A 56624-nucleotide genomic window follows, 5' to 3' on the forward strand; every position below is an offset into this window, starting at 1 on the left:
GAGGACGTTCCGGGAGCGCGCCATTGAGGTCGGCGTCCTTCGCAGCTCGTAGCCAATTCCACAACATCCGAAACGGGTGGGGGTATGCCAAATGGAAGTCAGAACATAAGCAGGATCTTCAACTCTGTCGTTAGCTACTCGCAGGCACCGCCCCAGGTGCCCACATCGCGGCTTGCCGCCGCCCCGCAATGGCTCAATTCGAGTGTGACCTGGCCCTGGTCCGCCTCTGGGCTTCAACCTCAGCCACGGCTGGTACCTGGGCTCGAGTTTCTGTCTGTGGCACGGCGCCAGCGACCTCCCAGGATGTCCAACTCTTGGTCCTTCACGTCATCACCAGCACCTTCTCGCCGGTGGGCGGGACGTGGGATATCGACGCGGCAATCCTGACGCAAGGTTCATCACTCGCGACCCACGCCGACGGCGATTCACCGAACTGGATCTGGAACGGGACAGCGAACGCGTCTACGTCGACAGGTCCACCGTCGTAGGCCATTCCGTGGGAACTCTGCGGCCAACGTAGGGACGGGCTAGGTTTCGGCGCATGGTCGTGTCAGTCCCAGAGAAGACGCTCGAACATTGGGCGAGCATCTATCTGACCTATCGGTACCGCTCGAAGGCCTCGCTCTGGTGGCCAGCGAGCGGCGAGGACATCTACGTCGGAAGTCTTCCCGCCGTTCCCGGCAAGGCTTTGCAGCTGGAGCTCAAGACGACCACGCTGAACAAGAAGGGTGACGTCCATCGGGTCAAGATCGACCTGAAACAACTTGATCACTACCTCGCTCTGCCGCACTGGCAGCAGCCGTTCTACGTCTTCCCGATGCCTCGCTGGACTGACACGCTCAAGGACGCGACGGCGGCGGTAGGGATCGCGACGTCAGAAGTTGGGTTCTCGAGGGTAGACGCGATCTCTCTCAAGCCCTGGTGGTTCGCGAACTGGATGGTGGCGCTCCCCGCGGCCCAGGTCGCCAAGATCCTGAGTACGCAGATGGCCGCGTTCAAGGCTGGCGGCAAAGTCGACGCGGACCTGGTCACGACTACGTTCAAGGCCGGCCGACCCCAGAAGCCGGTGTGGTCTGACGGCCTACGTCATCTGGCGATCCCGTGGCGGACACTTTGGAAGCGACTCGAAGAATGCGGAGCTGCTTCGTGGCCGCAGGCAGTGCTACTGCCGTCGTGGGTCACGGCTGGCATCCGCAGCGTGCGTCATGAAGACATCCAATCCTTGCTGGCCGAGGCGCGCGAAGATCCGGACGGTGAGGTGGCGATCTGGGGGAGCACTGGCGAGGGCACCTTCGAACCGATTGACCACCTCCGAGACGATCCTGATCGCGCTGCCGCGGATGGCCTCAACAGAAACGACTGGCGGATCGCCGTCGGCCTGAGCCTGGAAGCGCTGAAACTGGCGTGAGGCGGGCCGGTTCCTAGCCGTCTGCCGAGTCGCTCTTGTCCTTCCGCAACTTGAGGACGCTCTCGAGTCCTGCATGCCGCGCCCGCAGCGCCTGGTTGGTGTCGTAAGTCAGGAACGTCACTGGCTTTGCTGACAGCAGCTGCACGGCCAGAGCACGATCGACGATCTCGTCGTCGTTGATGGACAGCCGCACGTGGCCGGGTAGGTCGAAGAGGATATCGATCCAGTGCTCGCCGCTCGGGATCTCGCCGCGCTCGAGGGCCGAGAAGTCCGCCTCGCGAAGACGTCCAGATCCGCTATGGCCGGCAACTCGTTCGATGACGGCCAGCGTCACGCCAGAGCGCCAACGAAGTTCTTTCTGCGAGGCGTTCTTCTGTCTCTCGAGCTCGTCGATGATCACCATGGGGACCACCAAGCTGATCGGTGCCTCGCGACTGCCAATCACCTTCGAGAGGTCGGTCTCGTCGAGCTTGTCGGAGTGCTGGTGGAAGAACGACGTGTCGGCCACAACCATGCGGCCACGCTCATCCCAGCGCTTGAACTCTGTCCTGGTCGTCTGGAGGGCCAGTTCGAACAGGGTTGTCCGGTCATCGATCTCAACCTCGACCAGGTTGCGCGCCATGTCGACCGGCCCAGTAGCCATCGCCTGGATGGTCCAGTAGCGCTTGGTCAGCACCAGCCGCTCAAGATCTGCCTCGCGCAAGCTGTGCCGCAACATGCGGACAGCCTCGTTCGCCCAGCGCAGGTACTCGTTGAAGAGGTCAGCGGCCCCGGGCGCGCGGCCGCGGATGTTCTTGAGGTCGGTCTCAACCTGCACGAGCTGTTGCAGGAGGGAGGCGCGGTCGCTGCCGACTAGTGGCGTGATGAGCATGCGCCCCATCGTGACGGTGCGCACCGACATTCCGCTTACGACCTTGTGCGATTCGGCGGTGTCTGAGTACCAAGTGAGCGGGCAACTGGCGCGCTCTGCGTGTTCAGGATGCAGGACTCCACGCAGCGATTCGAAGGTCGGGCATCCTTTCCGCATGACCATCGATCTAGATGTCGCCCTGGGCGTCCCTACGGACGACTCCTTCGAGCTGCTGGTCAACCCTGAGGCTGCCGCCGAACTGCGTGCCGCTCTTGAGGAGGCCGGCCTAGAGGTGAGCAGCGGCATGGGGCACGCGGACCCCTCCGGGAAGCCAAAGACCATCCTCTACATCGGTGCGGTCACCGCGGCGCTTCCGGCGGTCGCCAAGGTGCTTGAGGTAGTGCTCCACCGCCACGACAAGAAGCGCTTCACGATCACCGGCGAAAAGGTCGACGCGGCCGGGTACAGCGGCGAGGAGATCCTCGCAATACTGCAGCAGCTCGAAGCCTCGCGCGATGCCACCAGGGATGAGTGGCGGAAGGCCACTGGCATCGAGGATCTATAACCGCGTCGGCCCTCGACGTCGCACGCTCGGTCAGAACAACTGCTCCTGCGTAGAACTCGGGCTCGGATCGCGTCGTGGCGAACTCGATACCCGAGGCTGGACAAAGCTCTTCCGGTTCTCGACGACGGCATCCGCAAGCGCCATCGTGTTCTCTATCGACCGTCCTCTAACAACGAGCAGGTTCGGCCTGGCCGCGTCGATGCCGAACGTGCATCCGGTCTCCTCGACCAGCGGCTGCAGTGCCCTTGCACGGAACTCGGTGGCCGCGAACAGCACCACCGGAGCGTCTGACCAGCTTCGCTCAGGATGACTCCGGCAACTGGCCGCTGGAAGAACTTGTACAGAAGCCAGCGCGTGTACGAGGCCGGCGACTCCCAGCTCAAGCCCACAGAGCTCCGGTATGTCGGACACGACCTCCGCAAGCGCATGGAGCTCCTCGGCGGACACCTCTTCGGCGGGATCATCGAGGGCGGCAGACTCGGCGATGCCGGCGAGGCGCTCGAAGTCGTCCCCGTCCTTGGCGAGCCGACCGACCACTTCGGCCATGCGCCACTCGATCGAGATGATCTCCCGTGCGTCGCCAACGGAGACGTTCCGGATCAGCCAGGTGTCGCGAAAGAAGCCGAAGCCTTCCTCGCTGATCTCAACCGGGCTTGGCATCCAGAATGTAGCGGCGGCCGGCAGGTCGCTCGTTCCAATAACCGGGGCTTCCGGAAACATGGTCATCACCTCGGCGCACAGTTTGCGCCCTGGCACCGACAACTTCGTCGGACACGACGGAGGATGCCTGAACTGCACACGCTGAGATGGCCCTGTCGCGGCTGCGGCTACGATCCGCCGTGGCGCTACGTCGCGATGACGCCAGGCAGCAGCTGAGCGACGATCTCGCGCGCGAGTGCCGGAGGCACGGCGTTCCCGATCATGGTGGCGAGGTCGGCTCGACGAGTGACTGCCGAGAAGTCGAAGTAGTCCGGGAAGCCCTGCAGGCGGGCGGCCTCGTGCGGGGTCAACGCACGGGTGCGGCTGGGGTGCATGTAGCGCCCTTGCCCGATGCTGCCGAAGCCACTCGTGATCGTCTGCGCCGGAAGCGTCCAGTTGAGCCGCCCATACATGGACTTGTAACTGTGGTTATCCCGGTGGCACTTGGGACGTTCCTCGTTCGGCAGGTCGTACCGCTGCTTGTCGAGCAGGTACTGCATTCGGCGCACGTTCTCGGCACTCGCCCGCGGCGGTACGTCGTAGCCGGTGGGGTCAGCGATCGTCTCAAGATCGCCGATTGCCCACCGCAAGTTCCTCGTCGGCTCAGGCTTTCGCTCCGTGATCGCCTTGAGCACGGCAACCGGATCCACGGCCTTAACCCTCGACGCGAGCATGATGTGTCGCTTCCGGCGCTGCGGCACGCCGAGCGCGTGAAGCGACACGGTGGCATCGGCGACGACGTACTTCTTCGACTCAAGCTGCGCCCGCGTTGTGCCGACCACATCGGCGATGTCGTTGCGCACGGTCGGCACGTTCTCGATCAGTACGAAGTTCGGTCGCAACACCTCCGCCGCGCGAGCCATTCGCGCGTAGAGTGCATTCTTCGGATCGTCGCGGCGGGTGTGGTTGTTGAGGTCGCTGTGGCCCTGGCACGGCGGGCCGCCGACCAGCAGATGGAGCTCACCGACCTTCTCTCGGGTGCGCTTCTCCAGGGCGGTCAGGCGGGCGCCGAGCTCGCCGTTGAAGAAGTCATCGATCGAGGCCGTCTCGACGGTGGCCTTCTTGAAGTTCTCGGCGTAGACGTCGGTCGCCGACTGCTCCAAGTCGACTGCCAGCCGAACGTCGGTCGCGATCCCCTTCTCGTTGGCGGCCTGGGCCGTCCCCAGGGTCAGCCCGCCGCAGCCCGCGAAAAGATCCACGAGGGTGAACGACATCTGGCCGACCTCGAACTCCGGGCGAGACGTCTGCCGCAGCTCGTGAAGTTCGGTCGACTGGCCCATATGGGTGAACAGTAGCCAGTTTCACCCGAAAACTCGAGTCGCCGTCCACACCCTCCAACGGGTCATCGGAGGTGCTCGACGAGCGCCGCCAACTCCTCCGGCCCGAGGGCGCGGCTCCCGGCCTCCGGCTGCGTCAGACGCCGGAGGGTCGGGTCGCGCAGCTTCTCCTCCATCCCGATCAGCTTGCGGTTCAGCGAGGCGTGGATCGCCTGGTCGATCGTGTCGGGAGCGACCAGAAGGATCACCTTCGCGGTCGTCCCAGGCGGCATGCCGACGCGGTGCGTGCGGTCAAGCGATTGAAGGAACAGCCCGGCGTTGAAGGTGCGATCGACGTGCACCTGCAACTGGCAGACGTGGTGCAAACTGACACCCTCGCCGAGCGTCTGCGGCGTCGCGATCAGCACCGTGCAAGTCGGATCCTCGCGGAACTTGTGCAGCTCGCGCACACGATCGGTCTCTGCGGCGGGATCGTCACGTACCACCGATCCCGTGATCACCGCCGGGTTGTACGGCTTGAGGAGCCGCTCCAGCTCGCGCACGTTCCCGATGAAGTTCGTCCAGATCAGGAGCTTCTCCCCTCGCACAGCATGCTCCCGGGCGATGGCAGCCGCCGCCAGCAGCTTCGCCGGACGCACGGCGCTCACCAGGCCGTCGAGCAGCTCGACGAGAGGCCGCTCGCCGCTCGGGAGGCTGCCTGCCCAGTCCACCAATCGGTCGGCCCCCTCCTCCAGCAGCAGCGCCGGGTTAGAGGCAGCCGCGACGAGCCGCGCTATCGCGGTGCTCGCAAACTCGGGGCTCGCTCGAAGCTCGTCCACTGCCTCGCCCATGCCCGTCGTGACGGCCTGGTAGATGCGCCAGTGGTTCTCATCGAGGGGCACCGGGACAATGGTGACCTCAGCAGGCTCCAGCCCCAGCTCGTCCTTGGTGATGCGGACCCACGACCGGTCGCCGCCCGGAGTCACCGGACTCGCCAACTGGCGTCCGTGCCCCGGCCAGGCCAGGTCCAGCATTGCCTCCAAGTCCTCGATGCCGTTTGGCATCGGGGTGCCCGTCAGTACGAGACGCCGCGTGGCGAGCTCGGCCAGGTCCAAAGCACCCCGACCGTGCTCGCCCCGGCTGCCTCGCTTGGCGCGGTGAGCCTCGTCGAACACCACCAACAGACGATGGCCGCGAGACCACCCGTCGATCGCGGCGCGCATGGAGCCCTGGGCCGCCCGCTCGTAGTTGACGACCACGACCTCAGTGCTTCGCCGAGGCGTCCGCGGCGCAAGCTCGATGGATGGACGCCGATCCGGCTCGAAGCAGTCCCGGCCCTCCTCCTCCCAGGCCTCGTACGCGCTCTGCGGGGCGACGACGAGCATCCGGTCGACCACCCCGCGCTCCTTGAGCGCGATGTACACCGCGAAGGTCATGGTGGTCTTACCGCTGCCGGGGACCGAGAAGTTGCCGCCGCCCTGCGCCCGGACCAGCGACGTAACAGCACCCTCCTGCGCGGGTAGCAGCGTCCGCGAGAACCCACCAGCCGTCAGTTCGGCCTGGACCGTCGCGATCTCCTCCGGCGTCGGATCCTGACTCTCCAGCACCCGCAGGTAGGCGTCGTGCAGCTCGGCCGCCCGCTCGGAGGTCGTTGCTGCCGCTGCGCTCCACTCCCACGGCCACCGGCCCGCAGGCCACGGACGCTGGAGGGCCTCCGCGAGCCGGTGGGCCTGGTGCACAGGTACGGACAGCCCTCTACCCTCCCTGACCACCGCGTCTGCGTGCAGGATGAGCTCCTGCTCCAGGGTGCGCCACGTTGCCCCCGGCATCTCTGCTGGCGGCGCCACGACCAGGTAACCGCTCTCCCGGTGCACCCAGCCTGCGCTGGGTGCACCGGGTCCAGGAGCAGTGGTCACCGGGTGGCCCGAGCAGCGGCCCGCGCGTAGGCCTTGCCGGTCGTGAAGAACTCGACCAGCTTCTGCAGCGCCGGCAGCGCGTCGTCCGCCGTCTGCTCGTTGACGCCGATCCGCTCGTAGATCGCCTCGTCCCACAGCTCGGGGTCGTCGTCGTCCGCGCGGTCGATGCCAAGGATGTCACCGGGCAGCGCGTCGCGCAGGAAGTCGGCCTGGTTCGAGCCCTCGGTGATGACCTCGGTCAGCTCCTTGACCAGCCGCGCGAACTCGGAGAGCGGGTTGTCCTCCTTCTTCGTGGACGACTCGCCCAGCCAGAGCTCGCGCAGGTAGAACTCGTCGAGCTCGTGGTCGTCCTCGCGGTCGAGCGGGATCGTCGGCTGCGAGTTCGCCGTCAGGGCAATCACGGCGTCGTGCAGCTGGTGGATGCCGCGCTCCTCGCGCACCATCGCGGCCAGCAGCACGTTCGGGTCGCTCGCCTTGACGTTGACGGCCTTGCCGCCACCACCACGCGCCGTCCGGGTGAGCGCCTTGTCCTCAGCCAGCAGACCCGTGTTCGACATCAGCGCCAGGCCACCGAGCGCAGCCAGCGCCCGCTGCGCCGGTCCGCAGCTGTCGGCGTCCGTCGCGCCCTTCGCCTCGGCCAGCGCCTTCTGGGTGAGCTCCTGGATGGGCGTGGTCAGTAGCGCCGGCCAGCTGCCACCGGCGTGCTCGTCGGCCTTCCAGAACCAGGGCGCGTGGAAGGCACCGAAGATCGCCGCCTGGATCGTGTTCTCCTTACCCGTCCCGTTCACGCCGAGCGCCACGATCGCCTGCGCGGCCGCGACCTTGGCGCGGTCGTCGGTGTGCACCCTCTGCCCGTTGAGGCGGAGGTGACGGTTGACGATCTCCAGCGAGTCCTCGCCCGTGCCGCTGGCCGGGAGCGCCGCCTTCTGGGCCGTCAGCGTCGCGACCAGCTGCGCCACGGTGACGAGCCGGTTCTCACCGTCGTCGCCGTCCGACTGCCAGTCCGCTAGCGTCTCGCCGAGCCAGGCCGACCGGTCCGCCTCGGTGATCCGGCCGTCCTTCAGCAGCTCATCGATCGCCCCGATGGCGATCAGGCCCTGGACGTCGGCGAGGTCCCACTGGTCCTTCGCCTTCCCGGGGACGTGGTACGAGCGGATCATCTCCTGGATCGTGCTGGAGACGGGGTTGTGCTCGCCGATGGTGACCTGGGGGTCGGGCTCGACGGCGATGATCAGGTTGATGTCCACCGTGCGCAGGAGCTGGAAGGCGACCGCCGCCGGGACGTCCGTCGCCGTTGTCTCCAGCCAGAGCTTGGTGTCGCGGCCCGGGAAGTAGCCCGCGGCTGCCGACGCCGGGAAGGTCAGCTCGCCGGTCAGCCTCTCCAGGTCGGCCGGCGTGAGGTCACGCAGGCCCGGCTCACCCTTGAGCCAGTGCTCGGCGGCCAGCAGACCGACGCTGCGGCTCGCCAGCTGGTCCATCCCGACCAGCGCCGAGAACAAACGCTGCGCGCCCTCGGCGGCCTGCGGCACCCACGCCGAACCGTTGTCCGAGCAGAGCTGGACCAGCACCACGTCCGGCGGCTCGAGGACGCCGAACTGCACGATGCTGTCGACCCGGTCGCGCTTCTCCTTCTTGCCACCGGTGGACGTGTACGACTCCAACCCGAGCAGGCGGCGCTGTGCGGCGATGATGTCCAGCACCGTCTCCGGGCCGTCGACCTGCATCGTGGGCAGCGACAGGACCGGGTGGTCGGTCGCCGTGGTGACGACGCGGCTCGCGCCCCGCAGCTCGGCGCCCATGCGGCGGAGCGCACGACCGTTGAGGAGCCACGGAGCGAGCATCGGCGTGTTCACGATGACGCGGACGTAGTGCAGGACGCCGTGCTCGGTGCGCTTCGCCTGCACGGCCGAGAGGGCGGCCAGGTTCTTGTCGGTGTCGGCGTTGAGCGCCTCCACCTGGCGGACCAGGCCGAGGTCGACCTCGTCCTCTTCCACCTTGTGATACTTGGCGAAGACCTCGCGGAACCGCCAGCCGAGCTTCGTGAGCGGCTTTCCGTCAGCCTCGGCGGGACGGCCGGACTCGGGCCGGAACGGCTCGGGGCGAAGAGGACGTCCTTCGATGCGACTGACCGGCGGCGCGAGCTCGGGCTCGCTGAGCGGCTTCAGAACCGTGCTGGACGACTTGGCAGTGGACGTGCGATTCGAGTTACGGGTCACGATGACCTCCTAGGGTCAATCGAGCCCGTGCCAGCCGATCGGCGGGTACGTGCCGCCCCTGAAAGGTGTCCAGAGACGACAAAGGCCCCTCCGGTCGAACCGTGACCATGACCTCCGGGCGCCTCGACGACCTATGTCGCAGAGAGACCCGCTTTAGCCAGGGCGGCACGAGCAGGTGGCTATTACCGTGATGAAGGCTACACCATGGTTGCAGTGTGATCGCTGATTCCTGCTACGCCTGCTCTCGCTGCGCGCGCTCCCGCTTGACGGCCGCGATCACCGTCTCGGCAGCGGAGGACGGAGCGGTGTGCGCCCAGAACCGGAGCACGGTCCATCCCGCAGCTTCGAAGCGCGCCGACGTATCCAGGTCTCGGGCACGGTTCTCGGCGATCTTCGGCACCCAGTAGTCAGCATTGGTATCGAACCTCGTCGGACCGTGTTCGGGGCAGCCGTGCCAGAAGCAGCCATCGATGAAGACTGCGATCCGATCTCGCGAGAACAGGATGTCCGCCCGACGGCGCAAGCCCGGCACCGGCGCGACGTCGACCCGATACCGCATGCCGGCCGCATGAAGGAGCCGACGCACAGCGAGCTCCGGCTTGGTATCCCGCCGCCTATTCGACTGCATGATCTGCCGACGCGCAGGCGAGGACGCCCATGAGTTGCGACTCCGCATGCCCGCCACGCTGCCAGGCGCGGGCTGCATCTCCAAGAGCGGGCCTGGCCGCAGTTAGAAGGTCGCAGCCACGACGCGGCAGCCAGCCTCAGCCGAAGCGACTCCATAGGACTCAACGATGCGATCACCGAGGAACTAGTGTCCGTCATCAACGACGCCTTTCCGGGCTCTCGGACCTGCGCCACGCGGCCTCACTGCACCGCCGGACGTCGACGCACATTCCTGGCCTGATCAGGGGGCGTCGGTGAGGAAGTGGTCGAGCCAGATCCCAGCGATCTCTTCTCGGATTGCTTCCTCGACGTGTCGAATCCCTGGGGACTGCTCATGCACACATAGAGCATGGACCGCGGCCAACTTCTCGCCCTCAATTAGCTGGATGGCGGGCCCAATCACGGCGCCGTGGAGGAAGTTGATCGTGTGTGCGTCGTTGAGCACGTACACATGCGTGCTCCGGTTCGAGTACTCAGTGATTGGCGTGCCCCCAGAGGTGGTGTGATGACGAATACGCCACCCAGCCGACAGAGCAGCGGGATCGAACTCGTCGTCACCGGACGTGACAGTCGCGATCATGGTGCCCGGATTCATGCTCGCGAGAGCGTCGTAGTTGAGCGACTTGTTTCCGGTAGCTCCGACCACCAGGTCCGCGCGCCGCAGGGCCGCCTCAAGCGTTCGCTGAACCACGAATCCTCTGGCCGCCGCCTCCGCCATCGCGACCGCGGCAGTGTCAAAGATGGTCACGGGAACACCGCGACCCCTCAACGCTTCAGCCACACTCCGCCCGACTTTGCCGAATCCGATAACGCAGGCGCGCTTATTCTGCAGGACCTCAGCGGCCTCCCGGACGACAGACTCGATCGAGTGGACCACACTCACACCAACCAGATGGTTTTCGGGGTACTTGAGCCTACTGTCCGCGACGGTGAACACGGGCACCGCGAGATCTGGGAGCCGCCGATATTTCGCGAGGCCGTTTTCGGTGCCCTCCATTACGCCTAGAAACCTGTCGCCGAAGTGGTCTGAGATCGAAGAAAGCGTGGGGGCGAAGTAGCCGCCGATATCGACGATGGCAAACTGGCCGACGGTGCGGGACTCAAGTTCATCGACAACGACCTCAGGGTCAGACGTCCACACGCGGTCGAGGTCGCGCGAAGTGTATTTCGCTTCGAGTTCGCTTCTTATTTGAGCGGATGCCGTATTCGGCTTCGGAAGCATGAGCACAAGGTTCGCGACCGTGTCCAAGGCTGGTAGAAAGTGCCGCGAGTTCTCGACCATGTGTGCAACAGCAACAATGGAGACATGGTCACCAATACGAAACCGTGAGGAAAGGCGGCGAAAGTAGCCGCTTGCCCTCACGGTTTCGTATTGGAAGTACACTTACACTCCGGACTTTTGGATTCAGGAATCACCCATGGTTCTTGTAGCATCCTTTCTGTTGAATATTGTACGAAAGTCGATACCGTATGTCTACAACCACTCGATTCCGTACACGTACCCTACTCGCGGCTTTTCTATGCGGAAGGCAAACGCGCCGGAAGACTTTTCTTCTTCGATTATCTCCAGCTTCTTTGGAATCGAGTGTCGAGCGCTGGTGTTGGCGTTCATGACGAATGGACTGACATTGACGAAGGTCTCGGGTGGGATCCGTATGCGCAGAGTGAGCGCGCCGGTGGATGCACTGATCCGATGACGGAGATATGGCTGAAAGGTCCCGCCCTCGTCCAGCAACTGGTTGCGCGTGGAGATCTCGACCTTCCGATTGGCTGCCAACGTCTGACCCAAGTCCACGAGGAACAACGCGTCGTCGCCCTCACGCAACACAGGTCCGTGGAGCTTATGGCGGACTGCGCCCGACGAACTGAGAACCTCGGGCTCGATCACCCGCGTGGGAGAACCGGTCCACCGGTAGCGACGTTCGTAGAACCGAGCGTCATAACGAAGGCGAGCGACGTCGCGGCGGGTATACCGATGCATCACATCGTCCACGACCTCATAGGTTGACTCCACTTCAAGCAACTCGAACGGTCGATTGCTAGCGGGAGCCGACTCGATCTGACCTTGGATCGGCCTGGGCGCTGACGAGCGCGCAGGCGTCTTTCCTTGGCCAGCCACGCGCCAGAACCTAGCAGTGACCGTCGTGCCTGTTGTGATCTTCGAGCAAGTGACCCACATAAGGCTAGACCCCATCGCCGACAGCCCGACCTGCGGGTGCGGAGTCAGGCTCCCGACGCCGGGTCGCCGGTCCGGGAAATTTTTTCGTAGCCCTCCTCACTGCTCGCCGTGCCGACGTATGACTGCACCCGAAGTGCAGCCCCAGCTGGCTCCACGACCACCCGGCGCTCCGTAGCGCCACAGCTTCTGCGGTCCGCTCTACGGGGAACCCCGGTGCCGCCGGCCGAATCTCAAGTCCGTTGACCACCAGCCAACGACGAGCAGTCTCATGCCGTACCTGATACTTCCGTCCCAGTGCCTGGATCGACTCACCAGCCTGATAGTCCGCCACGAGCGAGGCCACTTGCTCCGGGTGCAACCGATGCTGCCGCTGGATGGGCTGGGCCGCTCTACGAACGGCGGACACCTCTGCGTCAGGCACTCCACTCGCGACCAGCTCCCCGACCTGGTCCCAGGGCGATTGATTCCATTGTTCTGTCAGTTGGACCGCCACAGACGAACGGCGCCGCACGACAGTGCGGCGCCGTTCGTGCTCGCTGCGCGGGTTGGGTCAACGCGCTCGGCTGATCTCGGGGGGTTCGAATCCCCCTACCTCCGCCACAGACGAACGGCGCCGCACGACAGTGCGGCGCCGTTCGTGCTTGCGGCGCGGGATAGGTCAACGCGCCGGACAGCTGGGGTAGTCCCTAGCGAAATCGGGGTTTGGGAGCTCCCGACCCCGCGAACGTCAGGGACTATCCCAGTGGCGACCCACTCAGCGGCGGTCGACGCAGCCGGTCAGGGCCGACTTGGCCAGCGACGGGCCGTCCTTGACCTGGGTGCCCCGGCCGATGCCGAAGTGGCGCTGCCAGTCGGAGTACATGCTCGTGTTCTTGTGCTCGGACCGGTCGCCGACCAGGCTGAACCGCATCGTCATCGGTACGTCGGACACGGCGGCCTTGCTCCGCACGACCCCGACCACCTGGCCGTTGACGAACCACGAGATGTGGTCGGCGGCGACCTCGACGGCGAACGCCGGGATGTTGCCCGCCAGCGACGGCGCCTGGATCGTCTTGGTCCAGCGGGTGGTCTTCGCGTTGACGCCGAAGGTCATCTGCGAGGCCGCGCCGTCGTACCGGGCGACGGTGATGTTCTGGCGGCCGCAGTCGTAGTCGGACGCCTTCTCCGGCACCAGCTCCAGCACGATGTCGTAGTTCTTAGACCCCGCCTCGAAGGTCTTGATCCGCATCCGGGTCTCCCAGCGACCGTAGGCGTCGGCGTTGCCGGCGAGCGTGGCCCTCGTGGTGCCGAAGTCACCGTGGGCGGCCCGGGTCAGCCGGCGCCCGCTGTCGAGACGGAGCTGCCCGTTGTGCTTGCCGGCCCGGCCGGCGCCGTCGGTGTACTGGATCCAGCGACCCTTCTTCACACCGTTCTTTGGCGGGCTGTCGAGGTCCTGGCCCTCCTCCCAGTCGAAGCCGAAGAGCACGGGGTACCACTGGTACCGCTGCGCGGCGGTGCCGGTGACCCCGGAGCGCTCGGGCGCGGGCGTCGGGCCGGACCCCGCCTGGGCGGCCTGCGCGGGCTCGTTGCGGATCGGGAGGCCGCCGACCTCGACGTGGGTCGGGAACGAGGCCTGCCAGCCGATGTCGCTGCCGTCCTGGGTCCAGTCCTCCATGCGCACCCGGTAGACGTGCTCCCCGGTGGTCTCGCGGAAGGGCGGGAAGTACCCATGGCCGTCGCGCAGGACGAGCGTGGTCGAGAGCGTCTCCCAGTCGGTCGGGCTCACCTGCTCCTGCAGGGTGAGCTCGCGGCCCACGAAGACCGGCAGGTTCCGGAGGTCGGGCCGGCCGTACACGTGGTCGGGCGTGGTGTCGGCGACGACGGTGAGACCTCCGACGTCCAGCGGGTCGAGGACCTCCAGCGTCACGTCCTGGGAGCCCGGGTGGAAGGTCACGCCCGGCGTGACACCCCCGCCCTTCGCGCCGCGGACGCGGTAGCTGAGCCCCACCATGTCGGGCGCGCGGATCTCCATCGAGAACGACCCGTCGGCCTCGGTCGTGCCGCGGTAGGGCAGGTCCTCGACCTTGGTCCAGCCGTCACCGGGGCGGTTCATGTGCCGCTCGAGCCAGATCTTGCGCTTGCCTGCCTTCGGCAGCTGGCCGTCCAGCGTGAGGCCCTGGCCGCCGACGTAGGAGTCGTACCCGCCGTTGATGGTCATCGTGAGGCTGGCCGCCCGGCGGGCCGACTCGTCCGCCGACGCGGGCGCCATCAGCCCGACCGCTAGTGCCACCGCCCCGAGAGCGCTCAGCAGTTTCCCCATGATCATGGTGAAAAGTGTCCGTGAGGGCGGCGGCTCGCGCCGAATTTCCGGCGAAGTCAGGTACGCCGCCGCGCCAGCACCGGGCGCAGCAGCAGGGCGACCACGAGGACGCCGCCGCCGACCAGGCCCCACCAGAGAGCGTCGTCGGTGGCGCCCGCGAGTGGGTCCGGCTCCGGCTCGGGGGCGACCGCGGGCGCGGTGTCGCGCGCGGTGGAGACGGCCCGTCCGAGGTCGCCGGCCTCGTCCGGGGCGAGCGGCCGGGTGAGCGCCTCGACCGGCTGGACGACGCCGGCGCCGGTGAGCGGCGTCGGGTCGTCCGGGGTGCCGTTGGCGGTGCTCACGAGGCGGGCCACGAGCTGCTCGTCGGTGTCGTTCGGGAAGCGTTGCGCCAGCAGCGCCAGCACCCCGCTCACCTCCGCCGCCGCCCAGGACGTCGCGACCGACCCGACGGCGCACCGCCGGCCGTCGAGGCCGTAGCTCCTGGCCCCGAAGGTCGGTGCCGCGACGGTCGTAGCGCTGTTGAGCACGATGTACGGCGTCGGGTCGGTCTCGCCGGAGCCCGCCGCGGTCGAGGTCGCGGAGACGACGTACGGCAGGCCGTACCCGGTCGGGAACATGGTGCGGGCGGCGTCCTCGCCCGGGCCCGGGCCGCCGTCCTCGAAGGCCTCGGCGAACTCGTCGTCGGCGCCGGGCCGGTTGCCGGCGGACGCCACCACGACCACGCCCGCCCGGTGCGCGAGACGCACCGCGCGCTTGAGACGGGGTGAGTCGCGGACCACGAGCGAGACGTTGGCGATGCGGATGTTGAGGCCCTCCGCGCGCGCGGCCACCCACTCCAGCCCCGAGGCCACGGCGTCGGACGTGACGGTCGTGCCCTCCCCGCTGGCGTGGGACTCGTCGGTGTCGTAGACGCGCACGTCGACGATCTCCGCGTCCGGCGCGACGCCGGTCTCGTCGCCGGCGATGATCCCGGCGACCGCGGTGCCGTGGAAGTAGCCGACCTCGCCACCGCCGTGGGCGGTGTACTGCTCGGCGACGGGGATCGACGCCCCGGTCACGCCGGAGTCCAGGACAGCCACCCGGACCGGAGGCCTCGTCGGCGGCCCGGCCAGCGGGCGCGCCCGTCCGATGCCGAGCTGGTCGAGGGGGTCGACGTCGGACTCCAGCACCGACCCCTCGTCGCCGCACACCGGGTCGGCGGCGAGCGCCGGCGCGACGGGGGCGAGCCCGAGCAGCCCCCCGCAGGCCGCCGCGAGGAGCACGGTCCTCACTCGTCGCCGCACCCGGACCCGGTCTCCTGGTCGGGCGGCAGGAGGGCCGCGGCCTGCGACAGGTTCACGCCGCAGCGGAACAGCTCGACCCAGGTGTCCGGGACGACCGGCACCGCGACGTCGGCGTACCCGAGCTGCTCGGCCGCCCCGGCGCCGACGAGCGGGTTGGCCCGGCCCTTGGCGTCGATGAGGAACGGCTGGGCGTCGGTGGACCGGCCGGACCAGTCACCGGAGAGCACGTAGGCGCCGCGTCCGGGGTCGACGGCCTGGTCCTTCTCCCCCGCCGCGACCCGGTCCTGCGCCGCGGGGTCGGCCGGGCTCACCAGCTGTGCGACCGGCGCCCGGCCGTCCTCGGCGGTCAGCTGGGCGCACGGGTCGGTCCCGAGCTGGGTGAGCACCGCGGTCGGCCAGTCGGTGTCCACGAGGAACTCCGGCGAGGCGCGGTCGGCGGCGGGCGAGGTGCTCACCGGGATCGGCTTCGCGACCGAGCCGTCGGACCGCACCAGGTGCGGGTAGAGCGCGGCGGCGAAGGGCGGCAGCAGCACCGGCCCGTCGTTCGTCACGAGGTAGAGGTCGCCGTTCTCCGGCTGGAGGACGTCACCCACGAGGGCGTCGCCGGCGTCCGCCGGCAGCTCCTCCTCGGGGCGCTCGCCGAACCGGTCGAGCCTCAGGCTGTCGAGGTCGATCGCGGCGCCGGACGGGAAGAGGCTCAGCCACTGGCGCGGCACCTCGGCAGCCCCGACGCGGACCGCGGGGAGCCCGATGGCCTCGAGCAGGTTGTCGGTCTCGGGGCCGCCGGCGCCGGTCTGCTCGGGCAGCTCGTAGGCGTACGTGCCGTCGTCGGTCTGCGCGACCACGAAGTAGGCGCCGTCGCTCTGCACCACGACGCCGGCGTCCGGGGTCGTCGTCACGGCAGGGTCGTCGGCGACCGTCACCCGGACGCCGTCTCCGTCGCCGGTGCACGCCGTCCAGCCGGTGTTGATCAGCAGCGACGAGGTGGGGACGCTGGCCGGGGCCCCCAGGATGCCGATGTCCTCGCCGATGCGCTGGTCGTCGATGGTGTCCTGGGAGATGAGCGTCGGCTCGGAGCCCGCGCCGAGGATCAGCTTCGCCGAGGTGGTGTTGATGACCGGGCGGAGCTCGTCGGGGTCGGACTCGAGGATGACGTACGCCGCGCCGGTCTCCTTGGAGATGATCAGCCCGGGCTGGTTCCAGTCCGCGGGGGTGCGCGGCGCGAGGGCGCCCGCGACCGCGGCCCCGGCCGCGAGGAGTACGGCGAGCGCCACGCCGCCGACGATCGTGCGGCCGGGCCGGGAGGGCTCGACCTCGCGGCCGCCCGGCGCACCGGACACGAACGCGGTGACCAGCCGCCGCCGGCTGAACGAGTAGGCCTCGACGAGGTCCTTCTTGGTGGCCATGCGGTGCGGCCCCTCAGCCCCGGATCGCCGAGAAGACGCCGACGGCGACGACGAGCAGCGGCAGCAGGGCGACCAGCGTGACGCTCTCGGCGACGTCCCCGAGCCGACCGCGCCGCACGGACGGTGCGGTCGGCAGCATGCTGACGGCGAGCACCACCGCGCCGGCACCGGCCAGCACGACGGCGACCGTCGGCCGCCAGTCCGGGTGCAGCCAGAGGGCGGCGACGCCGAAGGAGACGAGCCCGACGATCCCGGAGACCAGGCCCACGAGGACCTCGCTGCGGGTGCGGTACTGCCGCGTCCGGAGTATCACCACGACACTGCAGAAGACGGCGATGAGGGTGCCGGCCAGGCCGAGCGACACGGCGAGGGGCGCGATCAGGACCAGCAGCAGGCCGACGGTGGCCGACACCGCCACCAGGATCTCGTGGGCGACGCGGGCGTCCGCGGCCACGCGCTCGGGGTCGATCGGCCGGGGCTCGGCCGTGATGTCGGCGGTGCTGTAGAGCTGGTCGACCGACGTCCCCGTGAGGCCGAGGGCCAGCCACGGGAAGACGCTGCCCGCGACGACCACCAGCACCAGGGCGATCGTCAGCACGACCGCCGGGTCGAACTCCGCGGCCTGCATGACCAGCCCGGTGGCGAGGAAGATGCCGCCGACCACGACCGGCGGGATGACCAGGGCCCGGCCCTCGCCCAGGCCGAGCAGGCAGACCAGGCCGACGAGCATCGCGGCGCCGCCCGCGGCGGCCACCGGCCGGCCGAAGAAGGGGTCGTCGGTGACGAGCATCAGACCGGCGACGGCGGCGTACAGGGAGGCCATCCAGGCGACGGCCACCGCGGCCTCGCTGTCGCGCTGGGCCCGGGAGAGCACGATCGCGCCGGTGGCGAGCGCGGCGGCGACCACGGCCGCCGCGACCCCGGCCAGCAGCGACCCGCGCTGGATGAGGAGGGCGACGGCGCCGAGCGCCATCAGCAGGCCCGCGGCCCAGAGCGCGGTCCGCCGCCCGGCGCCGGGCGCCCACGGCTCGAGGTCCTCCTCGACGACGTCGGACATGGCCTCGACCACGTCGTCGTAGACCCGGGGCGGGCGCTCGTCGACGCCAGCGGTGACGGTGATCAGGCCGCCGTCCTCGACGCCCTGGATGATCAGGCCGGCGTCGGTGGAGAGCTCACGGCCCTCGGCCGTGACCAGGCGGTAGCCGCCGTAGACGGTCGCCGGGTCGAGCAGGCCGACGCTGCGGGCGAGCTCCGGCACCAGCTCGGCGACGGGGACCGCTCCGGGGAGGACCAGGTCGACGCGGCGCGTGCCGGACGCGACCGTGACCCGCACCAGTCCGGACTGCACGGGTGCCTGGCTCATGTCCCTCCCCCTTCAGCGAGGCTTGCAAAGGGGCCGGCGCGGCGCGCCGACCCCTGTGCTGTGTGCTGCGTGCGTCAGATGTCGAACGACGCGGCGCCGCGCTGGTCGGCGGCCATGTACTCCTGGTTCGACTGGGTGACCGTCGTGCTCGTGTCGGCGAGCAGGGTCTTCATGTCCTGCATGGCCGCGTCCCACTTGGTCTTGGCGGCCTGGTAGGCCTGCTGGGCGTTACCGGTCCAGTCGCTGCGCAGCGGGGCGAGCTCCGACTCCAGCCGGTTGAGGCGGTCGTCGATCTGCTGCACGGCGCGGCTCAGGTCCTGCGCCGCGGTGTCGAGGCCCGCGTGGTTGACGCGAAGTCCACCAGTGCTCATCTCTGTCACTCCTTCGTCCCGAGTGGGTGACGTCAGCCGAGCCGGCCGGCGACGCGGTTGTAGTTGGACGACTGCGTGTCGTCGGTGCTCATGTTGTCGCGCTCGGTCGAGGTCAGCGACGCCTCGAACTCGTTGAGCGCGTTCGTGATGATCGTCTGCTTGTCGGTCCAGGCCTGGTGCAGCGCGAAGAACGCCGAGCCACCAGCGCCGGTCCACCGGCCCTGCAGGCCGGAGATCTGTCCGGACAGGCTCTTGCTGAGCGAGTCGAAGTCTGCCTTGGCGTCGGCCACCAGGCCGGCTGCACGGGTGAGGGTGCCCTCACCCTGTCCCATCTCCGGTGCGCCCTGCGACATGTCGCCTTCCTTCCCCCGTGGCGGCCCGTCGCCGCTCGAGAACTCTCGTCTTCATCTGGCGATCCGGTGGAGAAGTCCTCCCGAGCCGGACAGTGGGCGATTACCCGGGGCCTGGACCGATAAACCTCAAGAACTGAGTTCCCACAGGCTCGCGATCTCCCAGATCTGGCGGAACCATCCGGTCGCCACGAGCAGCGAGGCCAGCGCGAACGCCCCGCACAGCCCCTCGGCCACCTCGGCCCGCCGCGACCACCACGCGGAGCGCCACCCGAGGCCGACGGCCACCGCCACCACGACCAGCAGGACGGCGACGGCCACGGGTCCGAGCACCAGCCACCAGGTCACGGTGGACGACGCCTCGGCGAGCAGCACGACGGCCAGGGGGATCCAGCACAGGAGGCCCGCGGCGCGCAGCAGCACCCGGGCCGCGACGTGGCGATGGCTGCGGCCCACGAGCAGCAGTGCTCCGCCGGCGAAGAAGACGGTCAGCCGCGCGCCGACCCGGTCGATCGGCAGCGTGGCGGTCGCGAGCAGCATCGGCGCGGCGAGGCCGGCCACGAGCAGCACGGCGGCGGTCGCGGCCGCGACCAGCCGGGCGCCCCGGTCGGCGACCAGCGCGACCGCGTCGCGGCGGATGATCGACCGGCCACGCTTGCCCGGTGTCGCGGTGCGCGCGGACCAGGCCGTGACGGCGAGGCGCTCGAGGTCGAGGAGGTACTGGTCGGGCACGTCGACCGCGAGCCCGGGCACGAACCGGGCGGCCAGCACCGCGGCGACCAGCAGGACCGCCCACGCCACGCGGGGCGGCGTGCCGAGGAGGGCGAGGAGACCGGTCGCGACGAAGAGCCCGGTGCCGGCGATGATCCAGACCCGCAGGGCCTCCTCGGCCCGCACGTCGAGGGCGCGACCGACGGCCGCCACCAGGGCGGCGGCCAGGCCGCAGGCGCCGAGCACGACGGGGAGGCGGGCGGGGTGCGGGTCCCACAGCAGCGGGAACGCGGCGGCCGCGCCGAAGGCGGGAGCCGTCGCGAGACGGTACGACGCGTGGCGGCCCACCGGCAGCACGCCGACCACCGCGGCCACCGCGAGCAGGGCGACGGCCGCGGCGCGCAGGTCGGGCGCGGACGCGGCGCACCACGCGGCGAGGGCGGCGAGGGCCGCCGCCCCGGCGAACCAGAGGCCGGTCAGCCCGGTGGTCGGGTCGGGCCCGTCGTCGGCGGGCACGGCGCGACGGCTCGAGCGGCGCGCGGCCGGCGGCGGCCCGCCGGCGGTGGCGACGAGGACGTCGCCCGTCGCGACGCCGGCCCGCAGCAGCGGGACGTCGGCCGGGACGGGCGTGCCGATCGCCGTGCGCAGGTCCGGCGGGGTCGCCAGACCCACCTGGCCGGCGTACTCCTCGGCCACGTCGCCGGCCGCGGCGCCCGCGGGCACGACGAGGTCCAGGACACCCGCGGGCCCGTGCACGGTCACCGCGAGCAGGTGCGGGTGCGCGAGGGTGTCGATCACGCCGTCACCGTGCCCCCATTCGAGAGGCGTCAACCACGCCTGTCGGGGGTAGAGGTGGCAGCGTGAGTACGACGCTGCGGGGGACCCGGCTCGACGCGCCCGAGCTGCCCACCGGCCAGATCGTGCTGCAGCCGCCGCCGCAGCTCGAGCAGTCCGAGGGCGCGAGCGGCGTGCTGATGAACGCCATCCCGATGCTCGGCAGCCTCGGGTCGATCGTGCTGGTCGCGACCATGAGTCGCACGACGGGCGCCCGCGGGTTCGTCGCCGCCGGCATGTTCCTCTTCGCCACGATCGGCTTCATCGTCGTCCAGCTCGACCGGCAGCGGAAGCAGCGCACGCAGCAGGTCACCGGCTCCCGCACGGAGTACCTCCGCTACCTCGGCGGGGTGCGCAAGGTGGCCCGCGCGGCCGCCGACCAGCAGCGTCGCGCGCTCACCTGGCACCACCCCGACCCCGCCTCGCTCCCGGCGCTCGCGGAGGAGCGGTCCCGCGTGTGGGAGCACGGCCCGTCGGACCCGAACTTCCTGCACGTCCGCTACGGCCTCTGCGCGCAGCCGCTCTCGCTGGAGCTGGTGCCGCCGGAGAGCACGCCCATCGACCAGGTCGACCCGGCCGCGGCCTCGGCGCTGCATCGACTGCTGGTCGTCCACCGGCTCCAGCCGGACCTGCCGGCCTCGATCGACCTCCGGGCCTTCGACCGGGTCGAGGTGTGCGGCGGCGAGGCGCCCGCCCGCGCGCTGGCCCGCTCGCTGATCTGCTCGGCGGCCGCGTTCCACTCCCCCGAGCACCTGCAGATCGCCGTCCTGTGCTCGGAGCAGCACCTGGCCCACTGGGACTGGGTGAAGTGGCTCCCGCACGCCCAGAGCACCCACCAGTCCGACGCGGTCGGGCCGATGCGGATGGTGTCCACGTCGCTGGCCGACCTGGCCAACCTGCTGCCGCCCGACCTCAGCGACCGGCCACGGTTCGGCGCCGACGAGCGGCCCGCCACCCCGCACCTGCTGCTGGTGATCGACGGTGGCGAGCTTCCGCCCGGCAACCACGTCGTACCGCCCGATGGCCTGCACGGCGTCACCCTGCTCGACCTCCCCGCGCGGTGGGACGAGCTCGAGGACGCCACGCGACTGCGGATCCAGCTCGACGGCGAGGTCGGCTCGGACGGCCGTCCGGTGATGCAGGCGCTGCGGCTGCGCGAGGAGCCGGTCCGGGCGCGGGCCGACCAGTGCGCGCTGGCCGTCGCGGAGGCGTTCGCGCGCCGGCTGGCGCCCCTGCACACCACCGCCGCCGGGGTGGTGGAGCAGGGCGGCGAGATCGCCGGCCCCACCGACTTCATGGAGCTGCTCGCGCTCGGCGACGTGCACACCTTCGACCCCGCCACCGCCTGGGTGCCGCGACCGGCGCGAGACCGGCTGCGCGTGCCGATCGGGTTGGGAGAGGGGGGCTCGCTGGTCCACCTCGACATCAAGGAGAGCGCCCAGCAGGGCATGGGACCGCACGGCCTGGTCATCGGCGCGACCGGCTCCGGCAAGTCGGAGTTCCTGCGCACGCTCGTGCTCGGCCTGGCGATGACGCACTCCCCCGAGCAGCTGAACATGGTGCTCGTCGACTTCAAGGGTGGCGCGACCTTCGCCGGCATGTCCGAGATGCCGCACGTCTCGGCCGTCATCACCAACCTCGCCCAGGAGCTCACGCTCGTCGACCGCATGCAGGACGCCCTGTCCGGCGAGATGGTGCGCCGCCAGGAGCTGCTCCGCGACGCGGGCAACTTCGCCTCGATCCGCGACTACGAGAAGGCCCGCGTCGCCGGCGAGGACCTCGCGCCGATGCCGTCGCTGTTCATCGTGGTCGACGAGTTCTCCGAGATGCTCTCCGCGAAGCCCGAGTTCATCGACCTCTTCGTCGCGATCGGCCGCCTCGGCCGCTCCCTCGGCCTGCACCTGCTGCTCGCCTCGCAGCGCCTGGAGGAGGGCCGGCTCCGCGGGCTGGAGTCGCACCTCTCCTACCGGGTCGGCCTCCGCACGTTCAGCGCGAGCGAGTCCCGCGCCGTGCTCGGCGTCCCGGACGCCTACGAGCTGCCCGCCGATCCCGGCCTCGGCTACCTCAAGCCCGACCCCACGACGATGCTGCGGTTCAAGGCGGCGTACGTCTCCGGGCCGCCGGCCGCGACCCGGACCCGGGTACGCCGCGACGAGGGCGGCCACCTCCAGGGCATCCTGCCGTTCACGATCTCGGAGGTGCAGAAGCTCGAGGTGGCCGAGCCCGAGCCGGAGCCCGTGGTCGTCGAGCAGCCCGGCGAGCAGGAGTCGCTGCTCGACCTCAGCGTGCAGCGGATGCTCGGCCACGGACCTGCCGCGCACCAGGTCTGGCTGCCGCCGCTCGACGTGCCCGACACGCTCGACGCGCTCATGCCCGACCTCAACGAGCACCCCGACCTGGGCCTGGTCTCGCCGCACTGGCGCGGTGTGGGCGGGCTGGTCGTCCCGCTCGGCACCGTCGACCGGCCGCGCGAGCAGCGCCGCGAGACGATGACGATCGACCTCAGCGGCTCCGGCGGCCACGTCGCCGTCGTCGGTGGCCCCCGCAGCGGCAAGAGCACGCTGCTGCGCACGATCGTCGCGAGCATGTCGCTGACGACCACGCCGCACGAGTCGCAGTTCTACGTGCTCGACTTCGGCGGCGGCACGTTCGCGCCGTTCAGCGAGCTGCCCCACGTCGCCGGCGTCGGCACCCGGTCCGAGCCCGACGTCGTGCGCCGGATCGTCGCCGAGGTGCAGACGCTCGTCGACCGGCGGGAGGGCTACTTCCGCGAGCAGGGCATCGACTCCATCGAGACCTACCGGTCGCGCCGGCGGACCGGTGCCGCCGACGACGGGTACGGCGACGTCTTCCTCGTCGTCGACGGGTGGAGCACGGTCCGGGCGGACTTCGACGACCTGGAGTTCGAGCTCCAGCAGCTCGCCACCCGCGGGCTCACCTTCGGCCTGCACCTCGTGGTGGGTGCGGCCCGGTGGGCGGACTTCCGGGCCGCGATGCGCGACCTCTTCGGCACTCGCCTCGAGCTCCGGCTCGGCGACCCCATGGACTCCGAGATCGACCGCAAGGTGGCGGCGCTGGTGCCCGCCGGCCGGCCCGGTCGCGGGCTGGTGCAGGGCAAGCTGCACATGCTGACCGCGCTGCCGCGGATCGACGGCACCCCCGACTCCGAGGGGCTCGGCGACGGCGTCGAGCACCTCATCAAGCGGGTCTCGACGGCGTGGACCGGCCCGACCGGCCCGAAGCTGCGCCTGCTGCCGGAGCGGATCGACGTCGGGGAGGTGCGCACGATGGCACCGGCGGAGGACCGCCGACTGCTGCTGGCCGTGAACGAGCGTGAGCTCGCGGCGGTCGGGCTCGACGTGGACGCCGAGCCGCACCTCCTCCTGTTCGGCGACGGGCAGTCCGGCAAGAGCGCCACGCTGCGCACCTACGCCCACGAGGTGATGCGCACCCGGTCGCCGAAGGAGGCGCAGCTCGTGGTGGTCGACTACCGCCGCTCGCTGCTGGGCGAGGTGCCGGACGAGTACCTGCTCAACTACCTCACGTCGGCCGCCCAGGCCACGCCCGCGATCCGCGACCTCGCGTCGTACCTCGAGTCCCGCATCCCGGGCCCGGACGTCACCCCCGAGCAGCTGCGCAACCGGAACTGGTGGACCGGCGCCGAGGTGTTCGTGCTCGTCGACGACTACGACCTGGTCGCCACCCAGCAGAGCTCGCCGGTCGCCGCGCTCCAGCCGCTGCTCGCCCAGGCCCGCGACGTCGGCCTGCACGTGGTCGTCGCCCGCCGCTCGGGCGGCGCGTCCCGGTCGCTCTACGAGCCGGTCATCCAGTCGCTGCGCGACCTCGCGATGCCCGGCCTGCTGCTCTCCGGCAGCCCGGACGAGGGCCCGCTGCTCGGCAACCAGAAGCCGCAGCCGGCGCCTCCGGGCCGCGGCCGCCTGGTCACCCGCGACCGTGGGGTCGAGGTCGTCCAGCTGGCGTGGAGCGAGCCGACGCTGTAAGCCGCGCCCGAGCCGGCGCCCGGTCAGAGGTGGGTGTGCTCGCCGGGACCCGTGATCTTCGTGCCCGGCAGGTCGGCCAGGTCGTAGGTGATCTCGAAGGTACGGCGGTAGCCGGTGTGCGCGACGCGCCAGCCCTCCGGCGTACGCACGTAGCGGTCGTCGTAGAACGCGGCGCCCTCGAGCATGAACTTCGAGGCCGGGACGATGACCTTGTCCTGGAGGTACCAGCGGGCCGTCGCGGTGTCGCCCTCGACCGTGATCTCGGGGTGGTGCACCTGATGGAGGGTGAGGAGGCCCTCGCCGAGGTTCTCCTTCATGTAGCCGACCAGCGCGGCCCGGTCGGCGAAGACCAGGCCGTCGTAGTCGCCGGTGGCGTCCGGGACGAAGCAGCCTTCGAACTCGTCCCAGCTCTTGGTGTCGAGGGTGCGCACGTAGCGGTACTTCAGCTGGCTGATCGCGGTCAGGTCGTCCACGGAAGTAGAACGTATTCCAGTTCTGCGGCGAGGTCACCTATTCCGGACATGCGTTGACGCGTTCGTAACGCACGGTCAACCTGCCCGCCACACCGGTTCGGCACGCTGGAGACCTAAGTCAGGAGGACGACATGGACCACCGCACCACCACCGCCGCCACCGCCACGGACCAGCTCCTCGAGCGCCGTGCCGCGCTCCGGGTCAAGCACACCCAGGCGCTCACCTCGCTCATGGAGGAGCGGGCCGACCTCAAGGGCGTCCACGCCCTCGCGGACTACTTCGACGAGGCCGTCCGCTGGTCCGCATGACCACCCGCCGAGGGTGAGCCCGAGGCTGGGCCGCGCGGTTATAGTCGCCGCGTGATCTTCAAGCGCGTCGGCGAGGGGAGGCCGTACCCCGACCACGGGCTGTCGTCCCGGGGCTGGGCCGGCGTGCCCCCGCGCCAGGTGCGCCTCGACCAGCTGGTCACGACCAAGGACACGCTCCAGCTCGCCGCGCTGCTCGACGAGGACTCGACGTTCTACGGCGACCTCTTCGCCCACGTCGTCGAGTGGGAGGGCGAGCTCTTCCTCGAGGACGGCCTGCACCGGGCACTGCGGGCGGCCCTCCAGCAGCGCCACGTGCTCCACGCGCGCGTCCACTCCGTGCAGGCATGAGGGCGGGCTGATGGGCCAGGGCGCGCGGACCGCGATCACCATCTCCGTGCTCGGCCTGATGCTCGTCGTCGCCGCGGTCTGGGGCTGGAGCGCCGCCACCGATCCGCTCCCCCAGAAGGTCGACACCGCGATCTGCGTCGACCGCGCGGTCCCCGCGGGCGACAAGGTCTTCCCGCAGGACGTCACCGTCAGCGTTTACAACGCCGGCACCCGCGAGGGCCTCGCCGGGCGCGTGATGCAGGAGCTCACCGACGCCGGGTTCCACGAGGGCAACAGCGGCAACGCCGCCCCGACGGTCCGCGTGCCGGTCGTGCAGGTCTGGACCCTCGAGCCGAGGAACCCCGACGTGCTGCTGGTGGCGAGCCGACTCGGGGCCGACGTCGACATCCAGCGCCGCGAGCCGGTCGGCTTCGGCGTGACCGTGGTCGTCGGGGACGGGTTCGCCGAGGTCCGGGACGGCCGCAAGGCCGTGGTCGCCCGCGCCGACGCGACGATCTGCAGCCCGCCGTTCAACTGACCTAGGGCGCGTCTCCCGAGTCTCGGCCGCCGCGAGCGTGCGCGATGGGCGGCGCGCAGCAGGCCATGGACGTGGGAGACGACCTAGGTGGTACGCCGGCGGGCGGACGCACCGAGCCACTGGGCCAGGCGCCCGTGCTCGCTGACCTGGCGCAGCCGCTCCTCGGTCTGCTCGCGCAGCTTGCGCGGCGCGACCACGAGCAGGTCGTCGCCGTGACGCAGCACGGTCCGCCGCTCGGGCACGATCGTCTGCTCGTCGCGGATGACCATCGCCACCGAGGCGCCGCGGGGCAGCCGCAGCTCGCCGACCTCGACACCGTGCATCTTCGAGACCGGGCTGATCGTGACCTGGAGCAGGTCGGCCGCGATCCGCTCCAGCGGGGCCGCCTCGACCTCGAGCCCGCGGGGCTCGGACCGCCGCGCCACCTTGAGCACGCGGGCGACCGTCGGCAGCGTCGGCCCGGTCAGCAGCGTGTAGACCACGACCATCACGAACACGATGTCGAAGAGCTTCTCGGCGCCGTCGACGCCCTCGGCCAGCGGGATGGTCGTCAGGACGATCGGGACCGCGCCGCGCAGCCCGGCCCACGAGATGAAGCCGAGCTCGCGCCAGGGCATGGGTTGGACCACCGAGCTGATCAGGACCGAGATCGGCCGCGCCACCAGCGTGAGGACCAGGCCGGCCGCGATCGCCAGGCCGACGGCCTCCAGCGTGATCCGGTCCGGCGAGAGCAGCAGGCCGAGCATGACGAAGAGCCCGATCTGGGCCAGCCACGCGACGCCCTCGGCGAACGAGCGGGTGGCCGCGCGGTGGGGCAGCTCCATGTTGCCGAGCACCAGCGCACCGACGTACACCGCGGCGAAGCCGGACGCGTGCACGAAGGCCGCGCTGCCGTAGGCGAGGAAGGCGAGGGTCAGGACGGCGAGCGGGTAGAGGCCGGACGACGGCAGCGCCGCGCGTCGCATCACCCAGGCGCCGCCGTAGCCGACGGCGACGCCGATCAGGGTGCCGGCGACGAGCTCGTAGGCGACGATCGCCGCCACGGCCGGGATGCCGTGCTCGGCGGTCGCGCCGGTCGACACCAGCGTCACGAGGACCACGGTCGGGGCGTCGTTCAGGCCGGACTCGGCCTCGAGCGCACCGCTGAGCCGCCGGGGCAGCGGCACCACGCGGAGCACGGAGAACACCGCGGCCGCGTCGGTGGGCGAGGTCACCGCGCCGAGGAGCACCGCGAGCTCCCAGGGGAGCCCGAGCAGGTAGTGCGAGGCGACCGCGACGATCGCCACCGAGGTCGCCACGCCGATCGTCGCGAGTGAGGCGCCGAGCCGGATCGAGGACCGCATCTCCCGCCAGCTGGTGGTGAGACCGCCCTCGGCCAGGATCACCGCGAGGGCGGCGAAGCCCAGCGAGTGCGCGACCTCGGCGTTCTCGAAGTGGATGCCGAGCCCGGCCTCGCCGAGCGCGACGCCCATGAGCAGGTAGAGCAGCAGGCTGGGCAGGCCGGCGCGGGACGAGACCCGGACGGCGAGGATCGCCAGCAGCGTGACGGCGGCGCCCACGAGCACGAACGTGTCGAGCTGGTGGACGTTGAACGACACGGGTCACCTCGGCGATCGTCGGGGCGGCGGAGTCGAAGTCTATCGGCGCGAGGCGGCCCCACGACGGTGGTCTCGCCCGCAACTGGAACTTGTTCTAGATTTGCCGCATGCGCTCCATCGGCACCGCGGTCCCCGGCCTCCTCCCGGCCTCCGCGCTCCCCGGGGACGCCGAGCGGTACGACGTCGTCGTGGCCGACTTCGGCATCGCGGGCGGATGCGCGGCCCTCGAGGCCGCCCGGGCGGGCGCGCGGGTGTTGCTGCTGGAGCGGGCCGCGGTCCACGGGGGCACCTCGTCGATGTCCGGCGGCCACTTCTACCTCGGCGGCGGCACCGCGGTGCAGCGGGCGACCGGCTGGGAGGACTCGGCCGACGAGATGTACGCCTACCTCGTCGCGGTCTCCAAGGAGCCCGAGCACGACAAGATCCGCGCGTACTGCGACGGCTCGGTCGAGCACTTCGACTGGCTGGAGGCGCTGGGCTTCGAGTTCGAGCGGTCGTACTACCCCGAGAAGGCCGTGATCCAGCCCGGCACGAAGGGCCTGATGTTCACCGGCAACGAGAAGCTCTGGCCGTACCGGCAGCAGGCGGTGCCGGCCCCGCGCGGGCACAAGGTGCCGGTGCCGGGCGACACGGAGGGCACCCGGATGGTGATGGACCTCCTCCGCGCGCGCGTCGAGGAGGCCGGGGTCGAGGTCCGCTACGAGACGGGCGCGACCCAGCTCGTCGCCGCCGAGGACGGCGCGGTGGTCGGGCTCGCGTGGAGGTCGTTCGACCGGACGGGGGTCGTCGCCGCGGCCGCCGTCGTGATCGCGGCCGGGGGCTTCGTGATGAACCCCGACATGGTGGCGGCGTACACGCCCGCGCTGGCGGAGAAGCCGTTCACGCTGGGGTCGACGTACGACGACGGCCTGGGCATCCGCCTCGGCGCCTCGGCCGGCGCCGAGGCCCTGCGCCCCGACGGCTCCGCGATCCCTGGCCTCTACGCCGCCGGCGCCTGTGCGTCGAACCTGGCCCAGGACGGCAAGGGCTACTGCTCCGGCACCCAGCTCGGCGAGGGGTCGTTCTTCGGGCGGCGGGCGGGGCGGCACGCGGCTCGTGTGGGGATACCCCACAGCCCACCTAGAGTGCACACCATGACCGACCGCTTCGAGGTGGCCAGCCGCGCGAACGTGCCCCCGTTCCACGTGATGGACCTGCTCGCGGCGGCCACCACCCGGCAGCGGACGCACGGGGACGTGCTCAACCTGCTCGCCGGCCAGCCGATGACCGGGGCGCCGGCGCCCGTGCGCGAGGAGGCGAAGCGGCTGCTCGACGGCACCGACCCGCTCGGCTACACCCCAGCCGCCGGGATCCTGGAGCTCCGGGAAGCCATCGCCGGCCACCACAAGCGCGCCCACGGCATCGACGTGCACCCCGACGAGGTCGTGGTGACGACCGGCAGCAGCGGCGGGTTCCTGCTGGCCTTCTTGGCGGCGTTCGAGGTCGACGACCGCGTGGCGATGGCCCGCCCGGGCTACCCCTGCTACCGCAACGTCCTGGCCGCGCTGGGCTGCGAGGTCGTCGAGATCCCGACCGGCCCCGAGACCCGCTTCCAGCCGACCGTCGAGCAGGTCGCGGCGCTGCAGCGATCCGGGAGCGGCATCAAGGGCCTCGTCGTCGCCAGCCCCGCCAACCCGACCGGCACGATGATGCTGCCCGGCGAGCTGGCCGCGCTGGCGGCGTACTGCGAGGCCGAGAAGATCCAGCTGATCAGCGACGAGATCTACCACGGCATCGAGTACGCGCCCCTCCTCGACGGTGGCACGCACCTGGCCCGCAGCGCCTGGGAGACCAGCCGCGAGGCCGTCGTGTTCTCCTCCTTCTCCAAGTACTTCTCGATGACCGGCTGGCGGATCGGCTGGATGCTGGTGCCGGACCGACTGCGCCGCGCCACCGACGTGCTCACCGGCAACTTCACGATCTGCCCGCCGGTGCTCGCGCAGTGGGCGAGCGTGGCGGCGTTCAGCGACGCGTCGTACGAGGAGCTCGACGGCCACGTGCGGCGGTACGCCGCCAACCGGGCGCTGCTGCTCGACGGGCTGCCGCGGCTCGGCATCACCGAGCTGGCGCCGGCCGACGGCGCGTTCTACGTGTACGCCGACGTGGGCCACCTGACCGACGACACGATGGCGTTCTGCCACGAGACGCTGGCGCGCACCGGGGTCGCGATGGCGCCCGGGATCGACTTCGACACCGTCGACGGCGGGCGGTTCGTCCGGATGAGCTTCGCGGGCCCGGGTGCAGTGATCGAGGAGGCCCTCACGCGGCTCTCCACAGCGCTCGACCGCTGAGGTTTCTCCACAGCGACGGCCCGGTGACGCTTCCGGGCATGTACGCAGACACCACGACCATCCGCGCGCTGGCCCGGCGGCTGCGCGAGCGCGCCGACGAGATCCGGGACCTGGCCGCCGCCCTGACCACGCGCGCCGATGCCGTGCCGTGGACCGGGCTCGCCGCCGACGCGATGCGCGCCCACACCGGGGTCCGAGTGGGCGGGCTGCTGCGCACGGCCGGGCTCCACGACGACGCCGCCGAGGCGCTCGAGCGCCACGCCCGCGAGGTCGACCGACTCCAGGAGCTCCTCCGCGACGCGAAGGACCTCGCCGAGGGCGCGGTCGACGGACTCAAGGAGCTGAAGGGACTGCTGACATGAGCATCACCGACGTCACCGGCGGCAGCGAGGGCCTCGCGGCGGCGTACGACGCCGTCCGCGGCCTGGCCGACGCCTTCGACCTCGCCGGCAGCGAGCTGCGCGACTGGGCGGGCCTGGGCGTCCGCACGATGACCGACCCCGACCTCGCGGCCTCGGCCGTGCTGGCGCCGCTGACCTTCGGACTCGCGGAGGCCGCGGTGCTCGCCGCGACCACGGGCCCGGACGGCGTGCTCGCCGGGTCGGCCCGCTGGGAGACCGACGCGGTGCTGGTGCGGGGCGCCGTCGACGGGCTGGAGGTCAGCGACCGGACGGTCGAGTCATGGCTGCGGATCGGCCTCTCGGTGCCCGTCAACGCGGCGTGGCTGGCCAGCCGGTACGGCCCCGACGGCCCGCCGCGGGTCGAGGCCCGGCCGCCCGTGCCGTCGACCCCGCCGACCGACGTCGAGGGGCTGGTGCGGCACCTCCAGGGCGTCGCGGCGCTGTCGCCCGATCCCGACTCGGCCGACAACGGGACCATCGAGGTGCAGACGATCGGCGACCACCACGTCGTCTACCTGCCCGGCACCGACGACATGACGACCCTGCCGTGGACGCAGGACGACGACGTCCGCGACATGGCGACGAACCTCCTGCTCAGCGCCGGGCTGCCGAACGCCTACCAGCAGGGCATCCTCGACGCGATGCACCAGGCCGGCATCGGCCCCGACGACCCGGTGCTGCTCGTCGGGCACTCGCAGGGCGGCATGGAGGCGGCCGCGATCCTCGGCCAGGGCAGCGACTTCAACGTCACGCACGTGGTGACCGCGGGATCGCCGACCGCCCAGGTCGCGGCGTTCCCCGAAGGCAGCCATGTCCTCTCGCTCGAGCACGAGGGCGACGTCGTCCCCGAGCTCGACTTCGCGCCGAACCCCGACTCGGTCGAGCAGGTGACGGTCACCTTCGACGGCACGGCCGGGCCGCACGGCATCGAGGGCGAGCACGCCTACGAGCACTACGTCGCGGGGGCCGCGCTGGTCGACGCATCGGCCGATCCGGGCGTCCGCGAGCAGCTGGCGAGCCTGCACGCGGCCGGGTTCCTCGGGTCCGGTGCGGCCGCCACCAGCCAGGTCTTCCAGATCTCCCGACCGAACTGAAACCTCGTGTTGAGTTGGGCAGGAATCACCCATGAGGTGGGCCTTGCTCCCACCGGGTGGGGATTTCGGCCCAACTCGAGAGTGACCAGGGCCCAACTCAACGTCGGGTCAGAGGATGTCGTGCACGAACTCACCGAGCTGGGTCAGGTTGCGGCACTCCACCATCGGCACGACCGCGCCGTACGTGGTGGCTGCGGAGTCGCCCGTGTCCCAGTGCCGGCGATGCTCGGGGTTGAGCCACCAGGAGTGGCGCGCCGAGCCGGCGAGCCGCTTCAGCACGTCGACGTGCAGGTCGGCGTAGTTGGAGCGCGCGTCGCCGAGGATCAGCAGGGACGAGCGGGGACCGAGCGCGTCGGCGTACGACTCCTCGAACTTCGACAGCGCCCGACCGTAGTTGGTGCGGCCCCACAGCGCCGCGTGCGCGGTGCTCGCGGCCAGGCCGGCCAGCACGTCACCCGGGTCGGCGCCCGGCGTGAAGTGGTCGGTGACCTCATGGACGTGGTCGATGAACGTGAACGCCCTGACCTTGGCGAACTGCTCGCGGAGCGCGTAGACGAGCAACAGGGTGAACTGCGCGAAGTTCGCGACCGACCCGCTGACGTCGCAGAGCACGACCAGCTCGGTGCGGTGCGGGCGCTTGGGGCGGTGGTGCGTGACGAGGGGTACGCCGCCGGTGGAGACGGACGCGCGGACCGTGCGGCGGAAGTCCAGCGGCCCGCGCCGCTTGGCGTGGTGCTCCTGGGTCAGCCGCGTGGCGAGCCGGCGGGCCAGCGGGTAGATCTCGCGTCGCATCTGCTCGAGGTCCGCCTTGCGCGCGGACGTGAACTCGATCCGGTCGACCGACGGGCGGATGGCGACGTTCGCGACGTGCTCGGGCCCCTTCTCCTCGGCGATCCGCCGGCGGGCGTCCGCCTCGACCTGCCCGGTGAAGGCGCCGATCCGCCGGCGGGCCTCGACGCGCGCGTCCTCGAGGGGGCCGTAGCCCAGCAGGGCCTGGGCGATCCGGTCGACGAGCTCCTGCGGCGACACCCGCTGGAGCGCCGTGTAGGCGGACCACGACGAGAGGCCGGGACCGCGGCCCGGCATGGCCCCGAAGCGGGCGACCATCTCCGCGGCCAGGTCGAGCAGCGCCTGCTCGTCGCCGTCGCCCAGGGCGTCGACGAGTTGGTCGCGGAAGTCCTGCAGGGCTTGGGCGTTGTCGGTCTCCGGCTCCCGCCCTTCCGCGGCGACGCCGTCGCCGACCATCCGCGGGAAGTAGACGTCGAACAGCGCGTCGAAGGTCGGCCGCTGGGTCTGCCTCTTGACCAGGGTGGCGGCGTACCCGGCCCGGACGTGGCCGCGGCGGTCCCAGTCCAGCGCGCCGAGCGCGGCGACGGCATCGAGGTCCTCGGCGAGCGACACCGCGAGCCCGGCGGCGCGGAGCGCCTCCAGGAACGCGATGTGCCGGTCGACCAACCCGCTGCTCATCAGGTGCTCATCCGGCGAGCTTCAGCTCCCGCACGGCCTTCTCGTGGTCGGACGCGTGCTTGAGGATGACCCCGAGCGTGTCGTTGACGGCCTTCGGGTCGAGGTCGCGGATCTCCAGCGCCACCAAGGTCCTGGCCCAGTCGACGGACTCGGCGATCGACGGCGCCTTCTTCAGCTCGAGCTCGCGCAGCCGGTGCACGACGTCGACCAGGGTGCGCGCGACGCGGTCCTCGAGGTCGGGCACCTGGCTGATGACGATCTCCCGCTCGCGCGCGGCGTCGGGATAGTCGAGGTGGAGGTAGAGGCAGCGCCGCTTCACGGCCTCCGACAGCTCGCGCGTGGCGTTCGAGGTGAGGACGACGAACGGGCGGCGTACCGCTGCGACGGTGCCGAGCTCGGGGATCGTGACCTGGAAGTCCGAGAGCACCTCCAGCAGGAGGCCCTCGACCTCGACGTCGGTCTTGTCGACCTCGTCGACGAGCAGGACCGTCGGCTGGTCGCGCCGGATCGCGGTCAGCAGCGGCCGGGTGAGCAGGAACTCCTCGGTGAAGATGTCGTCGTGGGTCTGCTCCCACGACTGGTCGCCGGTGGCCTGGATCCGCAGCAGCTGCTTCTTGTAGTTCCACTCGTAGAGCGCCCGCGCCTCGTCGAGGCCCTCGTAGCACTGGAGCCGCACGAGCTCCGCGCCCGTCACCCGCGCGACGGCCTTGGCCAGCTCGGTCTTGCCGACGCCGGCCGGGCCCTCGACGAGGAGCGGCTTCTCGAGGGCGCCGGCGAGGTACGCCGTGGTCGCGGTCGACGCGTCGGCGAGGTAGCCCTGCTCGGCGAGGCGGGCCGCGGCGTCGTCCGGCGAGGCGAACCAGGAAGTGGGCTGGGGCATCCCCCCATCTTCACCTACGGGAGTGTCCGGTTGTCCGGCGCCGTCGCGAGCGGACTTCCGCGCCGCATCTGGCAAGGCGGAGGTGCGAAGGCGGGCCGGAGGCCCGTCGAGTCGCCGACAACGCCGCCAGATCGGATGCGGAAGCCCGCGCAGCAGGCGCCCGGACGACCAGGCACTCCCATAGGTGCGTCACCTCGCGGGCACTCCGGTCGTTGGTGCCTGCAGTGGACCCGTTATCAGGAGGACCCATGCCGCGTCGGCTCCCGCGATCTGCGCGCCTCGCCCTCGCGACCGTCAAGCTCGGGGTGGCCGGGTCGATCGTCGTCGCCGGGCTGGCCTCGCAGTCCGCCGTCTCCTCCGGGCCGGGCTACGCCGGCTACCCGGTGGACGACACCCCGTCCCCGGAGAGCCGGATCCTCGAGAAGCACGACTGCTCGGTCAGCGGCTTCGCCGACGCGACGCCGCTATCGGCGGTGGTCCGCACCGCCCGCGGGCAGCTGCGGCACGTCTCGTTCGACGTCGGCTGGGAGGTCTACTCCCGCCACGGCGCCGCGCAGCTGGTCGCCGTCTGCCTGGACCACGCGCCGGCTCAGCCCTGAGCCGGCCGACCGTGCCGACCCTCGCCGGCGGCGAACCGCTGGGCGCCCTCGACGGCACCGGCGGCCAGGGAGATCCGGCCGTGGCGCAGCTCGTTGGCGAGCGCCTCGTCCTCGGTGAGGCCCTCCTGCTCCAGCAGCGAGAGCCGGTCCTGGCGCAGGCACTCCTGCGGCAGCTCGGCGAGCTGGTGGGCGAGCACCTCCGCCTCGACCCGCGCCTGGCCGACCGGCACGACGCGGTTCACCAGGCCCATCCGCTCGGCCTCCCACGCGTCGACCGGCCGGCCGGTGAGGATCAGGTCCATGGCCCGGCTCGCGCCGATCAGCCGCGGCAGCCGGACGGTGCCGCCGTCGATCAGCGGCACGCCCCACCGGCGGCAGAACACACCGAGCACCGCGTCGCCGGCGGCGACCCGCAGGTCGCACCAGAGGGCGAGCTCGAGACCACCCGCGACGGCGTACCCCTCGATCGCGGCGATCACCGGCTTCGACAGCCGCATCCGGGTCGGCCCCATCGGCCCGTCCCCGTCGTCGTCGACGGCGTTGCCGCGCTCGGTGCCGAGCGCCTTGAGGTCGGCACCGGAGCAGAACGTGCCGCCGTCGCCGTAGAGCACGGCGACCCGCTGGCTGTCGTCCGCGTCGAACGCGCGGAAGGCGTCGGCGAGCGCCGCCGCCGTCGGGTCGTCGACCGCGTTGCGCGCGTCGGGCCGGTCGATCACCACCGTGGTGACCGGGCCGTCGACGAGCGTCCGCACGCTCACGGCTGCACCTCGGTCACGCCGGCGGCGTGGCGGCGCGCGAGCTCCTGGTAGTACGGCGGGTTCTGCTCGACCCAGAGCTCCGACGAGGTGCCCGCGATGGGCTTCGTCGGCTTCGCCGGGGTGCCCGCGACGACCATGCCCCCCGGCAGCTGCGTGCCGGGCGTGACGACCGACCCTGCGGCGACCAGCGTGCGCGGACCGACGACCGCGTGGTCGAGGAGCGTCGACCCGTTGCCGATCAGCGCCTGCTCGCCGACCTCGTCGCAGTGGACGACGCAGCCGTGCCCGACCGTCGAGCTCCTGCCGACCACCAGCGTCGCGCCGGGACCCGCGTGGAGGACGGAGTTGTCCTGCACGTTGGCGCCCTCGCGTACGACGATCGTGCAGATGTCGGCACGCAGCACGGCGCCGTACCAGACGGAAGCGCCGGCCTCGACGGTCACGTCGCCGATCAGCGTCGCGGTCGGGGCGACGAAGGCGTCGGGATGGACGGACGGGCGCTTGCCCTCGAACTCGAACAACGGCATGGCGCCATTGTCCTCAGCGCACCGGGATCACCATCGGGCGGTGCCGGTCACGGACTCATCGCAGCCGGTGAACGATCGTCGCGACGAACCCGAGCGCCACGAGCGCGGCCAACGCCGCCGCTGGTCCTTCGGCGTCGAAGACGGCGGCGAGAACGAACAGCGCCACCACGGGCAGCGCCCAGACCAGGACGGCGACGAGGATCGCCGACATGATGTCGAGGGTCTGCTCGTCGCGCTCCTCCTGGGTCCGCACCCTCCGATGATGCGCCCGGCGGCGCTCGCTGTCAGGGGTTCTGCTTCTGCTCGAAGTTCGGCGCGTGCGGCCCGCTGTCGGGAGAGCCCTGCTTCGGGTCGTACTCCCCGGCGGCCGCGGGACCGTCGGTCGTGTCCGAGGGCTCCTCCGCCTCGGCCTCGTCGTCGAGCTTGCCGAGGTGCTTGGGCTGGTACTCGCTCATGTTCGCGGCGGTACCCGGTCGGGTGGCGGCGAAACGACGAACGCCCCGGAGCAGGGATCCGGGGCGTTCGGTTGGCGGTGGCGGTGGGATTTGAACCCACGGTGGGTTTGACCCCACACAACATTTCGAGTGTTGCACCTTCGGCCGCTCGGACACGCCACCGCGGAGGAATGTACCGGAGCGGGTGGGACCGGACGAAATCCGGTGCCGCTGAGTGGGCTCGCGCTCACCTCGGGGCAGGGGCGAGGTCGACGGTTCCCTGCCAGGACCGACCGGCGCGGATGCAACGCGGAGTTACACGATGATCACGTGCAGCGTGCGGGGGCCGTGCACGCCCTCGACCCGGTCGAGCTCGATGTCGCTGGTGGCCGAGGGGCCGCTGATCCACGTGAGCGGCTGCGCGGGGTCGAGCAGCGGGACCGCGTCCGGCACGTCCGGGACCACCTGGTCGGCGCGGACGATGCACACGTGCAGGTCGGGCACGAGCGAGATCGCCCGGCGACCCTGGCCCGGTCCGTGGTCGAGCACGATCGTGCCGGTCTCGGCGATGCCGATCCGCGCCTCGGTGACCACCGCGTCGAACCCGTCGAGCTCGGCCGCGGAGAAGACCCTGCCGTCCGCACCGTCCAGCACGCCGCCGGGCACCTCGACCGACAGCCCGGCCGGTACGACGACGCGCGCGCCCTCGGGAAGGGCGGCCGCGACCCGGCCCGCGAGGTCGGCGGGGGCGCACCGCTCGACCACGGCCTTGTAGTCCTCCACCCGCTCGGCGAAGTGCGCCACGACGTCGGCCAGCGGCGCGATGCGCGGGGAGGCCGGCACCGTGCCCGCCGGTGCCGCGCCGTCCAGGGCGGCCCGCACCCGGCGCAGGATGTCGTTGCGCGCGCTCATGAGCGACCGCCGTTCGTCCGCTTCCACCAGGCCCGGAAGGACTCCGTGGGAGCCGGGGGCAGGTCGCGCGCCGACGTCCACTTCCGCGCGCCCACCCGGCGGGCGACGCGGAGGCCGAGTCCGGTGAACCGCTCGCCGAGCCCGAGCTTGCGGGAGTCCGAGAGCGCGACGGCCGCACCCTTGAAGGCGAGCGACTCCACCGACGGGCGACCCCGGTGCGCGTCGACGACCTGGGCGCGCTGCTCGACCAGCACGGTGGGGATGTCGATGCGCACCGGGCACGCCTCGAAGCAGGCGCCGCACAGCGAGGACGCGTACGGCAGCGAGTCGGTCTGCGGGTCGGAGCCGACGCCCTTGAGCAGCGGGTTGAGGATCGCGCCGATCGGACCGGGGTAGACCGAGCCGTAGGCGTGGCCACCGACCCGCTCGTAGACCGGGCAGACGTTGAGGCAGGCCGAGCAGCGGATGCACCGCAGCGCCTGCCGCCCGACCTCGTCCGCGAGGGCCCGCGTGCGGCCGTTGTCGAGCAGGACTACGTGCACCTCCTGCGGCCCGTCGCCGGGCGTGACGCCGCTCCACATCGAGGTGTAGGGGTTCATCCGCTCGCCGGTCGAGGAGCGAGGCAGCAGGCGCAGCAGGGGATCCAGCCCCTCCCACATCGGCACGACCTTCTCGATCCCGACGACGGAGACCAGCACCTCGGGCAGCGTCAGGCACATCCGGCCGTTGCCCTCGGACTCGACCACGACCAGCGTGCCGGTCTCGGCGACGGCGAAGTTCGCCCCCGACACGCCGACCTTGGCCCGCAGGAACTTCTCGCGCAGGTGGGCGCGGGCGGCGGCCGCCAGCACCGCCGGCTCGTCGGTGAGGTCGTCGGGCGCGGGTCGGCCGACCGCGGCCATCTTGGCGAGGAAGATCTCGCGGATCTCCGCGCGGTTGCGATGGATCGCCGGCACCAGGATGTGCGACGGCAGGTCCTCGCCGAGCTGCACGATCAGCTCCGCGAGGTCGGTCTCCCAGGCCGCGATCCCCTCGCCCTCGAGGGCGCCGTTGAGGTCGATCTCCTGGGTCACCATCGACTTGACCTTGACGACCTCGTCGACCTGGTGGGCCTTCGCGATCGACACGACGATCGCGTTGGCCTCCGCGGCGTCGTTCGCCCAGTGCACGGTGGCGCCGTTGGCGGTCAGCGTCTCCTCGAGCCGCTCGAGGTGCTCCCCGAGCGAGAGCAGCGCGGACTCCTTGACACCCGCGCCGGAGAGCCGCAGCGCCTCCCAGGCGGTGCCGTCGGGGGTGGAGGCGTTGACCTCGTCGACGAGTCGCTGCCGCTTGGCGCGGATCGTCGAGGTGGCATGGGCGAGGTTGTGGCGCAGCTGCGAGTTCTCCAGCGCGGTGTGGGCCGCGGTGGGGAACTTCGGCATGCCCACGAAGGTGCCCGTCATCGGTGACCCGCCTCGGTCGCGGCCAGGATCTCCGCCAGGTGCACGGTGCGTACGCCGGAGCGCTGGCGCGAGAGCACCCCGCCGATGTGCGTGAGGCAGGAGTTGTCGCCGGCGACGAGCACCTCGGCGCCGGTGTCGCGGACGTGCCGGGCCTTGTCGGAGCCCATCGCGATCGAGGTGTCGGCGTTCTTCACCGCGAAGGTGCCGCCGAAGCCGCAGCACTCCTCGGCGCCGGGCAGGTCGACGAGCGTCAGGCCGCGGACGTTCTCCAGCAGCTGCCGCGGCCGGTCGCCGACACCCAGCATGCGCAGGCTGTGGCAGGTCGGGTGGTAGGTGACGCGGTGCGGGTAGTACGCGCCCACGTCGGTCACGCCGAGCACGTCGACGAGGAACTCCGAGAGCTCGTACACCCGGGGCGAGGTCTCCTCCACGGCGCTCGCCAGCGACGCGTCACCGGAGCGGCGCGCGACGATCGAGTGCTGGTGCCGGGCGCATCCGGCGCAGGAGCCGGACGGCGTGACCACCACGTCGTACCCCGCGAACGTGTCGACGAAGTTCCGCACCACCGGCACGGCCTCGTCGAGGTAGCCGGTGTTGACCATCGGCTGCGCGCAGCAGGTCTGCGACTCCGGGAACTCGACGTCGACGCCGAGCCGCCGCAGCAGCGCGACGACCGCCTGGCCGGTCCCCGGGTGGAGCGCATCGTTGATGCACGTGACCATCAGGGCGACCCGCATGTCCCCCATCATCCCACCCGGGATGCCGCGGCATCCCAGTCGAGTCCGCAGCGCGGCTCGAAGCGGCGCACCTCGTGGGTGCGGCGGATCAGCGCGCGCATCGCGGCCAGGTCGGGCAGGGCGGCGCTCCCCTGGCTCTGGAACAGCGCACGGGCCTGCACCAGGCCGTTGCCCAGCGCTGCCGCCTCGGCCGGACCCGCCAGCACCGGTACGCCGAGGGCGTCGGCTGTGAGCTGACAGAGCAGCTCGTTCCGCGAGCCCCCGCCGACGACGTGCACGACGTCGACGTCGCGGTGCGCGAGCGTCGCCGCGCGCCGCACGTTGCGCCGGTAGGCCAGCGCCAGGCTGTCGAGGATCGTGCGCGTGACCGCGATCGGCGTGCGCGGGATGGGCTCGCCGGCCTCGCGGGCGAGCTCCTGGATGCGCGCCGGCATGTCGCCGGGCGCGAGCAGCCGAGGGTCGTCGATGTCGACCACCGTCCGCAGCGGGGGCGCGTCGGCCGCGCCGGCCAGGAGCCGGGGCAGCGTCGCGTCGGCCAGCCGGCGGTCGGCCCAGGTGCGCACCGACTCCGAGAGCACCCACAGGCCCATCACGTTCTTGAGGAAGCGGATGGTGCCGTCGACGCCGCCCTCGTTGGTGAAGTTCTCCGTGCGCGCCTCGTCGCTGAGTACCGGCGTCTCGAGCTCGAGGCCGACCAGCGACCAGGTGCCGGAGGAGATGTAGGCGTAGCTCTCCTCGCCCGCCGACGGCACGGCCGGGACGCCGACGACCGCCGAGGCCGTGTCGTGCGAGCCGACCGCGACGACCGGGACACCGGCCACGCCGACGTACTCCCCCACGTCGGGGAGCAGCGGGCCGACGACCGAGCCGGGGTCGCGCAGCGGCGGCAGCACCGCGGCCGGGAGACCCAGCCGCTTCGCCAGGTCCGTCGCCCACTCCCGGGAGCGGACGTCGTAGAGGCCGGTGGTCGAGGCGTTGGTCCGCTCGGCACCCACCTCGCCGGTGAGCCAGTAGGTCAGCAGGTCCGGGAGCAGCAGCATGGTCGCGGCCGCGTCGAGGCCCGTGTCGGCCACCAGCTGGTAGACCGTGTTGAACGGCAGCTCCTGGAGGCCGGTGACGTCGTAGAGCTCGGCGTCGGGCACGACCTCCCGCACCCGCGCGGGTACGCCGTCGGTGCGGCGGTCCCGGTGCGAGTACGGGTTGCCCAGCAGCGTCCCGGACGCGTCGAGGAGGCCGTAGTCGACCGCCCACGAGTCGATGCCGATACCGTGCAATTGCCCGGTTCGGGCGACCTCGCGCACGCCGGCCAGCACCTCGCGGTGGATGCCGAGCACGTCCCAGAACAGCGAGCCGCGCACGGGCACGGCGCCGTTCGGGAAGCGGTGCAGCTCCTCGAGGTGCAGCGTCCGCGCGCCGACCCGGCAGGCCATCACCCGACCGCTGGTCGCCCCGAGGTCGACGGCCGCGACGCGGACGGGCTCAGACATGGCGGCTCATCGCAGGAACGCCGCCGCCACGCCCGCGTCGACCGGGATGTGCAGGCCGGTGGTGTGGCTGAGCTCGGCCGAGCAGAGCACGAAGACCGCGTTGGCGATGTTCTCCGGCAGCACCTCGCGCTTGAGGATCGTGCGCTGCGCGTAGAACTTGCCGAGGTCCTGCTCCTTCACGCCGTAGACCGCGGCGCGGTTCGCGCCCCAGCCGCTGGCGAAGATGCCGGAGCCCTGGACGACGCCGTCGGGGTTCACGCCGTTGACCTTGATGCCGTGCTCGCCGAGCTCGGCGGCCAGCAGCCGCACCTGGTGGGCCTGGTCGGCCTTGGCGGCGCCGTACGCGACGTTGTTGGGACCGGCGAAGATCGAGTTCTTCGAGGAGATGTAGACGATGTCGCCGCCCATCCCCTGGTCGATCATCGCCTTCGCCGTCGCCTGCGCGACGAGGAAGGAGCCCTTGGCCATCACGTCGTGCTGGAGGTCCCAGTCCTGCTCGGTGGTGTCGAGCAGCGAGCGCGAGAGCGACAGGCCGGCGTTGTTGACGACGAGGTCCACGCCACCGAAGGCGAGCACGGCCGCGTCCACCATGGCCTGCACGGCGCGCGCGTCCGACACGTCCACCTGGACGCCGACGGCGACATCGGTCGAGCCGATCTCCGCGGCCGCCGCCTGCGCCTTCTCCAGCGACAGGTCCGCGATGACGACACAGGCGCCCTCGGCCGCGAGCTTCCGCGCCGTGGCCAGGCCGATGCCGGACGCGGCGCCGGTGACCAGCGCGACCCGGGTGGCCAGCGGCTTGGGCTTCGGCATCCGCTGGAGCTTGGCCTCCTCGAGGGCCCAGTACTCGATGCGGAACTTCTCCGCCTCGTCGATCGGGGCGTACGTCGACAGCCCCTCGGCGCCGCGCATCACGTTGATCGCGTTGATGTAGAACTCGCCGGCGACGCGAGCGGTCTGCTTGTTCGCGCCGTAGGAGAACATGCCGACCCCGGGCACCAGGATGATCAGCGGGTCGGCGCCGCGCATCGCGGGCGAGCCCTTGACCTTGTTGCGGTCGTAGTAGGCGGCGTAGTCGGCGCGGTAGGCCTCGTGGATCTCGGCGACGCGCGCCCTGACCTTCTCGATCGGGGCGTCGGCCGGGAGGTCGAGGACCATCGGCTTGACCTTGGTGCGCAGGAAGTGGTCCGGGCAGGACGTGCCGAGCTCGGCCAGGCGCGGGTGGTTGCGGCTGGCCAGGAAGTCGAGCACGACCTTGTCGTCGGTGAAGTGGCCGACCATGGGCCGGTCCTGGGAGGCGACGCCGCGCAGGAGCGGGGCGAGCTCGGCGGCGCGGGCGCGGCGCTTGGCCGGGCTCAGCGGCTCCCACTTCTTCACCCGGGCCCCGAACGGGTTCTTCCGCGAGTTCGCCTTGATGTACTTCTCGGCGGTCCGGATGATCCAGAGCGAGTTCTTCTCGCACTTCTCGCTGGTCTCGCCCCACGCGGTGATGCCGTGACCGCCGAGGATGCAGCCGACCGCCTGCGGGTTCTGCTCCTTGATCGCCGCGATGTCGAGGCCGAGCTGGAAGCCCGGGCGACGCCACGGCACCCACACGACCTTGTCGCCGAAGATCTTCCGCGTGAGCTCCTCGCCGTCGGCCGCGGTCGCGATCGCGATGCCGCTGTCGGGGTGGAGGTGGTCCACGTGCGCTGCGTCCACCAGGCCGTGCATGGCGGTGTCGATCGACGGCGCGGCGCCGCCCTTGCCGTGCAGGCAGTAGTCGAACGCCGCGACCATCTCGTCCTCGCGGTCGACGCCGGGATAGACGTCGACGAGCGCGCGCATCCGGTCGAGGCGGAGGACGGCGAGACCGGACTCCGTCAGCGTGCCCAGGTCGCCGCCCGAGCCCTTGACCCAGAGGAGCTCGACCGGCTCACCGGTGACCGGGTCGGTCTCGGTGCCCTTGGCCGAGGTGTTGCCCCCGGCGTAGTTGGTGTTCTTCGGGTCCGAGCCCAGTCGGTTGGACCGGGTGATCAGCTCCTGTGCCGTGCTCATGTGCTCAGTTCCATCCTGCCTGCGTACCGCCCACGCGGTCCGCCTCGATCTGCTCCTGGTAGCCGCTCTCGAGGTAGGCCCGCATCGGGTTCGCGGGCAGACCCCGGCCCTCGCGCCACGTGGCGAGGTCGGCGCGGACGTCGGTGTAGAAGGCGTCCATGAAGATCTCGTTGGCCAGCAGGACGTCGCCGTCCTCCTGCGCCTGCGCGAGCGCGTCCCGGTCGACGAGCAGCGCGCGGGCCGTCATCTCCTGGACGTTGAGCACCGACCGGATCTGGCCGGGGATCTTCTTCTCGATGTTGTGGCACTGGTCGAGCATGTAGGCCACGTCGCTGTCGGGGCCGAACGCGCCGCCGCGGATGCACTCGAAGAGGATCCGGAACAGCTGGAACGGGTCGGCCGCGCCGACGATGAGGTCGTCGTCGGCGTAGAAACGGCTGTTGAAGTCGAACGAGCCGAGCTTCCCCAGCCGGATCAGCTGGGCGACGATGAACTCGATGTTGGTGCCCGGCGCGTGGTGGCCGGTGTCGAGACAGACCACGGCCCGCTCGCCCAGGGCGGCCACCTGGACGTACGACGTACCCCAGTCCGGGACGTCGGTGTGGTAGAACGCCGGCTCGAAGAACTTGTACTCCAGCACCAGCCGCTGCTCGGTCGAGAGCCGGTCGTAGATGGTCTGCAGGCTCTCGGCCAGGCGGTCCTGGCGGCCGCGCAGGTCGCCCTGGCCCGGGTAGTTCGTGCCCTCCGCGAGCCAGATCTTCAGGTCGCGCGAGCCGGTGGCGTCCATGACGTCGATGCAGGCGAAGTGGTGGTCGATCGCCTTCTGCCGGATCCGCTTGTCGGTGTGGGTCAGCGCGCCGAGCTTGTAGTCGTCGTCCTGGAAGGTGTTGGAGTTGATCGTGCCGAGCCCGATGCCGAGGTCCTCGGCGTAGCGACGCAGCGCGGCGTAGTCGTCGACCAGGTCCCACGGGATGTGGAGCGCGACCGTCGGCGCGAGGCCAGTGAAGCGGTGCACGGTCGCGGCGTCGGCGACCTTCTCCTGCACCGTGCGCGGGGTGCCCGGGGTCCCGAAGACCTTGAACCGGGTGCCCGAGTTGCCGTAGGCCCAGGACGGGACCTCGATCGCCTGGCCCTCCAGGAGGGGAGCGATCTCGCTGAACCTGGTGTTCTGGGTCATCTCACATCACTTCTCGTGCGTCGTGTCGTCTGCGGGGGCGAGCTGGTCCTCGAGGTGGAAGACCTCCTCGAGGAGCAGGAAGCCCTCGTCGGGGGCGAGGCCGTCGAGCTCCTCGAAGAACTCGGACATCTCGGCCTGCCAGCGGCCGTTGACCTCGGTGCGGGCCATCGCGGCCTGCGCCTCCGCGATCGACGTCGGCGTCTCGACGTAGCCGATCAGCAGTCCGTCGGTGCGGAGGAAGAGCGAGTAGTTGTGCCATCCGGTCTCGTGGAGGGCGCGGAGCATCTCCGGCCAGACCGCGGCGTGCCGCTCCTTGTACTCAGCGATCCGATCGGGCTTGACCTGGAGCTGGAAGCAGGCGCGCGGCATCGGTCCGGCCTTCCTGGGTGAAGTCGGTGGCGGGTGGGGCTGGGGGTGCTGCCGGCCGGCACCGGGACGGTGCGACCGCCGGTGCCGGCCGGCAGCGGTACGTCAGAAGTCGAAGTCGTCGATGTTGGACTCGTCGAAGACGAACGGGTCGCCGAGGAGCACGGTGCCGTCGGCGTCGACGGTGAACTCGCCGAGGTCGCCGGCCTCGAAGGTGTCGCCCTCCTCGCCGGTGATGTCGCCGTCGACGAGCGCCTTGGCGGCGTACGCCGCGAGGTAGCCCAGGTCCTCGGGGTTCCACAGCGCGAACGCGGTGACGGTGCCGTCCTTGACGTACTCCCGCATCTGGTTCGGGGTGCCGAGGCCGGTCAGTGCGACCTTGCCCTTGTACTCCGAGGTCGAGAGGTAGCGCGCCGCGGCGGCGATGCCGACCGTGGTGGGCGAGATGATGCCCTTGAGGTTCGGGTGCGACTGCAGCAGGGCCGCGGTCTTGTCGAACGAGGTCTGGTCGTCGTCGTCGCCGTAGACGGTGTCGACGAGCTCGATGTCGGGGTGGTTGGCCTCGAGCTCCGCCTCCATCATCTCGATCCACGCGTTCTGGTTGGTCGCGTTGGCCGCGGCGGACAGGATCGCGATCTCGCCGGAGTCACCGATCTGGTCGGCGATCAGGTCGACCTGCGCCTGGGCGATGCCCTCGGACGTGGCCTGGTTGATGAACAGGTCGCGGCACTCCGGGTTGGTGTCGGAGTCGAAGGTGACGATCTTGGTGCCGGCGCCACGGGCCTCGTCGAGCGCGTCGCAGATCGCCTCGGGGTCGTTCGCCGAGACGACGAGCGCGTTCACGCCCTGCTGCGCCGCGGTGTTGATGAACTGGACCTGGGCGTCCGGGGACGCGGTGTCGGGGCCGACCTCGTCGAAGGTGCCGCCGAACTCCTCGACGGCCTTCTTCCCACCGGCGCTGCTGGTGTCGAAGTACGGGTTGCCGAGGTTCTTGGGCAGGAAGGTCACGGTGGTGTCGCCACCACCGCCACCGGAGCTGTCGGAGCCGCCCTCGTCGTCGCTGCCGCCGCACGCGGTCAGGGCGAGGCTGGCGACCAGGGTCACCGCAGCCAGGGCGGAAACCCGCCGGTTCCGGATCTTCATGGTGCTCACCTTTCGTTGGTGCTTTCTGTGGTGGTGGTTTCCGAGCGCTGGGACCCTCGACCGCGGCGGGACAGGAGCGCCTGGCCCCAGCCGAGGAGGGTCGTGGAGATCACCGAGAGCACCAGCAGGGCTCCGATGACGATGTTGATGACGTTGACCGTGTAGCCCTCCAGCCGCATGGCGCTGGAGATGACGCCGATGAGGACGACGCCGGCGACGACGCCGTGCAGGGCGCCGCGGCCGCCGAAGATCGAGACGCCGCCGAGCAGGACCGCCGCGATCACCTGGAGCTCGAGGCCGTTGGCGTTGTCACCGCGGGCGCTGCCGAAGCGGAGCGTGAAGTAGAGGCCGGCGAACGCGGACACCGCGCCGGCCATCACGAACAGCCAGAACTTGGTGCGCTCGACGTCGACGCCGCTGAAGTGCGCCGCCTCGTCGTTGAGCCCGATCTCGTAGACACCGCGGCCGAAGGTCGAGAAGTGCAGCAGCCACACGAACACCAGGGCCAGCACGACGAAGGGGATCAGGATCATCGGGTACGACGAGCCCTCGACGATCCGCTCCTTGGCCAGGTCGGTCCACGTGTCGGGGAAGTCGGTGATCGCCTTGGTCCCGAGCAGGCCTTGCGCGATGCCGCGGTAGAGCGCCAGCGTGCCGATCGTGACCGCGAGCGACGGGAGACCGACGTAGGCCACCAGGAAGCCGTTGAACGCCCCGCACACGGCGCCGACCGCGATCGCGATCAGCCCCGCGACCGGGATCGACAGCCCGGCCTCCGCGTGGAGGAGTCCGACCAGCGCGCTGGACAGGCCGACCACGCTCGCGACCGAGAGGTCGATCTCGCCGGTGACGATGATCAGCGTCATCGGCAGCGCGATCAGCAGGATCGGCGCGATGTCGAGGAAGAGGTAGTACATCGTCAGCGGGCCGTCGAAGTTCGGCACGTTGGCGTTGGAGTAGAAGATCACCGCGACGAGCAGGGTGATCACCGCGAACTCGCGGGTCAGCAGCACCCGGCGCCAGAGCGCCTTCGAGTACGCCGGGTAGGTGCGCACTCGGCTGTCCTCGGGGCGCTCGGGGCGGTCGAGGGTGGCGGTGGTCATCGCGTGCTCCTCATCTCTTCGCGGGCGGCCACGAGGCGGCGGTCCTGGCGGGCGGAGAGCACACGGTCGAGCACGATCGCGCCGATGATCAGCGCGCCGACGACGGCCCGCTGCCAGAAGTCGGAGATGCCGACGACCGGGAGCGCGCGGTTGATCGTCACCAGCAGGAAGGCGCCGATCGCCGCGCCCCACACCGTGCCGGAGCCGCCGAAGATCGCGACGCCGCCGATGACCGCGGCACCGACGGCCTGGAGCTCCATGCCCAGGCCGGCACCGGAGCTGACGGTGCCGTAGCGGGCGGCGTACACGACGCCGGCGAGACCGGCGAGCGCGCCGCACAGCACGAAGGCGCCGATGATCCGCTTGGTGACCGGCAGGCCGTAGAGGACGGAAGCGTCCGGGTCCGAGCCGATCGCGTAGAGCTCGCGGCCGCCGCGGGCGGTGTGCAGGTAGTAGCCGACCGCGGCCAGCACGACCAGGCCGATGATCGTCAGGACCGGGATCGTGAGGATCGTCTTCGTGCCGAGCGACAGGAAGTCCTGGGGCATGTCGCCCGCGTTGATCCGGTCGCTGCCTGCCCAGCTGAGGAAGATGCCGCGGTAGATGTAGAGCGTGCCGAGGGTGATCACCAGCGCCGGCACCTTGAACAGCGCGACGAGAACGCCGTTCACCAGGCCGAGCACCGCGCCCATGAGGAGGCCGGCGAGGAACACCGCCCACACCGGGATGCCCGGGTGGTCGATGAACAGGCGCCCGGTGAAGTACGCCGTGAGGCCGAGCGTCGAGCCGACGGACAGGTCGACGTTGCGGGTGATGATCACCGCCGTCTGGCCGACCGCGAGGATCAGCAGCAGCGACGGGGTGAGCAGCAGGTCGCGCCAGCCGTCGCTGCTGAACAGGAAGCCGGGGCTCTTGATCGTCGTCAGCGCGACGACGAGGACGAGCACGGCGCCGACCGCGATCTCGCGGGAGCGGAGCAGCTCGCCGGCGATCCGCCTGGCCGGCGAGACCTTGCTGGGCTCGACGAGGAGGACGTCGCTCATGCCGTGGCCTCCTCGGTGACGGCGGTGTGGTGGACGGTCGCGGTCGCGGCGTGCATGACCCGCTCCGGCGTGGCCTCGTCACGGGACAGCTCGGCGGTGATCCGGCCCTCGCAGACGACGAGCACGCGGTCGGCCATGCCGAGGACCTCGGGCAGCTCGGAGGAGATCATCAGGATCGCCAGGCCCTGGCCGGCGAGGTCGGACAGCAGGCGGTGCACCTCGGCCTTGGTGCCGACGTCGATGCCGCGGGTGGGCTCGTCGATGATCAGCAGCCTCGGCTCGGTGGCCAGCCACTTGGCCAGGACGACCTTCTGCTGGTTGCCGCCGCTCATCGTCGCGGCGTTCATGTCGAGCGCGCTGGTCTTCACCTCGAGGCGGCTCGCCCAGGGGCCGGCGGCGCGGTTCTCGTCGCGGGTGGTGAGGAGGCCCGCGCGGGTGAGGCCGCGGCGGATAACCGCGGCGACGTTGCGGGTGACCGACGCGTCGGTGACCAGGCCCTGCTTGCGCCGGTCCTCGGGGACGAAGGCCATGCCGGCGCGGATCGCGGCGCGCGGCTTGCGGGCGGGGACCGGTCGGCCGGCCAGGCGCACCGCGCCCTCGTCGTACCCGTCGACGCCGAAGACCGCGCGGGCGATCTCGCTGCGGCCGGCGCCGACGAGCCCGGCCAGGCCGACGATCTCGCCGGCGCGGACGGTGAAGGAGACGTCGTGGAAGGTGCCGAGCGAGCCGAGGCCCTCGACCTCGAGGACCACATCGCCGATCTCGGCGGCGGTCTTCGGGAACAGCTCGGCGACCTCGCGGCCGACCATGCGGGCGACGATCTGGTCGACGGTGGTGTCGGCGATCGCGTCGGTGGAGACGTACTCGCCGTCGCGCATCACGGTGACCGTGTCGCAGAGCTCGAAGACCTCGTCGAAGCGGTGCGAGATGAACACCAGCGCGCGGCCCTCGTCGCGGAGGCTGCGGGCGACCGCGAACAGCCGCTCGACCTCGACGCCGGACAGCGCCGCGGTGGGCTCGTCCATGATGAGGACGCTGGCGTCGAGGGAGATCGCCTTGGCGATCTCGATGATCTGCTGGTCGGCGATCGAGAGGCCCTGGGCCGGGCGGCGCGGGTCGATCGCGACGCCGAGACGGTCGAAGAGCCCCTCGGCCTCGGCGTACATCGCGGCCCGGTCGATGCGGCGGCCCCGCCCGAGCGGCTGGCGGCCCATGAAGATGTTCTCGGTGACCGAGAGGTCCGGGAAGAGCGTGGGCTCCTGGTAGATCACCGCGACACCCGCGGCCTTCGAGTCGGCGGTCGAGCCGAAGTCGACGTCCTGGCCGTGCAGGCGAAAGGCGCCGGAGTCGCGGCGGTGCACGCCCGCGACGATCTTCACCAGGGTCGACTTGCCGGCGCCGTTCTCTCCGACGAGCGCGTGGATCGAGCCGGGCGCGACCGCGAGGCTGCCCGAGCGCAGCGCGGCGACGGCCCCGAACGACTTCGCCACGTCGCGCAGCTCGAGGGCGAGTCGCCCCTCGGGTGCGGTGCCGGGCATCGGTGCTCCTTGGATCGGGTCGAAACCGGATTGAAAGGTTTCAACGGGATGCCGCCAAGGTAGGTGAGGGCCGTCACACGCGTCAAGGACTTCGCCCAAATCTGGCCCGAATATCTTCGTAACGGATTCGCAACCGGGCGGTCCGGCGAGGCCCTACCCTGTCTCTTGATCGTTTCATCCCGGTGTCGGACGAGGACGGAGGGGCCATGGCGCGGAGCGTGTCCGTGAAGGACGTCGCCGCCGCGGCGGGCGTGTCTTTGGGCACGGTCTCGAACGTGCTCAACCGCCCCGACCGGGTCAGTCCCGACACGCGGGAGCGGGTGCTGGCCGCGATGGCCGAGCTCGGCTTCGTGCGCAACGAGTCCGCCCGCCAGCTGCGGGCCGGGTCGAGCCGGACGCTGGCCTACGTGATGCTCGACGCCAGCAACCCGTTCTTCACCGACGTCGCCGCCGGCATCGACACCGCCGCCGAGCGCGCCGACCTCTCCCTGGTGCTCTGCAACAGCCGCAACTCCGCCGACCGCGAGCGCGGCCACCTCGCGCTGCTCGAGCAGCAGCGGGTGCAGGGCATCCTCGTCACCCCGGTCGACCCCGAGTCACCCTCGCTCGAGGAGGTCGCGCGGCGGGGTACGCCGGTGGTCGTGGTCGACCGCACCCGGTCGGACCAGTCCTTCTGCTCGGTCGCGGTCGACGACGTGCTCGGCGGCCGGCTCGCGGTCGAGCACCTCGTCGACCGGGGCCACACCCGGGTGGGGTTCATCGGCGGACCCGCGAACCTCGGCCAGGTCCGCGACCGGTGGCAGGGTGCGCGCGAGGCCTGGGCCGCTGCCAGGCTCCCGAAGGAGGACCTGGTCCAGGTCTCGACGGCCGCCCTGACGGTGGCCGAGGGCCGCGAGGCCGGCCAGCGGCTGGCCGGCATGACCGCGCGGCGACGTCCCACGGCGGCGTTCTGCGCGAACGACCTGGTCGCGCTCGGCCTGCTCCAGCAGGCGATCGGCTCGGGGGTCGCCGTCCCCGCCGAGCTGGCGATCGTCGGCTACGACGACATCGACTTCGCGGGCGCCGCCGCGGTCCCGCTCACCTCGGTGCGCCAGCCGCGCCAGGAGCTCGGCCGTACGGCGGCGGAGCTGGTGCTCGACGAGGCCGCCAATGCCGACCACACCCACCGGCAGGTGCTGTTCACGCCGGAGCTGGTGGCGAGGGCGTCCACGCTCGGCTGACTTCCGGGCTGAACGGGTACGTCCCCGTGTGAAGAAGGGACTCGTCGCCGCCCTGCCTGCCGCCGCGCTCGGCGCCGTCGCGGCCCATGACCTGCTGCAGAAGCGGCACGCGATCCTGCGCAACTTCCCGGTGATCGGCCACGCCCGCCACTGGCTGGAGTCGATCGGGCCCGAGCTGCGGCAGTACATCGTCGCGAGCAACGACGAGGAGCGGCCCTTCAGCCGGGACCAGCGGCGCTGGGTCTACGCGTCGGCGAAGCTCCAGAACAACTACTTCGGCTTCGGCACCGACAACGACCTCGAGCACGGCTCCGGCAACGTGATCGTGCACCACCGCACCTTCGCTCGCGCCCACCCGACCCACGGCGCGGTCGGGCAGGAGGCGCGGCTGCCCTCCGCCAAGGTCCTCGGCGGGCCGCGCGGGCGGCGGCACGCCTTCCGCCCGGCGTCGGTCGTCAACGTCTCCGGCATGAGCTTCGGGTCCCTGTCGGGCAACGCGATCGAGGCGATCAACCGCGGTGCGGCCGAGGCCGCACTGCCTGCACAACACCGGCGAGGGCGCGGTCTCGCGCTACCACCGCAACGGCGCGGACCTGGTCTTCCAGATCGGCACGGCCTACTTCGGCTGCCGGGACGAGGAGGGCCGGTTCAGCCTGCCCAGGCTGAAGGAGCTCGTCGAGAGCGCCCCGATCCGGGCGCTCGAGATCAAGCTCAGCCAGGGCGCCAAGCCCGGCCTCGGCGGCGTGCTGCGGGGCCGAAGGTGTCGGCGGAGATCGCCGAGACGCGCGGCGTACCCGAGGGCGTGGACTGCCTGAGCCCGTCGCGGCATGCGGAGTTCGACGACGTGGACTCGCTGCTCGACTTCGTCGAGATGCTCGCCGCGGAGACCGGGCTGCCGGTCGGCATCAAGTCGGCCGTGGGCGACCTGTCCTTCTGGGAGGACCTCACCGAGGCGATGGCCGCCGACCACGAGCGGGGCGTGGACTTCGTGACGATCGACGGCGGCGAGGGCGGCACGGGCGCCTCGCCGCTGATCTTCACCGACGCGGTGTCGCTGCCGTTCCGGCTCGGCTTCTCGCGGGTGTACGCCGCGTTCGCCCGTCGCGGCCTGCACGAGGACGTCACCTTCATCGGCTCGGGCAAGCTCGGCCTGCCCGACAACGCGGTCGTGGCCTTCGCCCTCGGCGCCGACCTGGTCAACGTCGCCCGTGAGGCGATGCTCGCGGTCGGCTGCGTGCAGGCGCAGAAGTGCCACACCGGCGAGTGCCCCACCGGTGTCGCCACCCAGAACAAGTGGCTCGCGCGGGGCCTGGACCCGGTCGAGAAGTCCGACCGGGTTGCGAACTACGTGCGGACCCTGCGCCGCGACCTGCTCAAGGTCGCCGAGACCTGCGGCGTCGAGCACCCGGCACTCATCGGTCCGGGCTCGGTCGAGCTCCTGGACACGCTCTCGGACGGCCGGCTGCTCGACGAGGTCTACGACTACGAGCCCGGCTGGGGCTACCCGTCGGCGGCCGACCAGCGCGAGATCGCCGCGATCATGACCGCCATCGAGGAGCCCGAGACCCGCACCGAGGGCCCGCCGGAGACCGCCGAGGAGGGCGAGCCCGGCACCGAGCACGCGGGCGAGACCCAGGCGAGCGAGGGCTGACTGCTCTTTCAGCGCTGCCGGGCGAAGAAGCCCTCGAGCAGCGCGGTCGACTCCTCGGCGAGGACCCCGGCGACGACCTCGGGACGGTGGTTGAGCCGGCGGTCGCGGACCACGTCCCACAGGCTGCCGACCGCCCCGGCCTTGGGGTCCCAGGCGCCGAAGACCACGCGCTCGACGCGGCTCAGCACGGCCGCACCGGCGCACATGGTGCAGGGCTCGAGGGTGACGACGAGCGTGTGCCCCTCGAGCCGCCACTCACCGTGGTCGCGCGCGGCGGCGCGGAGCGCGACCACCTCGGCGTGCCCGGTCGGGTCGTGGTCGGCCTCGCGCACGTTGCGACCCCGCGACACCGGCGCACCAGCCGGGTCGAGGACGACCGCGCCGATCGGGACGTCGCCGGTGGCGAGTGCGGCGCGCGCCTCGTCCAGCGCCGCCCGCATCGCGGGCTCCCAGGCGGCGCTCACGCGGAGGTGAGGCCGACGGCGTCGTCGAAGAGCTCGCCGAACCCGAGCCGGCGGGCGATGTCGGAGAGCATCTCGTCGGGGTAGAGGTCGACGTCGTCGAGCAGCACGCCCATGTCCATCGCGTGCATGCCGAGGTCGCCGAGCAGGTCCAGGTCGCCGGCCGGCACCTGGTCGTCCTCGTCCTCCGGCTCGGGGAGGTTGAGGAAGTCGACCGCCGAGCTCGCGAGCTCCCACTCGTCCGCGGCGGTGATGTCGGACAGCAGCACGCGGGTGCTCGGGCCCGCGACCCGCACGATCACGAAGAAGTCCTCGTCGACGGCGATCATCGCCACCGCGCCCCCATCGCCCGGGAACCGGCGCAGGGCGTGGGCGACGCTCTCGACGTCGTCGAGCAGGTCGTGGGCGAGCTCCTCGACGGTCCAGGCGCCCTCCTCGCGGAAGGCAGCCAGGGCGAAGTCGATCCCCTCGAGCTGGTCAACCACGGCAGTACCTCCCTTCGGTGCGATCCGCGTTCCAGCGTGACAGACGGGGGCGACCGGGCCAACCCCCTGGCGCCCCAGAACCATTAGGGTTCCGACCATGCGCACCCACGTCGTCGACCACCCCCTCGTCGCCCACAAGCTGACCCACCTGCGCGACGAGAACACCGACTCGCCGACGTTCCGCCGGCTGGCCGACGAGCTCGTGACGCTGCTGGCCTACGAGGCGACGCGCGACGTCCGGGTCACGCCGTACGACATCGTGACCCCGGTCGCGCCGACGACCGGCGTCTCGCTGGCCACCCCGAAGCCGCTCGTGGTGCCGATCCTGCGCGCCGGTCTCGGCATGCTCGACGGGATGATGCGGCTGCTGCCGACCGCCGAGGTCGGCTTCCTCGGCATGATCCGCAACGAGGAGACGCTGGAGGCGTCGACGTACGCCGAGCGCCTGCCCGACGACCTCTCCGGCCGCCAGTGCTACGTGCTCGACCCGATGCTGGCGACCGGCGGCACCCTGGCCGCGGCGATCAAGTTCCTCACCAACCGCGGTGCCGACCACATCACCGCGATCTGCCTGCTGGCCGCTCCCGAGGGCTGCGCCCGCCTGGAGCAGGAGCTCGAGGGGCTCGACGTCCCGGTCACGATCGTCACCGCCGCGCTCGACGAGAAGCTCGACGAGAAGGGCTACATCGTCCCCGGCCTGGGCGACGCGGGCGACCGGTTGTACGGCGTCGCGGGCTGAGCTCGCTCAGCCCGGGAAGATGGGCACCGTGCCGGTCGCGATCAGCACCATGAGGACGACCACCAGGATCCCGAGGGCGGCGTAGGCCCACTCCTTGCTGACCCGGGTCTCGTCGGACTCGGGGGCGTCGTACCGGTGTCCGTCGGGACGGCCGAACCGCTCGTCGTCGTCAGTCATGCCCGGTCAACGACCCAGCGGCCCACAGGTCACAGCCCCTTGACCGCGTTGAGCAGCTTGCCCAGGGAGTCCTTGGCGTCGCCGAAGAGCAGCGTGGTCTTGGGGTCGAAGAGCAGCTCGTTCTCGATGCCGGCGAAGCCGGGGCGCATGGACCGCTTCATGAACACGATCTGGCGGGCCTCGTCGGCGTTGAGGATCGGCATGCCGTAGATCGGGGCGCCCGGGGTGGTCTTGGCGGCCGGGTTGACCACGTCGTTGGCGCCGACGACGAGGACGACGTCGGTGTGCTTGAAGTCGCCGTTGATGTGGTCCATCTCGATCAGCTGCTCGTAGGGCACCTGCGCCTCGGCGAGCAGCACGTTCATGTGGCCGGGCATGCGACCGGCGACGGGGTGGATGGCGTAGTCGACCTTCGTGCCACGCCCGCTGAGCACGTCGACCAGCTCGCGCAGCGTGTGCTGCGCCTGGGCGACCGCGAGGCCGTAGCCGGGGACGATGATCACGCGGTCGGCGTACCCGAGCAGGATCGCGACGTCCTCGGGGCCCGCCGACCGGACCGGCCGGTCCGAGGCCTCGCCGGCGCCGAGGGTCGAGCCGCCCTTGAGCGCGCCGAAGAGGATGTTCGACACCGAGCGGCCCATGGCACGGGCCATCAGCAGGGTCAGGTAGGTGCCGGACGCGCCGACGAGGGTGCCGGCCACCAGCAGCACGACGTTCTCGAGCACGTAGCCGCCGGCGGCGACCGTGAGGCCGGTGAACGCGTTGAGCAGCGAGATCACGATCGGCACGTCCGCGCCGCCCACCGGCAGCACGAGCAGTACGCCGATCAGCAGGCCCAGCAGGGCGAGCACGACGCCGATCGTCACCGTGGGGCCGGTGACGGTGAGCACGCCGAGCACGATCGTGGCCAGCCCGGCCAGGCCGAACGCGATCGGCAGGCCGGGGAAGACCACCGGCCGCGACGTCATCAGCTCCTGGAGCTTGGCGAAGGTGACGATCGAGCCGGAGAAGGAGATCGAGCCGACCGCGATGGTGAACGCGGTCGCGGCGAAGACGAACCAGCCGACCGACCCCGGGGAGACGTCCTCGTGCGCGACCAGCCCCAGCAGCTCGTGCAGCTCCAGCAACGCCACGAGCGCGGCGGCGCCGCCGCCGACGCCGTTGAACAGCGCGACCATCTGCGGCATCTGCGTCATCTGCACCTTGCGGGCCCCCACGACGCCGCCGAGGGTGCCGACCGCGATCGCGCCCGCGATCAGCGGCACGTGGTCGAGGTCGAGGTAGACGAACGGGACGACGACCGCGACCACGGCCGCGGCGGCGCCGACGAGGTTGCCCGCGCGCGCGGTCCTCGGCCCGGAGAGGCCCTTGAGCGCGAGGATGAAGCAGACCGCGCAGGCCAGGTAGACCAGCTGCACCCAGGTCGGCATCAGGCCGCCTCCCCCTCGGTCTTGGCGGGAACAGGCTTCTTCTTCCGCACGAACATCTGGAGCATCCGGTCGGTCACCACGAAGCCGCCGACCATGTTGACCGCGGCCAGCACGATCGCGACCAACCCGACGACCAGGGCGACGTCGTTGTCCGTCGTACCCGTCACCAGGACCGCGCCCAGCAGGATGATGCCGTGGATCGCGTTGGCGCCCGACATCAGCGGCGTGTGCAGCGTCGAGGACACCTTGGAGATCACCTCGATGCCGACGAAGACGCTCAGGATGAAGATCGTCAGCCACACGACCGCCTCGTTCATCGACGCCTCCATCAGCTCGCTCCTTCCACAGCGGCCCGGGTGGGCTCGTGCCGGATCTCCCCGGCGTGGGTGACGCACGAACCAGCGACGATCTCGTCCTCGAAGTCGGGCGCGAACGAGCCGCCCTCCTGCTCGGGCTCGGACCGGGCGGTCATCAGCGTCACGATGTTGACGATGTTCTGGGCGTAGAGCCTCGACGCCGGACCGGGCATCTGCGACGGCACGTTCTGCCCGCCCCAGACCTGGGCGTTGCCGATCCGCACCACCTCACCGGCCACCGCGCCCTCGACGTTCCCGCCGGTCTCGGCCGCGAGGTCCACGACCACCGAGCCGGGCCTCATCTGCTCGACCATCGCGCCGGTCACCAGCAGCGGCGCCCGGCGGCCCGGGACGGCGGCGGTCGTGATCAGCGCGTCCGCGGCCGCGACGTACGGCGCCAGCCGCTCCATCTGGAGCGCGGCCCGCTCCTCGGTCATCTCCCGGGCGTAGCCACCCGCGCCCTCCAGCGTGTCGAGCTCGAGGTCGATCGCCTGCGCGCCCATCGAGCGGATCTCCTCCGCGGCGGCCGCGCGCACGTCGTAGGCCTTCACCACCGCGCCGAGCCGCTTGGCGGTCGCGATCGCCTGGAGACCCGCCACACCGGCACCGAGCACCACCACCTCGGCCGGCGGCACCGTGCCCGCGGCCGTCATGTTCAACGGGAAGAACCGCCGCAACATCCCGGCCGCGACGATCGCGCACCGGTAGCCCGACACCAGCGCCTGCGAGGACAGCGCGTCCATCGACTGCGCCCGCGAGATCCGCGGCACCAGCTCCATCGCGAACGACGTGACGCCGCCGTCGCGCAGCGCGACCACCACCTCCGGCTCAGCACCGCCAGAACCCGTCGGCAGGAACGACACCGTCGCCGCCCCCGACCGCAGGCGCCGCACCACGTCCGTGCCCGGTGGCTGGACCGAGACCAGCACGTCCGCCTGCTCCACCGCGCCCGCGTCCACCGACGCGCCCGCGGCCTCGTAGTCGGCATCCGCGATCAACGCATGCCGGCCCGC

The 56624-nt window shown here is 71.1% G+C and carries 53 protein-coding genes and 1 tRNA gene (1 of these 54 running past the window's edge); 13 read left to right on the plus strand and 41 right to left on the minus strand.

Annotated elements, in window-relative coordinates; translation table 11 throughout:
* The first annotated feature begins 541 nt into the window (after positions 1-541).
* The gene (locus ACYQ0U_RS17870) at positions 542-1408 is read left to right on the plus strand and encodes a hypothetical protein (RefSeq protein WP_459975235.1); all 867 of its coding nucleotides are present in this window, start codon (positions 542-544) and stop codon (positions 1406-1408) included.
* Positions 1409-1421: 13 nt separating this feature from the next.
* Here ACYQ0U_RS17870 and ACYQ0U_RS17875 read toward each other — a convergent pair whose 3' ends face one another.
* Positions 1422-2303, minus strand: a complete 882-nt coding sequence (locus ACYQ0U_RS17875; RefSeq protein WP_459975236.1) for a PIN domain-containing protein — start codon at positions 2301-2303, stop codon at positions 1422-1424.
* A gap of 130 nt (positions 2304-2433) precedes the next feature.
* On the opposite strand from ACYQ0U_RS17875, the gene ACYQ0U_RS17880 reads away from it, so the two are divergent.
* The gene (locus tag ACYQ0U_RS17880; RefSeq protein WP_459975237.1) at positions 2434-2823 is read left to right on the plus strand and encodes a hypothetical protein; all 390 of its coding nucleotides are present in this window, start codon (positions 2434-2436) and stop codon (positions 2821-2823) included.
* A 30-nt stretch (positions 2824-2853) separates the two neighbouring features.
* Here ACYQ0U_RS17880 and ACYQ0U_RS17885 read toward each other — a convergent pair whose 3' ends face one another.
* The 14 genes from ACYQ0U_RS17885 to ACYQ0U_RS17950 form a co-directional block, all read right to left on the minus strand.
* The gene (locus ACYQ0U_RS17885; RefSeq protein WP_459975238.1) at positions 2854-3543 is read right to left on the minus strand and encodes a hypothetical protein; all 690 of its coding nucleotides are present in this window, start codon (positions 3541-3543) and stop codon (positions 2854-2856) included.
* A 125-nt stretch (positions 3544-3668) separates the two neighbouring features.
* Positions 3669-4802 (minus strand): DNA cytosine methyltransferase, encoded by a 1134-nt coding sequence (locus tag ACYQ0U_RS17890; protein ID WP_459975239.1) that lies wholly within the window; start codon positions 4800-4802, stop codon positions 3669-3671.
* A 62-nt stretch (positions 4803-4864) separates the two neighbouring features.
* Complete coding sequence (locus ACYQ0U_RS17895; RefSeq protein ID WP_459975240.1) at positions 4865-6652, minus strand: SNF2-related protein; 1788 nt, start codon at positions 6650-6652, stop codon at positions 4865-4867.
* 38 nt (positions 6653-6690) lie between these two features.
* Positions 6691-8910 (minus strand): hypothetical protein, encoded by a 2220-nt coding sequence (locus ACYQ0U_RS17900; RefSeq protein WP_459975241.1) that lies wholly within the window; start codon positions 8908-8910, stop codon positions 6691-6693.
* A gap of 232 nt (positions 8911-9142) precedes the next feature.
* Entirely contained in the window at positions 9143-9616 is a 474-nt protein-coding gene (locus tag ACYQ0U_RS17905; protein ID WP_459975293.1) for a very short patch repair endonuclease, read from the minus strand.
* Positions 9617-9817: 201 nt separating this feature from the next.
* The gene (locus ACYQ0U_RS17910; protein ID WP_459975242.1) at positions 9818-10858 is read right to left on the minus strand and encodes an NAD(P)-dependent oxidoreductase; all 1041 of its coding nucleotides are present in this window, start codon (positions 10856-10858) and stop codon (positions 9818-9820) included.
* 192 nt (positions 10859-11050) lie between these two features.
* Entirely contained in the window at positions 11051-11695 is a 645-nt protein-coding gene (locus tag ACYQ0U_RS17915; protein ID WP_459975243.1) for a hypothetical protein, read from the minus strand.
* An 814-nt stretch (positions 11696-12509) separates the two neighbouring features.
* Positions 12510-14060, minus strand: coding sequence for a hypothetical protein (locus tag ACYQ0U_RS17920; protein WP_459975244.1), 1551 nt, complete (start codon positions 14058-14060; stop codon positions 12510-12512).
* Positions 14061-14110: 50 nt separating this feature from the next.
* Positions 14111-15325 carry a S8 family serine peptidase gene (locus ACYQ0U_RS17925; protein ID WP_459975245.1) on the minus strand — a complete coding sequence of 405 codons (1215 nt, stop codon included), beginning with the start codon at positions 15323-15325 and terminating at the stop codon, positions 14111-14113.
* A complete protein-coding gene (gene eccB, locus ACYQ0U_RS17930; RefSeq protein WP_459975246.1) occupies positions 15322-16743 on the minus strand; it encodes a type VII secretion protein EccB in 1422 nt (473 codons plus the stop codon). Before eccB ends, ACYQ0U_RS17925 begins: the two co-directional genes overlap by 4 nt.
* Before the next feature lie 13 nt (positions 16744-16756).
* Positions 16757-18106: a type VII secretion integral membrane protein EccD gene (eccD, locus tag ACYQ0U_RS17935; RefSeq protein ID WP_459975247.1), complete on the minus strand. Its 1350-nt coding sequence runs from the start codon at positions 18104-18106 to the stop codon at positions 16757-16759.
* Between the two features lie 74 nt (positions 18107-18180).
* Positions 18181-18477, minus strand: coding sequence for a WXG100 family type VII secretion target (locus ACYQ0U_RS17940; RefSeq protein ID WP_459975248.1), 297 nt, complete (start codon positions 18475-18477; stop codon positions 18181-18183).
* Positions 18478-18509: 32 nt separating this feature from the next.
* Complete coding sequence (locus ACYQ0U_RS17945) at positions 18510-18830, minus strand: WXG100 family type VII secretion target (protein WP_459975249.1); 321 nt, start codon at positions 18828-18830, stop codon at positions 18510-18512.
* 126 nt (positions 18831-18956) lie between these two features.
* Positions 18957-20336: a ubiquitin family protein gene (locus tag ACYQ0U_RS17950; RefSeq protein ID WP_459975250.1), complete on the minus strand. Its 1380-nt coding sequence runs from the start codon at positions 20334-20336 to the stop codon at positions 18957-18959.
* A 62-nt stretch (positions 20337-20398) separates the two neighbouring features.
* On the opposite strand from ACYQ0U_RS17950, the gene eccCa reads away from it, so the two are divergent.
* Complete coding sequence (gene eccCa / locus ACYQ0U_RS17955) at positions 20399-24373, plus strand: type VII secretion protein EccCa (RefSeq protein ID WP_459975251.1); 3975 nt, start codon at positions 20399-20401, stop codon at positions 24371-24373.
* A gap of 23 nt (positions 24374-24396) precedes the next feature.
* Here eccCa and ACYQ0U_RS17960 read toward each other — a convergent pair whose 3' ends face one another.
* Positions 24397-24846 carry a nuclear transport factor 2 family protein gene (locus ACYQ0U_RS17960; RefSeq protein ID WP_459975252.1) on the minus strand — a complete coding sequence of 150 codons (450 nt, stop codon included), beginning with the start codon at positions 24844-24846 and terminating at the stop codon, positions 24397-24399.
* A 131-nt stretch (positions 24847-24977) separates the two neighbouring features.
* Between ACYQ0U_RS17960 and ACYQ0U_RS17965 the strand changes: the two genes are divergently transcribed.
* From ACYQ0U_RS17965 to ACYQ0U_RS17975, 3 genes are read left to right on the plus strand one after another with little or no spacing between them, the layout of a single operon-like run.
* On the plus strand, positions 24978-25154 hold the full coding sequence (locus tag ACYQ0U_RS17965; RefSeq protein WP_459975253.1) for a hypothetical protein: 177 nt from the start codon (positions 24978-24980) through the stop codon (positions 25152-25154).
* Positions 25155-25205: 51 nt separating this feature from the next.
* A complete protein-coding gene (locus ACYQ0U_RS17970) occupies positions 25206-25502 on the plus strand; it encodes a type II toxin-antitoxin system VapB family antitoxin (RefSeq protein ID WP_459975254.1) in 297 nt (98 codons plus the stop codon).
* 10 nt (positions 25503-25512) lie between these two features.
* The gene (locus ACYQ0U_RS17975; protein WP_459975255.1) at positions 25513-26019 is read left to right on the plus strand and encodes a LytR C-terminal domain-containing protein; all 507 of its coding nucleotides are present in this window, start codon (positions 25513-25515) and stop codon (positions 26017-26019) included.
* 83 nt (positions 26020-26102) lie between these two features.
* Here ACYQ0U_RS17975 and ACYQ0U_RS17980 read toward each other — a convergent pair whose 3' ends face one another.
* Positions 26103-27617, minus strand: a complete 1515-nt coding sequence (locus ACYQ0U_RS17980) for a potassium/proton antiporter (RefSeq protein ID WP_459975256.1) — start codon at positions 27615-27617, stop codon at positions 26103-26105.
* Between the two features lie 107 nt (positions 27618-27724).
* On the opposite strand from ACYQ0U_RS17980, the gene ACYQ0U_RS17985 reads away from it, so the two are divergent.
* From ACYQ0U_RS17985 to ACYQ0U_RS17995, 3 genes are read left to right on the plus strand one after another with little or no spacing between them, the layout of a single operon-like run.
* Positions 27725-29947: an aminotransferase class I/II-fold pyridoxal phosphate-dependent enzyme gene (locus ACYQ0U_RS17985; protein WP_459975257.1), complete on the plus strand. Its 2223-nt coding sequence runs from the start codon at positions 27725-27727 to the stop codon at positions 29945-29947.
* Positions 29948-29985: 38 nt separating this feature from the next.
* The gene (locus ACYQ0U_RS17990) at positions 29986-30309 is read left to right on the plus strand and encodes a putative T7SS-secreted protein (protein ID WP_459975258.1); all 324 of its coding nucleotides are present in this window, start codon (positions 29986-29988) and stop codon (positions 30307-30309) included.
* Positions 30306-31442, plus strand: a complete 1137-nt coding sequence (locus ACYQ0U_RS17995) for an alpha/beta hydrolase family protein (RefSeq protein ID WP_459975259.1) — start codon at positions 30306-30308, stop codon at positions 31440-31442. Before ACYQ0U_RS17990 ends, ACYQ0U_RS17995 begins: the two co-directional genes overlap by 4 nt.
* Positions 31443-31550: 108 nt before the next feature.
* On the opposite strand, the gene ACYQ0U_RS18000 is transcribed toward ACYQ0U_RS17995, so the two are convergent.
* Entirely contained in the window at positions 31551-32909 is a 1359-nt protein-coding gene (locus tag ACYQ0U_RS18000; protein ID WP_459975260.1) for a vWA domain-containing protein, read from the minus strand.
* 7 nt (positions 32910-32916) lie between these two features.
* Positions 32917-33789, minus strand: a complete 873-nt coding sequence (locus ACYQ0U_RS18005) for an AAA family ATPase (protein ID WP_459975261.1) — start codon at positions 33787-33789, stop codon at positions 32917-32919.
* Between the two features lie 248 nt (positions 33790-34037).
* Between ACYQ0U_RS18005 and ACYQ0U_RS18010 the strand changes: the two genes are divergently transcribed.
* Complete coding sequence (locus tag ACYQ0U_RS18010) at positions 34038-34388, plus strand: hypothetical protein (RefSeq protein ID WP_459975262.1); 351 nt, start codon at positions 34038-34040, stop codon at positions 34386-34388.
* Here the strand turns inward: ACYQ0U_RS18010 and ACYQ0U_RS18015 are convergent.
* The 16 genes from ACYQ0U_RS18015 to ACYQ0U_RS18090 all read right to left on the minus strand — a co-directional run bounded on the left by ACYQ0U_RS18015 (position 34379) and on the right by ACYQ0U_RS18090 (position 49092).
* A complete protein-coding gene (locus tag ACYQ0U_RS18015; protein WP_459975263.1) occupies positions 34379-35146 on the minus strand; it encodes a crotonase/enoyl-CoA hydratase family protein in 768 nt (255 codons plus the stop codon). The two genes, ACYQ0U_RS18010 and ACYQ0U_RS18015, sit on opposite strands and share 10 nt — an antisense overlap.
* The gene (locus tag ACYQ0U_RS18020) at positions 35143-35673 is read right to left on the minus strand and encodes a gamma carbonic anhydrase family protein (protein WP_459975264.1); all 531 of its coding nucleotides are present in this window, start codon (positions 35671-35673) and stop codon (positions 35143-35145) included. The genes ACYQ0U_RS18015 and ACYQ0U_RS18020 overlap by 4 nt, the downstream gene beginning before the upstream one ends.
* Positions 35674-35728: 55 nt before the next feature.
* Entirely contained in the window at positions 35729-35926 is a 198-nt protein-coding gene (locus ACYQ0U_RS18025; protein ID WP_459975265.1) for a hypothetical protein, read from the minus strand.
* 31 nt (positions 35927-35957) lie between these two features.
* Positions 35958-36128, minus strand: a complete 171-nt coding sequence (locus ACYQ0U_RS18030; protein ID WP_459975266.1) for a hypothetical protein — start codon at positions 36126-36128, stop codon at positions 35958-35960.
* 72 nt (positions 36129-36200) lie between these two features.
* Positions 36201-36290: transfer RNA gene (locus ACYQ0U_RS18035), tRNA-Ser, on the minus strand.
* A 132-nt stretch (positions 36291-36422) separates the two neighbouring features.
* Complete coding sequence (locus tag ACYQ0U_RS18040) at positions 36423-37019, minus strand: LutC/YkgG family protein (protein ID WP_459975267.1); 597 nt, start codon at positions 37017-37019, stop codon at positions 36423-36425.
* On the minus strand, positions 37016-38461 hold the full coding sequence (locus ACYQ0U_RS18045) for a lactate utilization protein B (protein WP_459975268.1): 1446 nt from the start codon (positions 38459-38461) through the stop codon (positions 37016-37018). Before ACYQ0U_RS18045 ends, ACYQ0U_RS18040 begins: the two co-directional genes overlap by 4 nt.
* A complete protein-coding gene (locus ACYQ0U_RS18050; protein WP_459975269.1) occupies positions 38458-39198 on the minus strand; it encodes a (Fe-S)-binding protein in 741 nt (246 codons plus the stop codon). Before ACYQ0U_RS18050 ends, ACYQ0U_RS18045 begins: the two co-directional genes overlap by 4 nt.
* Before the next feature lie 8 nt (positions 39199-39206).
* Positions 39207-40685 carry a rhamnulokinase gene (locus ACYQ0U_RS18055; protein ID WP_459975270.1) on the minus strand — a complete coding sequence of 493 codons (1479 nt, stop codon included), beginning with the start codon at positions 40683-40685 and terminating at the stop codon, positions 39207-39209.
* A 6-nt stretch (positions 40686-40691) separates the two neighbouring features.
* Positions 40692-42722 (minus strand): bifunctional aldolase/short-chain dehydrogenase, encoded by a 2031-nt coding sequence (locus tag ACYQ0U_RS18060; protein ID WP_459975271.1) that lies wholly within the window; start codon positions 42720-42722, stop codon positions 40692-40694.
* Between the two features lie 4 nt (positions 42723-42726).
* Entirely contained in the window at positions 42727-43899 is a 1173-nt protein-coding gene (rhaI, locus tag ACYQ0U_RS18065) for an L-rhamnose isomerase (protein WP_459975272.1), read from the minus strand.
* Positions 43900-43905: 6 nt separating this feature from the next.
* Positions 43906-44268 (minus strand): L-rhamnose mutarotase, encoded by a 363-nt coding sequence (locus ACYQ0U_RS18070; RefSeq protein WP_459975273.1) that lies wholly within the window; start codon positions 44266-44268, stop codon positions 43906-43908.
* 102 nt (positions 44269-44370) lie between these two features.
* Positions 44371-45408, minus strand: coding sequence for a rhamnose ABC transporter substrate-binding protein (rhaS, locus tag ACYQ0U_RS18075; protein WP_459975274.1), 1038 nt, complete (start codon positions 45406-45408; stop codon positions 44371-44373).
* Positions 45409-45413: 5 nt separating this feature from the next.
* A complete protein-coding gene (locus ACYQ0U_RS18080; protein ID WP_459975275.1) occupies positions 45414-46511 on the minus strand; it encodes an ABC transporter permease in 1098 nt (365 codons plus the stop codon).
* A complete protein-coding gene (locus ACYQ0U_RS18085) occupies positions 46508-47554 on the minus strand; it encodes an ABC transporter permease (RefSeq protein WP_459975276.1) in 1047 nt (348 codons plus the stop codon). The genes ACYQ0U_RS18080 and ACYQ0U_RS18085 overlap by 4 nt, the downstream gene beginning before the upstream one ends.
* Positions 47551-49092, minus strand: coding sequence for a sugar ABC transporter ATP-binding protein (locus ACYQ0U_RS18090; protein WP_459975277.1), 1542 nt, complete (start codon positions 49090-49092; stop codon positions 47551-47553). Before ACYQ0U_RS18090 ends, ACYQ0U_RS18085 begins: the two co-directional genes overlap by 4 nt.
* A gap of 206 nt (positions 49093-49298) precedes the next feature.
* Here ACYQ0U_RS18090 and ACYQ0U_RS18095 point away from each other — a divergent pair, with 206 nt between their 5' ends.
* Together ACYQ0U_RS18095 and ACYQ0U_RS18100 are read left to right on the plus strand one after the other, a co-directional pair.
* Complete coding sequence (locus ACYQ0U_RS18095) at positions 49299-50312, plus strand: LacI family DNA-binding transcriptional regulator (RefSeq protein ID WP_459975278.1); 1014 nt, start codon at positions 49299-49301, stop codon at positions 50310-50312.
* Between the two features lie 28 nt (positions 50313-50340).
* On the plus strand, positions 50341-51963 hold the full coding sequence (locus ACYQ0U_RS18100) for a glutamate synthase-related protein (protein ID WP_459975279.1): 1623 nt from the start codon (positions 50341-50343) through the stop codon (positions 51961-51963).
* An 8-nt stretch (positions 51964-51971) separates the two neighbouring features.
* On the opposite strand, the gene ACYQ0U_RS18105 is transcribed toward ACYQ0U_RS18100, so the two are convergent.
* Both ACYQ0U_RS18105 and ACYQ0U_RS18110 read right to left on the minus strand, forming a co-directional pair.
* Positions 51972-52403 (minus strand): nucleoside deaminase, encoded by a 432-nt coding sequence (locus ACYQ0U_RS18105; protein ID WP_459975294.1) that lies wholly within the window; start codon positions 52401-52403, stop codon positions 51972-51974.
* Positions 52404-52423: 20 nt separating this feature from the next.
* The gene (locus ACYQ0U_RS18110; RefSeq protein ID WP_459975280.1) at positions 52424-52909 is read right to left on the minus strand and encodes a tRNA adenosine deaminase-associated protein; all 486 of its coding nucleotides are present in this window, start codon (positions 52907-52909) and stop codon (positions 52424-52426) included.
* Between the two features lie 97 nt (positions 52910-53006).
* Here ACYQ0U_RS18110 and upp point away from each other — a divergent pair, with 97 nt between their 5' ends.
* Positions 53007-53648, plus strand: coding sequence for a uracil phosphoribosyltransferase (gene upp, locus ACYQ0U_RS18115; RefSeq protein ID WP_459975281.1), 642 nt, complete (start codon positions 53007-53009; stop codon positions 53646-53648).
* Positions 53649-53654: 6 nt separating this feature from the next.
* Here upp and ACYQ0U_RS18120 read toward each other — a convergent pair whose 3' ends face one another.
* The 4 genes in view from ACYQ0U_RS18120 to ACYQ0U_RS18135 are tightly spaced (at most 29 nt apart) and all read right to left on the minus strand, a layout consistent with a single transcriptional unit that may run on beyond the window.
* Complete coding sequence (locus tag ACYQ0U_RS18120) at positions 53655-53825, minus strand: hypothetical protein (protein WP_459975282.1); 171 nt, start codon at positions 53823-53825, stop codon at positions 53655-53657.
* Between the two features lie 29 nt (positions 53826-53854).
* Positions 53855-55255, minus strand: a complete 1401-nt coding sequence (locus tag ACYQ0U_RS18125) for an NAD(P)(+) transhydrogenase (Re/Si-specific) subunit beta (RefSeq protein ID WP_459975283.1) — start codon at positions 55253-55255, stop codon at positions 53855-53857.
* A complete protein-coding gene (locus ACYQ0U_RS18130; RefSeq protein ID WP_459975284.1) occupies positions 55255-55584 on the minus strand; it encodes an NAD(P) transhydrogenase subunit alpha part 2 in 330 nt (109 codons plus the stop codon). Before ACYQ0U_RS18130 ends, ACYQ0U_RS18125 begins: the two co-directional genes overlap by 1 nt.
* Positions 55584-56624, minus strand: the 3' portion of a protein-coding gene (locus ACYQ0U_RS18135) for an NAD(P) transhydrogenase subunit alpha (protein ID WP_459975285.1). The gene runs 114 nt beyond the window's last position; 1041 of the gene's 1155 nt are visible here — the last part of the coding sequence; its start codon lies off the right edge, out of view — the gene reads right to left on this strand; its stop codon occupies positions 55584-55586. The genes ACYQ0U_RS18130 and ACYQ0U_RS18135 overlap by 1 nt, the downstream gene beginning before the upstream one ends.

Source organism: Nocardioides pyridinolyticus (assembly GCF_054653575.1).

Coding starts and splice junctions, on each gene's coding strand:
- ACYQ0U_RS17870 (WP_459975235.1), top strand. CDS start 542: ATGGTCGTGTCAGTCCCAGAGAAGACGCTCGAACATTGGGCGAGCATC.
- ACYQ0U_RS17880 (WP_459975237.1), top strand. CDS start 2,434: ATGACCATCGATCTAGATGTCGCCCTGGGCGTCCCTACGGACGACTCC.
- ACYQ0U_RS17885 (WP_459975238.1), bottom strand. CDS start 3,543: ATGTTTCCGGAAGCCCCGGTTATTGGAACGAGCGACCTGCCGGCCGCC.
- ACYQ0U_RS17890 (WP_459975239.1), bottom strand. CDS start 4,802: ATGGGCCAGTCGACCGAACTTCACGAGCTGCGGCAGACGTCTCGCCCG.
- ACYQ0U_RS17905 (WP_459975293.1), bottom strand. CDS start 9,616: ATGCAGCCCGCGCCTGGCAGCGTGGCGGGCATGCGGAGTCGCAACTCA.
- ACYQ0U_RS17910 (WP_459975242.1), bottom strand. CDS start 10,858: ATGGTCGAGAACTCGCGGCACTTTCTACCAGCCTTGGACACGGTCGCG.
- ACYQ0U_RS17920 (WP_459975244.1), bottom strand. CDS start 14,060: ATGATCATGGGGAAACTGCTGAGCGCTCTCGGGGCGGTGGCACTAGCG.
- eccB (WP_459975246.1), bottom strand. CDS start 16,743: ATGGCCACCAAGAAGGACCTCGTCGAGGCCTACTCGTTCAGCCGGCGG.
- eccD (WP_459975247.1), bottom strand. CDS start 18,106: ATGAGCCAGGCACCCGTGCAGTCCGGACTGGTGCGGGTCACGGTCGCG.
- ACYQ0U_RS17940 (WP_459975248.1), bottom strand. CDS start 18,477: ATGAGCACTGGTGGACTTCGCGTCAACCACGCGGGCCTCGACACCGCG.
- ACYQ0U_RS17945 (WP_459975249.1), bottom strand. CDS start 18,830: ATGTCGCAGGGCGCACCGGAGATGGGACAGGGTGAGGGCACCCTCACC.
- ACYQ0U_RS17965 (WP_459975253.1), top strand. CDS start 24,978: ATGGACCACCGCACCACCACCGCCGCCACCGCCACGGACCAGCTCCTC.
- ACYQ0U_RS17975 (WP_459975255.1), top strand. CDS start 25,513: ATGGGCCAGGGCGCGCGGACCGCGATCACCATCTCCGTGCTCGGCCTG.
- ACYQ0U_RS17985 (WP_459975257.1), top strand. CDS start 27,725: ATGCGCTCCATCGGCACCGCGGTCCCCGGCCTCCTCCCGGCCTCCGCG.
- ACYQ0U_RS17990 (WP_459975258.1), top strand. CDS start 29,986: ATGTACGCAGACACCACGACCATCCGCGCGCTGGCCCGGCGGCTGCGC.
- ACYQ0U_RS17995 (WP_459975259.1), top strand. CDS start 30,306: ATGAGCATCACCGACGTCACCGGCGGCAGCGAGGGCCTCGCGGCGGCG.
- ACYQ0U_RS18000 (WP_459975260.1), bottom strand. CDS start 32,909: ATGAGCAGCGGGTTGGTCGACCGGCACATCGCGTTCCTGGAGGCGCTC.
- ACYQ0U_RS18005 (WP_459975261.1), bottom strand. CDS start 33,789: ATGCCCCAGCCCACTTCCTGGTTCGCCTCGCCGGACGACGCCGCGGCC.
- ACYQ0U_RS18010 (WP_459975262.1), top strand. CDS start 34,038: ATGCCGCGTCGGCTCCCGCGATCTGCGCGCCTCGCCCTCGCGACCGTC.
- ACYQ0U_RS18020 (WP_459975264.1), bottom strand. CDS start 35,673: ATGCCGTTGTTCGAGTTCGAGGGCAAGCGCCCGTCCGTCCATCCCGAC.
- ACYQ0U_RS18030 (WP_459975266.1), bottom strand. CDS start 36,128: ATGAGCGAGTACCAGCCCAAGCACCTCGGCAAGCTCGACGACGAGGCC.
- ACYQ0U_RS18040 (WP_459975267.1), bottom strand. CDS start 37,019: ATGAGCGCGCGCAACGACATCCTGCGCCGGGTGCGGGCCGCCCTGGAC.
- ACYQ0U_RS18045 (WP_459975268.1), bottom strand. CDS start 38,461: ATGACGGGCACCTTCGTGGGCATGCCGAAGTTCCCCACCGCGGCCCAC.
- ACYQ0U_RS18050 (WP_459975269.1), bottom strand. CDS start 39,198: ATGCGGGTCGCCCTGATGGTCACGTGCATCAACGATGCGCTCCACCCG.
- ACYQ0U_RS18055 (WP_459975270.1), bottom strand. CDS start 40,685: ATGTCTGAGCCCGTCCGCGTCGCGGCCGTCGACCTCGGGGCGACCAGC.
- ACYQ0U_RS18060 (WP_459975271.1), bottom strand. CDS start 42,722: ATGAGCACGGCACAGGAGCTGATCACCCGGTCCAACCGACTGGGCTCG.
- rhaI (WP_459975272.1), bottom strand. CDS start 43,899: ATGACCCAGAACACCAGGTTCAGCGAGATCGCTCCCCTCCTGGAGGGC.
- ACYQ0U_RS18070 (WP_459975273.1), bottom strand. CDS start 44,268: ATGCCGCGCGCCTGCTTCCAGCTCCAGGTCAAGCCCGATCGGATCGCT.
- rhaS (WP_459975274.1), bottom strand. CDS start 45,408: ATGAAGATCCGGAACCGGCGGGTTTCCGCCCTGGCTGCGGTGACCCTG.
- ACYQ0U_RS18080 (WP_459975275.1), bottom strand. CDS start 46,511: ATGACCACCGCCACCCTCGACCGCCCCGAGCGCCCCGAGGACAGCCGA.
- ACYQ0U_RS18085 (WP_459975276.1), bottom strand. CDS start 47,554: ATGAGCGACGTCCTCCTCGTCGAGCCCAGCAAGGTCTCGCCGGCCAGG.
- ACYQ0U_RS18090 (WP_459975277.1), bottom strand. CDS start 49,092: ATGCCCGGCACCGCACCCGAGGGGCGACTCGCCCTCGAGCTGCGCGAC.
- ACYQ0U_RS18095 (WP_459975278.1), top strand. CDS start 49,299: ATGGCGCGGAGCGTGTCCGTGAAGGACGTCGCCGCCGCGGCGGGCGTG.
- ACYQ0U_RS18105 (WP_459975294.1), bottom strand. CDS start 52,403: ATGCGGGCGGCGCTGGACGAGGCGCGCGCCGCACTCGCCACCGGCGAC.
- upp (WP_459975281.1), top strand. CDS start 53,007: ATGCGCACCCACGTCGTCGACCACCCCCTCGTCGCCCACAAGCTGACC.
- ACYQ0U_RS18120 (WP_459975282.1), bottom strand. CDS start 53,825: ATGACTGACGACGACGAGCGGTTCGGCCGTCCCGACGGACACCGGTAC.
- ACYQ0U_RS18125 (WP_459975283.1), bottom strand. CDS start 55,255: ATGCCGACCTGGGTGCAGCTGGTCTACCTGGCCTGCGCGGTCTGCTTC.
- ACYQ0U_RS18130 (WP_459975284.1), bottom strand. CDS start 55,584: ATGGAGGCGTCGATGAACGAGGCGGTCGTGTGGCTGACGATCTTCATC.